Consider the following 57,671-nt stretch of genomic DNA (forward strand, 5'->3'; position numbering starts at 1 on the left):
CGTGAAGACATGCTGCCGCGTGAAAACTTCCGCCCGGGTGACCGTATTCGTGGCGTTCTGTATGCCGTACGCCCTGAAGCGCGTGGTGCACAGCTGTTTGTGACCCGTTCCAAGCCAGAGATGCTGATTGAACTGTTCCGTATCGAAGTACCGGAAATCGGCGAAGAAGTTATCGAAATTAAAGCGGCTGCCCGCGATCCGGGTTCACGCGCGAAAATCGCGGTGAAAACCAACGACAAGCGTATCGACCCGGTCGGTGCTTGCGTAGGTATGCGCGGTGCGCGTGTTCAGGCGGTTTCTACCGAACTGGGCGGCGAGCGTATCGATATCGTCCTGTGGGACGACAACCCGGCGCAATTCGTGATTAACGCAATGGCTCCGGCGGATGTGGCGTCTATCGTTGTTGACGAAGACAAACACACCATGGATATCGCTGTTGAAGCGGGCAACCTGGCGCAGGCAATCGGCCGTAACGGTCAGAACGTACGCCTGGCGTCACAGCTGAGCGGCTGGGAACTCAACGTAATGACCGTTGATGACCTGCAGGCTAAGCATCAGGCTGAAGCCCATGCGGCGATCGATACCTTCACGAAATACCTGGATATTGACGAAGATTTCGCCACTGTTCTGGTTGAAGAAGGTTTCTCTACCCTTGAAGAACTGGCCTATGTGCCAATGAAAGAGCTGCTGGAAATCGACGGTCTTGATGAAGCCACCGTTGAAGCCCTGCGTGAACGCGCTAAAAACGCACTGACCACCCTGGCACTGGCTCAGGAAGAAAGCCTTGGCGATAAGAAGCCGGCTGATGACCTGCTGAATCTGGAAGGTCTTGATCGTGCGATTGCGTTCAAGCTGGCTGCCCGTGGTGTTTGTACGCTGGAAGATCTCGCTGAGCAAGGCGTTGATGACCTGGCCGATATCGAAGGTTTAACCGACGAGAAAGCCGGCGAACTCATCATGGCCGCACGTAATATTTGCTGGTTCGGCGACGAAGCGTAATAAACTGTAGCAGGAAGGAACAGCATGACTGATGTAACTGTAAAATCGCTGGCTGCCGAGATTCAGACCTCCGTGGACCGCCTGGTACAGCAATTTGCTGATGCAGGGATCCCGAAGTCCGCTGATGACTCGGTGAACGCGCAAGAAAAACAAACCTTGTTAGCGCACCTGAACCGTGAACACGGTTCGACGCCTGACAAGCTGACGCTGCAGCGCAAAACGCGTAGCACGTTGAATATCCCTGGTACCGGTGGTAAAAGCAAATCGGTACAAATTGAAGTCCGCAAGACACGCACCTTTGTAAAACGTGATCCGCAAGAGGCAGAACGCCTTGCTGCGGAAGAGCAGGCACAGCGTGAAGCGGAAGAACAAGCTCAGCGTGAGGCAGAAGCGACTGCCAAACGTGAAGCAGAATTAAAAGCTGAACGTGAGGCCGCAGAAAAAGCGAAACGCGACGCAAGTGATAAAGTGAAGCGTGAAGCTGCGGAAAAAGACAAAGTGAGCAATCAACAGACCGACGAAATGACAAAAACCGCCCAGGCTGAAAAAGCCCGCCGTGAAAATGAAGCTGCCGAGCTGAAGCGTAAAGCGGAAGAAGAAGCCCGCCGCAAGCTTGAAGAAGAAGCTCGCCGTGTAGCTGAAGAAGCGCGCCGTATGGCTGAAGAAAACGAGAAGAACGGTGTGAACCCTGCTGAAGCGTCTGAAGACACCAGCGATTATCACGTCACCACTTCTCAGCATGCGCGCCAGGCAGAAGACGATAACGACCGTGAAGTTGAAGGTGGTCGTGGCCGTACTCGCAGCACCAAAGCTGCTCGCCCAGCCAAAAAAGGCAACAAGCACGCTGAATCTAAAGCTGACCGTGAAGAAGCACGTGCAGCGATCCGCGGTGGTAAAGGCGGCAAGCGTAAAGGTTCCGCACTGCAGCAGGGCTTCCAGAAGCCAGCTCAGGCTGTTAACCGTGACGTAGTGATTGGTGAAACCATCACCGTTGGCGATCTGGCCAACAAAATGGCGGTTAAAGGTTCTCAGGTCATCAAAGCGATGATGAAACTGGGCGCAATGGCCACCATCAACCAGGTTATCGACCAGGAAACTGCGCAACTGGTAGCCGAAGAGATGGGCCACAAAGTTATCCTGCGTCGTGAAAACGAGCTGGAAGAAGCAGTAATGAGCGACCGTGACACCGGTGCAGCGGCAGAACCGCGCGCGCCTGTAGTGACCATCATGGGTCACGTTGACCACGGTAAAACCTCTCTGCTCGACTACATTCGTTCGACGAAAGTGGCCTCCGGTGAAGCGGGTGGTATTACCCAGCACATCGGTGCGTACCACGTAGAAACCGACAACGGCATGATCACCTTCCTGGATACCCCGGGCCACGCAGCGTTTACCTCTATGCGTGCTCGTGGTGCTCAGGCAACGGATATCGTTGTACTGGTTGTTGCTGCAGACGACGGCGTGATGCCACAGACCATTGAAGCTATCCAGCACGCGAAAGCGGCGCAGGTGCCTCTGGTGGTTGCAGTGAACAAGATCGATAAGCCTGAAGCTGACATGGATCGCGTTAAAAACGAACTCTCCCAGTACGGTGTTATGCCGGAAGAGTGGGGCGGTGAAGCACAGTTCATCCCAGTATCTGCGAAAGCCGGTACCGGTATCGACGACCTGCTGAACGCTATCCTGCTGCAGGCTGAAGTTCTGGAGCTGAAAGCGGTTCGTAAAGGTATGGCGAGCGGCGCGGTTATCGAATCCTTCCTGGATAAAGGTCGTGGTCCGGTTGCAACCGTTCTGGTTCGTGAAGGTACGCTGCATAAAGGCGATATCGTCCTGTGTGGTTTCGAATACGGTCGTGTTCGTGCGATGCGTAACGAACTGGGCCAGGAAGTTCTGGAAGCAGGTCCGTCCATTCCAGTGGAAATCCTGGGCCTGTCCGGTGTGCCGGCTGCGGGTGATGAAGTGACCGTCGTACGTGACGAGAAGAAAGCGCGCGAAGTTGCACTGTATCGTCAGGGCAAATTCCGTGAAGTTAAACTGGCTCGTCAGCAGAAATCTAAACTCGAGAACATGTTTGCGAACATGACCGAAGGCGAAGTTCACGAAGTGAACATCGTTCTGAAAGCCGACGTTCAGGGTTCCGTGGAAGCGATCTCCGACTCCTTGCTGAAACTGTCTACTGACGAAGTTAAAGTGAAGATCATCGGTTCTGGCGTAGGGGGTATCACCGAAACCGACGCCACCCTGGCTGCTGCATCCAATGCAATCCTGGTCGGCTTCAACGTACGTGCTGACGCGTCTGCACGTAAAGTGATTGATGCTGAAAGTCTGGATCTGCGTTACTACTCCGTCATCTATAACCTGATCGACGAAGTGAAAGCAGCGATGAGCGGCATGCTGTCTCCAGAGCTGAAACAGCAGATCATCGGTCTGGCTGAAGTGCGTGACGTGTTCAAATCACCGAAATTTGGTGCGATCGCGGGCTGTATGGTTACCGAAGGTATCATCAAACGTCACAACCCAATCCGCGTACTGCGTGACAACGTGGTTATCTACGAAGGCGAGCTGGAATCCCTGCGCCGCTTCAAAGATGACGTTAACGAAGTCCGTAACGGCATGGAATGTGGTATCGGCGTGAAGAACTACAACGACGTTCGCGTTGGCGACATGATCGAAGTGTTCGAGATCATCGAAATTCAGCGTACGATTGCTTAATCATCGATGCAGGCCGGGTAAGCAAAGCGCCACCCGGTAATAATTTTAAAAGGGGCTTTTTGCCCCTTTTTTGTCTGGAGAATTTATTATGGCGAAAGAATTTGGTCGCCCGCAGCGCGTAGCGCAAGAAATGCAGAAAGAGATCGCCCTCATCCTGCAACGTGAAATTAAAGATCCACGCGTGGGTGTGATGACCACCGTGTCCGGCGTGGAAATGTCCCGCGACCTGGCGTATGCCAAAGTGTTCGTGACCTTCCTGAACGATCAGGACGAAGCCGCGGTAAAAAACGGCATTAAAGCGCTGCAGGAAGCCTCTGGCTACATCCGCTCTCTGCTCGGCAAAGCGATGCGTCTGCGTATCGTGCCTGAGCTGACCTTCTTCTACGACAACTCTCTGGTCGAAGGTATGCGCATGTCCAACCTGGTGACCAGCGTGGTGAAACATGACGACGAACGTCGTGTTAACCCAACGGACGACAGCAAGGAGGACTAATGAGTCGTCCTCGTCGTCGCGGTCGCGACGTGCATGGTGTGCTGCTGCTGGATAAACCCCAGGGCGCTTCCAGCAACGACGTGCTGCAAAAAGTTAAGCGTATTTTTAACGCCAACCGTGCGGGCCACACGGGCGCGCTCGATCCGCTGGCGACCGGCATGTTGCCGATCTGCCTGGGGGAAGCGACAAAGTTTTCCCAGTACCTGCTGGACTCCGATAAGCGCTATCGGGTCATCGCCCGATTAGGCCAGCGCACGGACACCTCCGATGCCGATGGTCAGGTGGTAGAAGAGCGTCCGGTGACCTTCAGCGCAGAGCAACTTGATGCCGCGCTGGAAAGTTTCCGTGGCGACACGCTGCAGGTACCGTCAATGTATTCGGCGCTGAAGTACCAGGGTAAAAAACTGTACGAATATGCACGCCAGGGCATTGACGTTCCTCGTGAACCCCGTCCGATTACCGTGTACGAACTGCTCTTTATTCGTCACGAAGGCGATGAGCTGGAGCTGGAAGTTCACTGTTCGAAAGGCACCTATATTCGTACCATCATTGACGACCTGGGTGAAAAGCTGGGTTGCGGTGCGCACGTGATTTACCTGCGTCGCCTGGCTGTCAGCACGTACCCGGTTGAGCGAATGGTGACCCTTGAACATCTGCGCGAGTTGGTTGAGCAGGCGGAAGCGCAGGAGATTGCGCCGGCCGATTTGCTCGATCCGCTGCTGATGCCAATGGACAGCCCGGCGGCCGATTTCCCGGTTGTTAATCTTCCTTTAACATCCTCCGTTTACTTTAAGAACGGAAACCCGGTTCGTACCACCAGTGCTCCTTCTGAAGGTCTGGTGCGCGTGACCGAGGGGGATGAAGGTAAGTTTATCGGCATGGGTGAAATGGATAGCGAAGGGCGCGTCGCGCCGCGTCGCCTGGTCGTTGAGTATCCGGTTGAAGCCTGATAGCGATAACGGCTCGCCTTGCGATAAGCAGGGGAGACGAGTAGAATATCGCGGCTTAACGTTCGGCAAATTGTTTAACATATTGCGGGACGTATACTGGGATTGCTGAATTAGAGATCGGCATCCTTACATTCTTTATATTCTGGAGTTTGAAAATGTCTCTAAGCGTTGAAGCTAAAGCTAAAATCGTTTCTGAGTTTGGTCGTGGTACTAACGACAGCGGTTCTACCGAAGTTCAGGTTGCACTGCTGACTGCACAGATTAACCACCTGCAGGGTCACTTTGCAGAGCACAAAAAAGATCACCACAGCCGTCGTGGTCTGCTGCGTATGGTTTCTCAGCGTCGTAAACTGCTCGACTACCTGAAACGTAAAGATGTTGCACGTTACTCCGCGCTGATCGAGCGTCTGGGTCTGCGTCGCTAAGTCTTGCGAGTTTCAGAAAAGGGGGCCTGATGGCCCCTTTTTTCAACCAGACGGCAGCAATTCACTGGAAACTATTGTATTGTTGCTATAAATGATCTTCATTGCAGAGGTTCGCGCGGCTAATGAGAGGCTTCACCCATGGGGGTGTTGGTTGTCATTAGTCGCGAGGATGCGAAGAAGGTCGGGTTAAAACGTCAGCACACCGGTGGTGTGCTGTCATACATTTAAGAAAGGACAGAACTTTGCTGAATCCGATCGTTCGTAAATTCCAGTATGGTCAACACACCGTCACGCTGGAAACCGGCATGATGGCACGTCAGGCTACTGCTGCCGTTATGGTAAGCATGGATGACACTGCGGTATTCGTAACCGTAGTTGGCCAGAAAAAAGCAAAACCAGGTCAGGACTTCTTCCCACTGACCGTTAACTACCAGGAGCGTACCTACGCTGCCGGTAAAATTCCGGGTGGCTTCTTCCGTCGTGAAGGCCGTCCAAGCGAAGGCGAAACCCTGATTGCGCGTCTGATTGACCGCCCGGTTCGTCCGCTGTTCCCGGAAGGCTTCGTGAACGAAGTGCAGGTTATCGCGACCGTTGTTTCCGTTAACCCACAGGTTAACCCGGATATCGTTGCGATGATCGGTGCTTCTGCAGCCCTGTCACTGTCTGGTATTCCATTCAATGGCCCAATCGGTGCTGCACGCGTTGGTTACATCAACGACCAGTACGTGCTGAACCCAACGCAGGAAGAGCTGAAAGAAAGTAAGCTGGACCTGGTTGTTGCTGGTACTGAAGCGGCTGTGCTGATGGTTGAATCCGAAGCTGAACTGCTAAGCGAAGACCAGATGCTGGGCGCGGTGGTCTTTGGCCACGATCAGCAGCAGATCGTTATTCAGAACATCAACGATCTGGTTAAAGAAGCGGGCAAACCACGTTGGGACTGGCAGCCTGAAGCCGTCAACGACGCGCTGAATGCACGCGTTGCTGCGCTGGCTGAATCTCGTCTGAGCGATGCTTATCGCATCACCGACAAACAGGAGCGTTATGCTCAGGTTGACGTGATCAAAGACGAAACTATCGCAACGCTGATTGCTGAAGACGAAACGCTGGATGCTAACGAGCTGAGCGAAATTCTGCACGCTATCGAGAAAAACGTGGTTCGTAGCCGCGTCCTGGCGGGTGAGCCGCGTATCGATGGCCGCGAAAAAGACATGATCCGTGGTCTGGACGTGCGTACTGGCGTTCTGCCACGTACTCACGGTTCTGCACTGTTCACCCGTGGCGAAACGCAGGCGCTGGTTACCGCGACCCTAGGGACAGCACGTGACGCGCAGAACATCGACGAACTGATGGGCGAGCGTACTGACAGCTTCCTGTTCCACTACAACTTCCCTCCATACTCCGTAGGTGAAACCGGTATGGTGGGTTCGCCTAAGCGTCGTGAAATTGGTCACGGTCGTCTGGCGAAGCGTGGTGTGCTGGCAGTGATGCCGGATGCTGACAAATTCCCGTACACCGTTCGTGTGGTTTCTGAAATCACCGAATCTAACGGTTCTTCTTCCATGGCTTCCGTGTGTGGCGCATCTCTGGCGCTGATGGATGCAGGCGTGCCAATCAAAGCCGCCGTTGCGGGTATCGCAATGGGCCTGGTGAAAGAAGGCGAGAACTTTGTTGTTCTGTCTGACATTCTGGGCGACGAAGACCACCTGGGCGATATGGACTTCAAAGTTGCGGGTTCCCGCGACGGTATCTCTGCGCTGCAGATGGATATCAAAATTGAAGGCATCACCAAAGAGATCATGCAGGTTGCGCTGAACCAGGCTAAAGGTGCTCGTCTGCACATCCTGGGCGTGATGGAACAGGCGATCAACGCGCCACGTGGCGACATTTCTCAGTTCGCTCCGCGTATCCACACCATCAAGATCAATCCAGACAAGATCAAAGATGTTATCGGTAAGGGCGGTTCCGTTATCCGTGCTCTGACCGAAGAGACTGGCACCACTATCGAAATCGAAGATGACGGTACGGTGAAAATTGCAGCGACCGACGGCGAGAAAGCGAAATTCGCTATTCGTCGCATCGAAGAAATTACTGCAGAAATCGAAGTGGGCCGTATCTACAATGGTAAAGTGACCCGTATCGTTGACTTTGGCGCGTTCGTTGCCATCGGTGGCGGTAAAGAAGGTCTGGTTCACATCTCTCAAATCGCTGACAAGCGCGTTGAGAAAGTGACCGATTACCTGCAGATGGGTCAGGAAGTCCCGGTTAAAGTTCTGGAAGTTGACCGCCAGGGCCGTATCCGTCTGAGCATTAAAGAAGCAACCGAGCAGTCTCAGCCGGCTGCTGCGCCAGAAGCATCGGCAGCAGAACAGCAAGGCGAGTAAGTTGCATTTGCCCTCCGCTTCGGCGGAGGGCCTATTATCAGGCAGGACGCCTTGTTAAGCCGCCGGGGGACAGGACGTTCATCCAATAGTTGTCTTCGGGAGTGGGAAATGAAGCCTTTTTTGCGCTGGTGTTTCGTTGCGACAGCTTTAACGCTGGCAGGATGCAGCAACTCTGCCTGGCGTAAGAGCGAAGTCCTCGCAGTGCCATTGCAACCGACTTTGCAGCAGGAAGTGATTCTGGCACGCATGGAACAAATTCTTGCCAGTCGGGCTTTAACCGATGACGAACGCGCACAGCTTTTATATGAGCGCGGAGTGTTGTATGATAGTCTCGGTCTGAGGGCATTAGCGCGGAATGATTTCTCACAAGCGCTGGCAATCCGACCTGATATGCCTGAAGTATTCAATTACTTAGGCATTTATTTAACGCAGGCAGGCAATTTTGATGCTGCCTATGAAGCGTTTGATTCTGTACTTGAGCTTGATCCAACTTACAACTACGCGCACTTGAATCGCGGTATCGCCCTGTATTACGGCGGTCGTGATAAGTTAGCGCAAGATGATCTGCTGGCGTTTTATCAAGACGATCCTAATGATCCTTTCCGCAGTCTGTGGTTATACATCGTTGAGCAGAAGCTCGATGAGAAGCAGGCAAAAGAAGCACTGAAACAGCGCTTCGATAAATCGGATAAGGAACAGTGGGGATGGAACATTGTCGAGTTCTACCTGGGCAACATTAGCGAAGCAACGCTGATGGAACGCCTCAAGGCGGACGCAACGGATAACACCTCGCTCGCTGAGCATCTCAGTGAAACCAACTTCTATTTAGGTAAGTACTACCTAAGTCTGGGGGATAAGGACAGCGCTACGGCACTGTTCAAATTAGCGGTTGCTAACAACGTACACAACTTCGTTGAGCACCGTTATGCATTGTTGGAATTATCGCTCTTGGGCCAGGAGCAAGACGACCTGGCAGAATCGGACCAGCAATAGCTGACGACATAAACATCAGCCCGTAATCTTTTGATTGCCATCACCTTAACTGGTGAGGGCGTTGTTGTTCGTCAATACATCTACTTTGAGCCGGTTCACACTTTTCAATGAAAATTGCTAATCATTTTCACGATGAGCTAAGTAGACTGGCCGCCATTGACATTGAGGCACTCGTACTACATGGCTGAATTCGAAACCACTTTTGCAGATCTGGGCCTGAAGGCTCCTATCCTTGAAGCCCTTACCGATCTGGGTTACGAAAAACCATCTCCGATCCAGGCAGAATGTATCCCACATCTGTTGTCTGGTCGTGACGTGCTGGGCATGGCCCAGACTGGTAGCGGCAAAACCGCAGCGTTCTCGCTGCCGCTGCTGCACAACATCGATCCGGAACTGCGTGCACCGCAGATCCTCGTCCTGGCTCCAACCCGTGAACTGGCTGTTCAGGTTGCAGAAGCTATGACTGATTTCTCTAAACATATGCGCGGCGTAAACGTGGTGGCCCTTTACGGTGGCCAGCGTTATGACGTGCAGTTACGTGCCCTGCGCCAGGGTCCACAGATTGTTGTCGGTACGCCGGGCCGTCTGCTGGATCACCTGAAGCGCGGTACCCTTGACCTCTCTAAACTGAGCGGTCTGGTACTGGATGAAGCAGATGAAATGCTGCGTATGGGCTTCATCGAAGACGTAGAAACGATTATGGCGCAGATCCCGGAAGGTCATCAGACCGCTCTGTTCTCTGCAACCATGCCAGAAGCGATTCGTCGCATTACCCGCCGCTTCATGAAAGAGCCGCAGGAAGTGCGCATTCAGTCCAGCGTGACCACTCGCCCGGACATCAGCCAGAGCTACTGGTCTGTATACGGTATGCGTAAAAACGAAGCGCTGGTTCGTTTCCTGGAAGCGGAAGATTTTGATGCGGCGATTATCTTCGTTCGTACCAAAAACGCGACCCTGGAAGTGGCTGAAGCGCTGGAGCGTAGCGGCTACAACAGCGCAGCGCTGAACGGTGACATGAACCAGGCTCTGCGTGAGCAGACGCTGGAGCGCCTGAAAGACGGTCGTCTGGATATCCTGATTGCAACCGACGTGGCAGCACGTGGTCTGGACGTTGAGCGTATCAGCCTGGTTGTTAACTACGATATTCCAATGGACTCCGAGTCCTACGTTCACCGTATCGGTCGTACCGGTCGTGCGGGTCGTGCAGGTCGTGCGCTGCTGTTCGTTGAGAACCGCGAGCGTCGTCTGCTGCGTAACATTGAACGCACCATGAAGCTGACCATTCCAGAAGCGGAACTGCCAAATGCAGAACTGCTGGGCAAACGCCGTCTGGAAAAATTCGCCGCGAAAGTCCAGCAGCAGCTGGAAAGCAGCGACCTGGACCAGTATCGTGCGCTGCTGGCACAGATTCAGCCTACCGCTGAAGGCGAAGAGCTGGATATGGAAACGCTGGCCGCAGCACTGCTGAAAATGGCACAGGGCGAACGTACCCTGATCGTGCCACCAGATGCACCGATGCGTCCTAAGCGTGAGTTCCGTGACCGTGACGAGCGTTTCGAACGTCGTGGCGACCGTAACGATCGTGGTCCACGTGCTGACCGTCCAGAGCGCAGTGGCGAAGAGCGTCCACGTCGTGAGCGTCGTGACGCTGGCGAAATGGAACTGTACCGCATTGAAGTGGGCCGTGATGATGGTGTTGAAGTTCGTCATATCGTTGGCGCGATCGCTAACGAAGGCGACATCAGCAGCCGTTACATCGGTAACATCAAGCTGTTCGCATCTCACTCTACTATCGAGCTGCCAAAAGGCATGCCGGGCGAAGTACTGCAGCACTTTACTCGCACCCGCATCCTGAACAAGCCGATGAACATGCAGCTGATGGGCGATGCCCAGCCACGTACTGACCGTGGTGGCGAACGTCGTGGCGGTGGTCGTGGTTTCGGTGGCGAACGTCGTGAAGGCGGTCGTAGCGAAGGCAACCGCGCTGGCGCAGGCGAAGGTCGTCGTTTCTCTGGTGAGCGTCGCGAAAGCCGTGGCCCACGTCGTGAAGATGGTACCGCTCGTCGTCGTTTCGGTGACGCGTAAGACTTTCGTTTCTGACGTAAAGTAATCTATACAGCCCCGATAAACACTGTCGGGGCTTTTTTTATTCCTTTTGTACTCTTGTACTGGTACAGTGCTGCGCATGAACATGCATAACCGCATTATTGACTGGAGAAAAGGCTGTATGGCGACACTTACCACCACCCAAACGTCACCTTCGCTGCTTGGCGGCGTGGTGATCATCGGCGGAACCATCATTGGTGCCGGGATGTTCTCCCTGCCTGTGGTTATGTCCGGTGCGTGGTTCTTCTGGTCGCTGGCGGCACTGGTGTTTACCTGGTTCTGTATGCTTCATTCCGGGCTGATGATCCTCGAAGCCAACCTGAACTACCGCATTGGCTCCAGCTTCGACACCATCACTAAAGACCTGTTAGGCAAAGGCTGGAATCTGATAAACGGCCTCTCCATTGCCTTTGTGCTCTACATCCTGACTTACGCGTACATCTCAGCGAGTGGCTCCATTCTGCATCACACATTCTCGGAGTTGTCGCTGAACGTGCCGGCAAGAGTGGCGGGCTTGTGCTTCGCGCTGGGCGTCGCGTTTATCGTCTGGATGAGCACCAAAGCGGTGAGTCGCATGACGGCGATTGTGCTGGGCGCGAAGGTGATCACCTTCTTCCTGACCTTCGGCAGCCTGCTTGGACACGTTACGCCGGCCACGCTTTTCAACGTGGCGGAGACGAATACCGCTTACACGCCGTACCTGCTGATGACCCTGCCGTTCTGTCTGGCATCATTTGGTTACCACGGTAATGTGCCGAGCCTGATGAAGTATTACGGTAAAGATCCACGCACGATTGTGAAGTGCCTGATCTACGGCACGCTGCTGGCGCTGGCGCTGTACGTGATTTGGCTGCTGGGGACGATGGGCAATATCCCGCGTCCTGAATTTATCGGCATTGCGCAGAAGGGCGGTAACATTGATGTACTGGTACAGGCGCTAAGCGGCGTACTGAACAGCCGCAGTCTGGATCTGTTGCTGGTGGTATTCTCTAACTTTGCCGTTGCGAGCTCTTTCCTCGGCGTGACGCTGGGCCTGTTTGACTACCTGGCCGATCTGTTTGGTTTTGATGATTCTGCCATGGGGCGCTTTAAAACCGCGCTGCTGACTTTCCTGCCACCGATTGTTGGCGGTCTGCTGTGGCCGAATGGTTTCCTCTATGCCATCGGCTATGCCGGGCTGGCGGCGACCATCTGGGCGGCGATTGTGCCTGCGCTGCTGGCACGCAAATCACGTAAACGCTTCGGCAGCCCGAAATTCCGCGTCTGGGGCGGAAAGCCGATGATTGCGCTGATTCTGGTGTTCGGTATTGGCAACGCGCTGGTGCATGTTCTGTCGAGTTTTAACCTGCTGCCGGTGTATCAGTAACACCACCTGTCACCCTCTCCCGACGGGAGAGGGGAACAAATCGCGCTAACCTGACACTTCCTCTTTCACCTGCATCGCCAGGTCAAACGAATGCAGGCGTGCCTGATGATCGAAAATCTGGCCGTTAACCATAATTTCATCCGCCTGCGTCTCACGCAGCACCGCCTCCAGCCCGTGACGCACTTTTGCCTTATCCCCCACCAGCGACATGCTCAGCGCCTGCTGAACGCCATACTGTTCGGATGCCGACCACAGCTGATGCATATTCTCCACCGGCGGCGGCAACTGACCGGCCTCACCGCGACGCAGCTTCACAAAAGCCTGTTGCATGGAGGTGAACAGGAATTCCGCATCGCGATTGCTGTCGGCGGCAACGATGTTAATGCACACCATCGCATACGGTTTTTCCAGACGCTCTGAAGGTTTGAAGTTTGTGCGATAGAGGTGAAGCGCCTGATGGAGCATATCTGGCGCGAAGTGTGAGGCAAAGGCGAACGGCAGCCCCAGCTGAGCGGCAAGCTGCGCGCTGTAAAGGCTTGAGCCCAGCAGCCACACCGGGATCTTCTCACCGTAGCCTGGCACCGGGCGCACGTGCGGGTTAGGGTCACGCGCGTCAAACCAGTCCACCAGTTCAGCCACATCGCGCGGGAAGTTATCGATGTCGCCGCTCATATGGCGACGCAGGGCGCGCATGGTCGGCTGGTCGCTGCCCGGCGCACGGCCAAGACCCAGGTCGATACGGCCAGGATAGAGGGTATTCAGCGTACCAAACTGCTCGGCAATCACCAGCGGGGCATGGTTCGGCAACATCACGCCACCGGAGCCAAGGCGCAGCGTGGTGGTGTTCGCCGCCAGGTAACCAATCAGCACGGAGGTCGCCGCACTGGCGATACCAACCATATTGTGGTGCTCAGCCAGCCAGTAACGGTGATAACCGCGTTTTTCTGCCAGGCGAGCGAGATCGAGAGAGTGGGTAAAGGCTTCTCGTGCTGAGGAGCCTTGAGGGATCGGCGCCAGATCCAGCACCGAAAACGGAATGGTTTTATCAGTCATAACAGCTCACTTTGTCGACGGTGAATCTTTTAATAGTGCATTAAAATTTAATAACCGTTGTTAACAAAGTGAGCTTTTACATTTCTTCTTCAGCCCTGTAACACCAGCCCAGGGAGGCGTTTCCAGTAGCCGTTACAGTCGCTGCTAGCGGTTAACGGCAGCGGAGCATCACCGTTTTCATTGGCGCGGAAGGCATCCAGCATGGCGAATACGCCCGTATCCACCGGTGACAGGCGCACCATGTCGACCAGACCGTTCATCGACGCCAGTTCATTGCCGAGGTTATACACATAGCCGCTCATGGTCTGGATACCGTTCAGGACGAACACCTGCTGATTTTCCTGCGACAGCATGCTGCGCCCGTTCGGGTACTTGATGCAGCAGGTTTCACACTCGTCTTTCGGACGGTCTTCAGAGCGGGCGGTGAAGCAGCGGGCAGAATAGGCCAGCGGCAGATGACCATAGCTCAGCACTTCCACCTCAAACTGATTGCGAATGCCCAGCGTTTCGCACTGGTTGAGCAGGTTAGCCAGCCAGTCGCGCGAGAGTTCGACCGGCATGCACCAGCGCGTCATTCCCTGTTTAAGCAGCAGGCGCAGCGTCACGGCGTTATAGCAGTTCAGCGCATGGCCTGCGACAAACGGCAGCCTGCGTTCGGCGCACATGTTCACTACGCCCAGATCGCTGGCTTCCAGCAGGAATTCACCGTTCTCTACGTAGCGTTTGAGTTCACCCAGTTCGGAGGAGGCCTGGACGAGGGCGAGCGTTGAGAGCACCACCTGTTTACCGCTTCCGGCGAGGCTTTTCGCCATATCCAGCCAGTCGCCCACTTTGGTGGCGCGGCGCTTGCTGCATACCGCTTCACCGAGGTAAATCACATCTGCGCTGCTGGTCGCGGCCTGGTGGTAAAAATCTTCCAGCGTCTCTTTTGGCCAGTAGTAGAGCACCGGCCCTAATGAATATTTCATGATTATCTCACTGCCATTTACGGTGATATGCGCCAAGCGTGGTTTGTGTACCCTCGGACATCGCACCGAGTGTCTCCATCCACGCCGGTTGCGGTGCGTAGTTCTGCGGGTCTGCCATGCAGCGATCGATAGCCTGGCGCCAGACTTTCGCCACTTGGCTGACGTACGCCGGGCTGCGCTGGCGGCCCTCAATTTTCACCGAGGCGATATTGGCGGCCAGCAGTTCTGGCAGCAGTTCCAGCGTATTAAGGCTGGTTGGCTCTTCCAGCGCGTGGTAACGCTCGCCGTCTACCAGATAGCGGCCTTTGCACAGCGTCGGGTAACCGGCATTTTCGCCGTCCTGATAGCGGTCAATCAGCACGTCGTTCAGGCGCGATTCCAGCCCCTGCGGCGTTTGTTGCCAGCGAACAAAGCGGGCGGGCGAGCAGGCCCCAACGGTATTGGGGGACTCGCCGGTTAAATAGGAAGAGAGATAGCAACGGCCTTCGGCCATGATACACAGGCTGCCAAAGGCAAAAACTTCCAGTGGTACTGGCGTGACGCACGCGAGTTGCTTAACCTGATGAATAGAGAGCACGCGTGGCAGCACCACGCGGGCAACATCAAAGTGACGATGATAAAAACGCACCGCCTCTTCGTTAGTGGCAGATGCCTGAACGGAGACGTGACGCTCAATATGGGGATAGCGTTTTGCCGCATACTCAAGCATAGCGAGGTCGGCGAGGATCAGCGCATCGGCGCCCAGCTGTGCTGCCATATCCACCGCGCGTTGCCAACGGGCGTAGCCATCAGGATGGGCGAAGGTATTGATGGCGATATGCAGTTTGCGGCGGTGCTGGTGGACGAAGGTAACGGCTTCCTGAAGCTTTTTCTCCGTAAAGTTGAGGCCAGCAAAATGGCGGGCGTTGGTATCATCTTTCAGCCCGATATAGACCGCATCGGCCCCATTTTCGATGGCCGCCTTAAGCGCCGGAAGATTTCCGGCTGGGCAGAGCAGCTCCATAATTTATCCTGAAGTAGTCGATCGCAAATTTGTTAACGAGCTGGGATTTTAATTAACCCATACGCGACAATTTTTGATTTAAGGCAGCTAATGGCGTATTGATGGCACCAATAATGAGGTACACCTGACGACAGTTTGTTGATTTACGCCGCTATGTTGTGCTTCGGATATGGCAAAATAGCAGGACTATAGCTATCAGGGAGTAAAGCTCGTGCTGGATAAACTGCGTTCACGTCTCGTACAATTTGGTCCATCAATGCTGAGCGTGCCGGTAAAACTGGCCCCGTTCGCGCTTAAACGCCAGGTGCTGGAGCAGGTGCTGAGCTGGCAATTCCGCCAGGCACTGCAGGACGGTGAGCTGGCGTTCCTGGAAGGGCGCTGGTTAAGCATTGACGTCCACGATATCGGGCTGCGCTGGTTTACCTCTGTTGAGAATGACCAACTGATCGTCCGTGAGTCCGCCGACGCGGATGTGAGCTTTAGCGCCAGCGCCAGCGATCTGCTGATGATCGCCGCGCGTAAGCAGGATCCGGACACACTCTTCTTCCAGCGCCGACTGGTTATCGAAGGCGATACGGAACTTGGTCTGTACGTGAAGAATTTAATGGATGCCATTGAGCTGGAGCAGATGCCGAAAGCGCTGCGTGTGATGTTGATGCAAATGGCAGATTTCGTTGAGGCGGGGCTGAAAACCCCGCCGGAAAGTAAACACACTTCAGTAGGTGAGCCATGCTGATTCGAGTCGAAATTGGGATTGATGCACCGGGAATCGATGCGTTGTTACGCCGCTCTTTTGCGCGGGATGACGAAGCGCAACTGGTCCACGATCTCCGCGAAGACGGCCTGATTACGCTGGGGCTGGTTGCCACCGATGACGAAGGTCAGGTGGTGGGCTACGTTGCCTTCAGCCCGGTTACCGTTCAGGGCGAAGAGCTACAGTGGGTAGGAATGGCACCGCTGGCGGTTGATGAACACTACCGCGGCCAGGGGCTGGCGCGCCAGCTGGTTTACGAAGGGCTGGACTCGCTCAACGAATTTGGCTATGCCGCCGTGGTGACGTTGGGGGATGCTACGTTCTATGGCCGTTTAGGCTTCGAACCGGCAGCGCATTACGATCTCCGCTGCCGCTGGCCGGGAACGGAATCCGCCTTCCAGGTGCACCGTCTGGCGGATGACGCGTTTAACGGCGTGAACGGTCTGGTTGAGTACCACGACCATTTCAATCGCTTTTAATCAGGCTGTCGCGAAGCGCCTCAAAGGAGCCGTCTCCGGTGACGAGGCGCTCTTTCTGACGCTTCGTCAGTTGCTTAATGCGGTATTCCATTCTGAGCGCCAGCGATCTGTCGCCAACGGGCGCTGAAAAGGCGAGCTGTAATTCCCCTTTCCCCCGCAGCGCTTTGGCACCTTTCCCCGTTTGATGTTGCAGAAAACGCCGCGCCACATCGGTAGTGATCCCGGTGTACAGGGCGTTATCGGCGGTACGAACAAGATAGAGAAACCAGCACACGGTAAACAGATTCAGTATGTTAAGGTGAACGCACCTTAGCATGAGAGAGAGCGAAAATGGAAACTCTGACCACCATTAACCGCTGGCTGGCAAAACAGCATGTCGTCACCTGGTGCGTGTATGACGAAGGTGAAATGTGGTGTGCAAACGCGTTTTATTACTACGATCCCGAGCGTGTCGCCTTTTATGTCCTGAGCGAGGATAAAACCCGTCATGCGCAAATGTCGGGTCCGCAGGCGAAGGTAGCGGGCACGGTGAACGGCCAGCCTAAAACGGTTGCGCTGATTCGTGGCCTGCAGTTTAAAGGGGAGATCCGCCGCCTGGACGGAGAAGAGAGCGACGCGCAGCGAAAACGCTACACGCGCCGCTTTCCGGTTGCCATTGCGCTAAAAGCTCCGGTGTGGGAAATCCGCCTTGATGAGCTGAAATTTACCGACAACACCCTGGGCTTTGGCACAAAGCTTCACTGGCTACGCGCCGAGCAGGCGTAGCGCTTCACGGTTAAACGCGGGCAGATCGTCCGGGGTCCTGCTGGTGATCAGCTGGTCTTTGTCGTTCACAACCTCCTGATCGTAAAACTCAGCCCCCGCATTTTTCAGATCGATAACGATCGGTTTTACGGCCGTGAGTTTACGCCCGCGCACGACATCTGCGCTGATGAGCAGCTGCGGACCGTGGCAGATGGCAAAGACCGGTTTGCCCGTCGAGACAAAGTCTCGCGTGAAGGTCACGAACCGTTCATCCCCACGCAGGGAATCCGGTGAATGACCGCCGGGTAACAGCAGGGCATCGAAATCTGACGGGCTGACGTTATCGATGGTTTCATCGATGGTCACGCTGGCTTCGCCCTTATGGCCTTTCACCGTTTTACCCGCCTCTTTCTCAATGGTGATGACCTCATGTCCTGCCTTGCGAAAAGCCTCGGCTGGCGAGGTGAATTCTGAATCTTCAAACTCGTCGGTGATCAAGACTGCGATTTTCTTGCCCATGCTTCCTCCGTTGTTTTGGCTTCAGACAGATTTTTCTCCGCTTGTGGTAAATACTTACCTGTAACAGACTTCTAAGTGTGGTCGACGACGCTGAGTTCGCAAACGGACAATTCTGTAAAGGGGAGATGAGATGAGTCAGGTACTGATTACCGGCGCGACCGGGCTGGTGGGCGGACATCTGCTGCGGCTGCTGCTTCAGGAGCACCGGGTTAACTATATTGCCGCCCCGACGCGTCGGCCTCTCGCGGATATCTCTGGCGTCTTTAACCCCCACGACCCACAGCTTACCGATGCACTGGCGCAGGTACAGGATCCTGTGGATATCGCCTTTTGCTGCCTCGGTACAACGCTACGTGAAGCGGGCAGTAAAGAGGCGTTTGTGCATGCGGACTACACGCTGGTGGTCGATACGGCGCTGACGGCTAAAAAGCTGGGGGCAACACATTTTGTGGTGGTCAGTTCGCTCGGTGCCAATGCCGGGTCACCTTTTTTCTACAACAAGGTGAAGGGCAAAATGGAAGAGGCGCTGATTGCCCAGAAGTGGGAGCAACTGACCATTGTTCGCCCCTCCATGCTGCTCGGGCACCGGGATGAACGCCGTTTTAACGAATCGTTTTTCGCGCCTCTGTTCCGCATCCTGCCGGGTAACTGGAAATCCATTGAGGCAGCGGACGTGGCGCGTGCGATGCTAAAAGAAGGGCTCTCGCCATCGCAGGAGGGCGTGAATATCATCCCGTCGGCAAAACTGCGTGAAATCGCACAGGGCGAGGCGTAAACTCCCCCGGCTAATAACCTACTACTCTCCGGGGAATGCTATGGCTGGTCAGTCTTCATCTCAGGCGGCTTCACCTGTTCAATGGTGGAAGCCCGCGCTCTTCTTTCTCGTGGTCATCATCGGCCTCTGGTATGTGAAATGGCAGCCGTACTACGGTAAAGCCTTCACGGCCGCCGAAACGCACAGTATCGGAAAATCTATTCTCGCTCAGGCTGATTCCAGCCCGCTTCAGGCGGCGTGGGATTACGCCATGGTCTATTTCCTTGCCGTCTGGAAAGCCGCGGTACTGGGCGTCCTGCTGGGCTCGCTGATTCAGGTGCTTATCCCGCGTCACTGGCTGGTGAAAACCCTCGGTCAGCCCCGCTTTCAGGGTACGCTGCTGGGGACGATTTTCTCCCTGCCGGGCATGATGTGCTCGTGCTGTGCAGCGCCTGTGGCCGCCGGGATGCGTCGTCAGCGCGTCTCAATGGGCGGTGCGCTTGCTTTCTGGATGGGGAACCCGTTGTTAAACCCGGCGACGCTGGTGTTTATGGGCTTTGTGCTGGGCTGGCATTTCGCCTTTATTCGTCTGGTGGCCGGTCTGCTGACGGTGCTGGTTGTGGCGACCCTGGTGCAACATCTGGTGAAAGACAAAACCGTAGCACCTGCGTCAGTTGACGTGGATATCAGCGAACCGCAGGGCGGCTTCTTCGCGCGCTGGGGCAGGGCGCTGTGGCAACTTTTCTGGAGCACCATCCCGGTCTATATCCTGGCGGTTCTGGTGCTGGGCGCGGCGCGCGTCTGGCTGTTCCCGCATGCGGACGGGGCTATCGACAACACGCTGCTGTGGGTCGTTGCAATGGCCGTTGCCGGTTGCCTGTTCGTGATCCCAACGGCCGCTGAAATTCCCATTGTTCAGACCATGATGCTGGCCGGGATGGGCACCGCGCCTGCACTGGCGCTGCTCATTACCCTGCCTGCAATCAGCCTGCCGTCGCTTGTCATGTTGCGTAAGTCATTCCCGGCGAAAGCGCTGTGGCTGACCGCGGGGCTGGTGGCGCTGAGCGGGGTGCTGGTAGGAAGTATTGCACTGGTATAAAAAAAGCCCGGTAGCGTTACCGCTTACCGGGCTTTCTGTCAGACGTTCTGGTTACTTGATGTAGGTGAAGGCGGTGGTGACGTGTTTCACGCCGCTCACCCGGCTGGCGATATCGGCCGCCGCTTTCCCTTCACGGTCGGTGACCAGACCCAGCAGGAACACTTCGCCGTTTTCCGTTGTCACTTTTACGTTTGAGGATTTCACCTGGTCCGAGCCCAGCAGCTGGGAGCGAACTTTGGTGGTTATCCAGGTATCAGACGACGCGGTACCCAGGCTGATTGGCTGCCCCTGACGGATTTCATTGAAGACTTCCGTGGTGCCCTCAACGCCCATTGCGATCTGTTTTGCGCGGCTGGAGAGTTCGGTATTCGGCGACTGGCCCGTCAGCAACACTTTGCCCTGATAGGCCGTGACGTTGATACGCGCTTCTTTCTTGATTTGTTCGTCTTTCGACAGCGCACTGTTGACGCGCAGCTCCAGCGTACCGTCATCGACCTGTGTCCCTACGGAACGCGGGTCGGTTGCCGCTTTAGTACCAACCGCGGCGGTACCCACGACAGCCGCAGCGATACATCCCTGAAGCAGTAATGCAGACATAAGGACTGCGAGGGTCGATAAAGCCTTCATAAGAACTCCTTAATCATCCTGGTGAGGGAAAAGCGTGTTATCGATCAAATCGCATAAGCAGTTCACCGTAAGCATATGCATCTCCTGAATGCGCGCGCTACGGTGAGAGGGAATGCGGATTTCCACATCCTGCGGCCCAAGCAAACCCGCCAGCTCACCACCGTCATAGCCTGTTAAGGCAACGATAGTCATGTCGCGGGTGACGGCGGCTTCAACGGCTTTGACAATGTCCCGGCTGTTGCCGCGCGTGGAGATTGCCAGCAGAACATCTCCGGCATGACCCAGGGCTCGCACCTGCTTTGCGTAAATCTCATCATGCAGACGATCGTTAGCAATCGCTGTTAAGACCACATTATCGGTATTAAGTGCAATGGCGGGTAAACTCGGTCGTTCTGTTTCAAAACGATTGATCATGCTGGCAGCAAAATGCTGTGCGTTGGCGGCTGAAGTGCCATTGCCACAACAGAGGATTTTGTTGCCGTTGAGCAGGGATTGCACCAGCGTCATGGCGGCACGAGAGATAGCGTCCGGAAGGGCTTCCGCCGCTGCAATCTGAGTCTGGATGCTTTCAGTGAAGCACACTTTAATTCTTTCGAGCACGTTATCCCTTTTAAATCTTAATTATGCGTCTTCGCCAAAAGCGTTTTTCAGCCATTCGATCGCATTGCCGGTGAAGGCTACCACATCGAACCGGCAATCCACAGTATCAAAACTCCCATTATGGCGGGCAAGCCACAAGTGGGCAGTCTGTAATAATTTATGTTGTTTGGCGAACGTCACGCTGGCGGCAGCGCCGCCAAAACGGGAAGACTGTCGGTAGCGAACTTCTACAAACACGATGACCTCACCGTCTTTCATGATGAGGTCGATTTCGCCGCCACGTCCGCGAACGTTAGCGGCGATAAAGTGCAGTCCTTTGCCTTCAAGCCAGCGACGCGCTTTTAATTCCCACGCGTCACCGGTCTCTTTACGGCTTAACTGGCCGGGACGATTTGCCCCTGCTGGTATTTGAGCCATGATAACTTCCTGTTAATCACACAATCCTGAGTGGCCGTCAGATCGCCGGTATTGCCGTTAAGCTCAAAGCCCGGCACCTGACGCATCTGGGTAAAGTGGTTCGCCAGCGCCCAGGCATCGACACCCATGGCATACAGACGTGCCAGAGAGTAGTCGTTGCGGACGGTGCTCAGCGCCTGCTGCATCAGTGCCGGGTTGCTGCCTGCGAGCATGGGAATTTCGCTGTACTGCAGGCCGTCCATCTCCAGACGGAAATCCGGGCCGGCGGTACCTTGCGCGCTGCGTGAACTGGCGTACAGCGTTGCGCCGCTCTGGCTGCCGTTACGCATTGCAATCATCGGTTTGATGAAGGCGATTTCCTGCGGGGTGGCAACGATATACGCTGCATCCACTTTACCGCCACCGCTGATCTGCGCGTCAGTGGGTGGCGCAGGGATCGACAGACCGCCAATGGTCACACTCTGCTGCTGCGGCAGGCTTGCGCTGACCGGGCTGCCGTTGAGGGCAATGCCCGCTCCGCCATTGACGCCCGCGCGCAGTTCAGACGCGGAGCCGAATTTCTGCTGCAGCACAATACCGCCGCCCAACTTCTGCCACTCATCGGCAAAAGCATTAGCAACGCGATCCCCCAGCGTACTGCGTGGGATGAGCAACAGCGGAGCCTGTTTACCCTGCTCGTGAATATGACGCGCCGCATCGCGGGCTTCATCTTCCGGCGACAGCGCGAAGTAGCAAATATTGGCACGGTTCTGAACCTGCTCTGGCTGGTTGAGTGCCAGCACGTTCAGCGTGGTATTGCTCTTCATCAACTCTTCGACATTGTTTTTCAGCAGCGGGCCGACAACGATGCTCGCACCATCCTGTTGAACCTGCGCCAGTACCTGGTCAAGCGGCTTCGAACTGGTGTCGTAGATTTTCAGCTCAGCACCCGGGTTTGCGCTGGTGGTGGCCACCGGCGGTGTTTGCGCGGCAGGTTGTGCCGTTTGTTCTGCGGGCTGTGCAGGTTGAACGTTCTGCGGTTGAGGTTGTTCAGACGCGGTGTCAGTCGCCGGGGCTGCTTGAGTCTCAGCCGGCGCCGGCGTGGTAGGCGGTGCAGGCTGAATGTTCTGCGGTTGAGGTTGTTCAGACGCGGCGTCAGTCGCCGGAGCTGCTTGAGTTTCAGCCGGCGCTGGCGTTGTTGTCGCAGGCGTCGTAGGGGCCGTTACCGGGTTCTGCATCGTTCCCTGTGCCGGCGTCTGCGCGGTGGTCAGGTCACTGGTTTCAGCGGCGGAAGGGCTGACCACATCGTTCACGTTTGCCGCCTGTGCCGCCTGGGTCGGCACTGCGCTGCCCGTCACTGGCGTCGTGCCGTTTTTTGCGGCTTCAAAACCTTGTTGAATAGTGCGACCGAATACCGCCGCCTGACCGTTTAAGGGCAGAAGGAGTGCAATCTTGCTGGTCGAGGCCGGCTTAAAGTTCTGCACGTTTACCAGCTGCGTCGGCAGCATTTTCGCGCCCGGATTCTGCGGGTAGCGGGTCTGCCAGTCAGTGATACCGGCTTTCAGCATCTTCGGATCGTTGCGGTTGTTAAACCACATCTGCTGCAGATCCAGCCAGCCCTGCAGGACGTTTTCATCTGCATTGATCACCAGTGCTCGCGCCTGTTCCTGCGTCATAGAGGCCAGCGCCTGCCACGTGGCATCGATATTTTTCTGCTTATCAGCCCCGCCGAGCAGAGGCTCCTGGGCGATTAGCGCACGGAGCAGCGTCAGGGAAGGGCGGCCCTGTTCAGCGGTAATGCCCGCCTGCCAGAAGCGAGCCTGCTGATTTTTGTCCAGCGCGCTCACGTCGATATCCCCGAGGATCTTTTTCGCGGCATCGTAATCTTTCAGCGCGACTTTCAGCTCGGCAGAGAGCAGGCTCTGCTCACGACGCTGAACATCATTCAGATCTTTTGGCAACTGGTTGAACAATTCGGCAGCCTGCTGGGTTTTACCCTCTTTCAGCAGTGCACGAATGGCGAGTAATTGCCAGTTGGTCTTGGTATCATTTGAGCTCTGCGACATTTGTTGCAGATAAAAGCCAGAGTCAGCCTGAGCAGAACCCTGCAAATGGGCGGTGCTCTGGTCGGGTGCCTGGGTGCCACAGCCTGCAAAGATAAGGGCTGCCAGCAGGAGCGGCACGCTGCGCGTGGCTTTTTTTCGAAGAAACGTTAACGGTACCATACTGTATCCAGTGATTTTTTTTACGCAATGCTCAATATTAAATCGGCAATACGGACGAAACAATGAAACAACACGAAACGGCAGATAATTCTCAAGGCCAGCTCTATATTGTACCTACTCCTATCGGGAATTTATCTGATATTACCCAACGTGCGCTTACCGTATTGCAGGCTGTTGATTTAATTGCCGCTGAAGATACCCGACACACAGGCTTACTGCTCCAGCACTTCGCCATTAGCGCGCGTTTGTTCGCGTTACACGATCACAATGAGCAACAAAAAGCCGAAACGCTGGTGGCGAAGCTGAAAGAGGGGCAGAACATTGCCCTGGTCTCCGATGCGGGTACGCCGCTGATTAACGACCCCGGCTACCATCTGGTGCGTACCTGCCGTGAAGCCGGGATACGCGTGGTGCCGCTGCCTGGCCCATGTGCGGCTATCGCGGCGCTGAGCGCTGCGGGTCTGCCTTCCGACCGCTTCTGCTATGAAGGTTTCCTGCCTGCCAAATCCAAAGGCCGACGCGACGTGTTAAAAGCGCTGGAAGCTGAACCACGCACCCTGATTTTCTACGAATCTACGCATCGCCTGCTGGAAAGCCTGGAAGATATGGTGACCGTCTGGGGGGAAGCCCGCTACGTGGTGCTGGCACGCGAGCTGACCAAAACCTGGGAAACCATTCACGGCGCACCGGTAGGAGAACTGCTGGCGTGGGTGAAGGAAGACGAAAACCGCCGCAAGGGCGAGATGGTGCTGATTGTCGAAGGACATAAGGCGCAGGAGGACGCATTGCCTGCCGATGCGCTTCGTACACTTACTCTGCTGCAGGCTGAACTGCCGCTCAAGAAAGCGGCTGCGCTGGCGGCAGAGATCCACGGCGTGAAGAAAAACGCACTGTATAAATATGCGCTGGAGCAGCAGGGGTAATATATCGGCCCGGCAATCACGCCGGGCCAGTTTATTTTACTTCGCGGGAATGGCCTCGTACACCAGCGTTTCCAGCGGCTGCAGCGTAATCACCACGGCCTTTCGATACTCCCCTGGTACGCTTGTGTTACTGCCGTACACGGCGTTCAGACTGAACTGCGCCATGTCCCCTGTCGGGATTTCAAAGTCTTTTGCCAAATCCAGATAATAGCTTTGCGGCTTATCTGACGGGTTTCGCAAGCCCAGAATGGCTTTGTCTTTGCTCCAGGAGGCCCAGCCGTAAACCTCAAGCGCCGTCGGGTCGCCACCGATCCAATGCGTATCCACCAGCACGCTGGCGTTATTTCGCGCCCATTTTGCTGCCTGCGCCAGAGTGTCCCATTTCACCTTATTCAGCATTGATGGCGTGATATATAACTCCTGCAGTTGCGTCCCTGTGGCGAAGTAGCTCCAGACCTGATCGGCAAAATCGCTGTCCGTTTGCACCTTCTCCAGTCCGTAATAGGCATTTTCCGCGCTGACTATCCCGTGGTACATCAGCGAGTTCAGCGGGAACAGTGGGCCTTTACGCACAATAGAGCGGTATGTTTCAGCATCGCGGTAGGTCATCCATTGCTGTACCGGCGTGCCGGGGCCGTAAAGGTTGATGTCATCCCCCTGACGCCAGATGGAGTCGGCATAGAACAGCCAGGACGGGCTGGCGTCGGTACCGGTTGTCAGGTTGATAAACAGATTGGGGTTTGCGCTGCGCATGTTATGCAGCAGGGCGATAGACGCATCAAAATCGGACGCGAACTGGCTGCCAGTAATATGCGAGTTGGCGTTGCCCATCCCGTCGAGCTTAAACGAGGTGATATGTTCGTTTTTAATCAGCTTGATGATCTGCTCATTGAAGTTTTTGAAGTAGCGCGGGCCCGAGAGAGCCAGCTTCCCGTCTACCGTTTCGAAGCCGTACTCTTTGGCGTGGGAGACGCGAATATCGCGCGGCTTATTATAACCTCCCCACGGTGAGAGCCACAGCCCGACGGAGCTGTGCAGACTGTCCGCTTTTTCCCTGACCTTACCAAAGCCGTGGCTGAAGGCCGGGCCAAACAGCCAGCGTCCGGTACGATCGTCCCAGCCATCGTCCAGCAGGAACGCATCCAGCGCCACGCCGCGTCCGGTGGTAAATTCTTTATTCCACTCATCCATCCGCCCCAGCACATCCTGTTCGGTGTAGGGGTTAAAGAAGCCGATATCCATCCAGCTGTTGTAGTGCAGATAGGGTTTGTACGCCCGTGGACGCACGGCGTCGATAAACTGGTTTACGCTACGGCGCAGCTGGCTGGTTTCCGGGAACGTGCCAAAGTAGGTGGTAAAGCTGACCGGCGCGTCAGGCTGAACCGGCGTTTTCAGCTCCACGTTCAGATTGGTCGTCGCTTCATAGGCATACGTATTAACGATTGGCTTATCCGGCAGGATAAAGAACGAATCAGCAATAATGGGCGAGCTGTTGATGGAGCCATCAACGTACGGCGCCTGAGACTGTTTTTTCGTCGGGAAGAAGGTGATTTTCGCCACCTCTCGCGGCTGGCCGACGGCCGCAATGGTGTAATCAATACTGGCATATTTTCCCTTCACCAGATTCAGCTTCACCGTCACGTTAAAATCCGGACGGGTGAAATCAATGACAATCGCGTTGTCCTGTTTTTCTACATGCTTAATTGTAAAGTCTGCAGTATGAATTTTGGTTTCATCCGGCAGGGTCAGAAAGAACAGCTCCTGCGGCGTAAGCGGATGGTTAGCCGTTTTGTCTTTCACTACCACCGTTGAACTGGCGTCATCAAACGAGAGGGCAATGGAGTCGTTATCGAGCGCGTATTGCGCTGCCGCCGCGCCATGAGAAACACACAAGGCAAGCATCGAGAGTGTGAGCACTTTTTTCATCAGGGTAAGATCCTTATTAGTAATGCTTCAGCATTCGGGTGATGGACTGCTCCAGCCAGTAGCGCTGGGTGCCGAAATTAATGCGCAGGTAGTGTTCGCCGTTTTGGACGTAGTGGCTGCCATCTTCGAGGACGACGCCAGCCTGATGGGCGAAATGTCGGGTCAATTCAGTGGCGCTACGTTCATCTGCGCTGACGTCAACCCAGGCCAGATACGATGATTCCGGGTTCATCATTTTCCAGGCCGGAAAGTGGGTCTGGATGGCCTCTGCCAGATAGCCAGCGTTACGGCGCAGATAACCGTTCAGCGCGTCGAGCCACGGCAAACCATGCTGGTAGGCAAGAATAATTCCCCATATCCCGAATATATTGGGTGAGGTGATGGCATTCTTCTCAAGCTGGTGGCGAAAGCGCTGGCGCAGGGTGGCATCCGGAATGATGGCGTAGGAGGTTTTCAGCCCGCCAAGGTTGAACGCTTTATTCGGGGAGGTCAGCAGGATCAGATTGTCCTGCGCCGCGCAGCCGGATGCCAGACAGCTGACGAAATGACCGTCCAGAATATGTTCGGCGTGGACCTCATCAACCACCAGAAGGGTGCCGTAGCGTTGACAGAGGTCTGACACCTGGCGTATCTCATCGGCGTGCCAGATCCTGCCGGAAGGGTTATGCGGCGAGCAGAAGAACCACAGTTTTGGACGGTACGTTCTGAGCTGTTCTTCCACCAGATTAAAATCAAGCTGGTAGCGATTTTCTTTCACGCACAGTGGGTTTGCCAGTATCGCTACCCCCTGACGCTGGGCGGCCATGGCAAACGGATCGTACACCGGTGTGTTCATCATCACCGTGTCGCCAGGTTTACAAAACGCCTGAACCGTATAATGCAGCGTGGAGACGGTACCGTACGTCAGCGTGATCCATGATTTATCGACGTCAACCTGATGTCGTTCGCGCTGAAAGGCGATAACCGCATCGTAAAATTCGTCAAAGCACCAGGTGTAGCCGAAGGTGCCATGCTCCACGATGCGCTGGAAACCTTCTGTCACGGCAGGTGGGGAGGTGAAATCCATATCGGCAATCCACAGCGGGATAAAACCTTCAGGCACATCACCAAAGCGCGAGCGGACAAAGGCGTGATCCCATTTTCGACACCGGTCGCTTTTACGCTCAATGATTTCGTCAAAATTAAACACCACAACCCCCTGTTAAATTAAGGCTTCAATGCCGGTTTTTACGCTTTGCACCTGCGGGCCGATGATCACCTGGACGCTGTGCGCATCCAGCACCACAACCGACAATGCACCGGCCTCTTTTAACGCCTGCTGGTCGATGAGACTCATGTCTTTCACCACCAGACACAGCCGGGTAATGCAATTATCAAGCGACTCGATGTTCTCTTTACCGCCGAGCGCACGCAGGATAAGCCCGTGATCGTATTTCGATTTTCCGCGTGCCCGGGTATTGGCCTCGACGGCCTGCTGTGCACCCTGGGTGTCCACTTCACGGCCCGGCGTTTTAATATCGTGTTTGAGGATGTACCAGCGGAAGACGAAGAAGTAGAGGGCAAACCAGGCAATGCCTACCGGGAATACCAGATACCATTTGGTCGACATCCCTTGCATGGCCCCGAAGATAAGCAGGTCCAGAATGCCGCCGTCGGTGTTGCCGATGGTCACCCCCAGCAGAGCCATGACCATCAGGGCCAGGCCCGACATCACAATATGGAAGGCGTAAAGGGCAGGAGCGATAAACAGGAACAGGAATTCAATTGGCTCGGAGATCCCGGTGACGACGGAGACCAGCACGCCGGAGAGCAGCAGGCCTTTAATCACCGGGCGGTTTTCCGGGCGGGCCGTGCGATAGATGGCGTATGCCACCGCCGGTAAGCCGAAGATAAAGGTCGGCATAAAGCCCTGCGACAGGAACGCGGTAACGTGCGGGCTGAACGGCAGACCCGCTTTCAGTTCGGCGTAGAAAATGTTCAGCGCCCCGGCGACTTCATGACCATTGACCATTTCAATACCGCCCGCGGGCGTGAAGCGCACCATCGCCAGCAAAATATGGTGCAGGCCAAAGGGTTTGAGCAGTAGTACCCCTACGCCGTAGAGGAACGGGCCGAACACGTTGGTGCTCTGGATAATATGGCCAATCCCGGTAATGCCCAGCGCAACGTACTCCCACAGCAGGGGAATAAACAGCCCCACCAGTGAGAGGGTGAGGGCGGTGATAATCGGCACAAAACGAATGCCGCTAAAGAAGGCGAACGCGTCGTGTAAAACGGTATCCTGAAAACGTTCGTGCAGGAAAAAGGTAATGACCCCAACCACGATACCGCCCAGCACACCCATCTCCAGGGTTTGAATGCCCAGCACCATCGATTGCCCGACTTGTCTCATGGAGGCGGCATCGGCAAGCTGGTGGGTCGCAATCAGGTAATAATTGATGCTCATGTTCATCAGCATATAGCCAACAAACCCGGCAAAAGCGCCCACTGCTTTGTTGCGTCTGGCCAGCCCCATTGGGATCGCCATGGCAAACATGAGGGGAAGATAGGTAAAGGCGAAGCCGCCGACCATGGCAATAAAGCCAAAGGTGAGCTGAGTTAATTCGCCGCCCAGAAAGGGGAAACTTTTGAGGGTGGAGGGGCTGGTAACAGAACTACCGATACCCAGCAATAACCCCATAAAGGCCAGAAGGGAGACCGGGAACATAAAGGTCTTTCCCAGGCTCTGAAAAAACTCCCACGCTTTCGATTTAAACGACTTTTCCTGTGTCATGTAGGGACTCCTCGGAATTATTTATCGTAATGGAAGGCGCTGTCTGGCTTAAGGACGCGCCTTCATATTTGCGAGGCTTATAGTTATTTTTGAGATACTGATGTTCTATGCGATGAGATCAGGCTTCCGCCGTGAGCAGCAATCGGTTCGCCGAGCCGCACACGGTGATTTTGCTTCTGACCACGTCTTTCATGGCATCCATGCCAACCCGCATGTAGAAACGCGGATCGTTGCCCTGCGGGTTCTCAGCAAACCAGGCCTTAACGGCGCCAGAGAACGCAATTTTTAGCTCGGTTGCCACGTTCACTTTGCAGACGCCCAGCTCTATGGTGCGGCGAACATCGTCATCCGGCACATCACTCGCCCCGTGCAGCACCAGCGGTACGCTCACCACGTCGCGGATTTCAGCCAGCCGTCGAAAGTCGATTTTTGGCCGTTTGGTATAAAGACCGTGAGCGGTTCCGATGGCCACGGCCAGGCTGTCGACGCCGGTCAGCGCAACGAAGCGTTTTGCTTCCTGCGGGTCGGTCAGGAACGCGCTTTCAGCGTCCACGCTCATGTCATCTTCCACGCCGCCCAGGCGGCCCAGTTCGGCTTCAACGCTGCAATCGTTGAGGTGGCAGAAGTCGACCACTGATTTCACCAGCTTTACGTTTTGCTCAAACGGATAGTGGCTGCCGTCGATCATCGCGCTGCGCACACCCGCGTTAACTTTGCGACGAATGTCGTCGAGCGATTCGTGATGATCGAGGTGCAGCGCCAGCGGCATGTCGTAAGTGGTGGAGTACGCGCTGCACAGGGCGTAGATCTCTTCCAGGGCAATGTGCTTAAAGGTGCCCGGCGTGCCCGCGAGGATCACCGGCGATCGCATTTCACTACACACTTCGAGGATCGCCTGGATCGTCTCCGCGTTATGGATATTGAACGCCGGTACGGCGTAGCCTTTCGCCTGGGCGTCCAGCAGAAGATATTTTGTCGAAATAATACTCATGATCGGATCCTCTCAAGCCTGCCACGGATGAATAACGACGCCCTGCACGACACGGTTAACCGTGCCGCTGGCGGACGGTGTATCCGGGGTATTGCCCACACGAAGTGACTGGGACAGGGCAAAGACCTGGGCGTACATCAGGAAGCAGAAGGCCTGCTCCATATCGATAAACGTGCGGGCAGGGGGCAGCAGGATATGCGGGCCAGCCTCAACGACCGGATCGGTTTCGGCGGCAATGGCCACCACGCGCATGGCCTGACGATCGCGGCGCAGCTCAGCAAGCAGATCCAGATCGTACTGCCGCGTATAGGGGTGGCTGGAGACAAACACCACCACCAGCGTTTCGCGATCCACCAGCGATTTAGGGCCATGACGGAAACCGGTTGGGGAATCGTAGAACGCCGCCAGCTTGCCTGCCGTCAGCTCCAGCACCTTCAGCGCCGATTCACGAGCGGCCCCCTGCAGCCCCCCGCTTCCCAGATAGACGATCCTTTTCCACGGATCGTTGCCAAAGACGCTCTGGCTGAAATCGCCCAGTGACGTGAGGATCGTCTGGCAGCGATCGGCCACATCTCGGAAGGTGTGGCTGTTGATCGTTTCCGGGGCGAAGACTGCCAGGCAGCTTGCCATCATGGTGGTAATGCTGCTGGTCATCGCGAACCCGCGATCGTGTGTTTCGGCAGGCATCAGCAGCGCATACGCGTTATCGCTGTTTATCGCGGTCTGATAAAGGCTTCCCGCCTCATTACAGGTGATCGACAGGTGGTAGCACTCCGGCACACACTGGTTTGCCAGTTCAACGGCGGCTACGCTTTCCGGACTATTGCCGGAACGGGCAAACGACACCAGCAGCAGCGGGTGTGCGGCGCTCAGGTAGTCCATCGGATTCGTGACCAGATCGGTCGTCGGTACGGCGGTAATGTTTTTCCCGGTGTGGCTGGCGAGCCAGGGCGAAATGATGTCGCCGATAAAGGCCGAGGTGCCTGCCCCCGTCAACACGATCCGCAGCTCGTGCTTGCGCAGCAGCGGCGTCAGGAAGTTATCGATCGACGCTCGCAGGTTATCGATATTGTTGAGTGAGCGGATCCAGCTGGCAGGTTGCTGGCGGATCTCTTCTTCGGTCCATGTGCCGGTGGTGGCGGTAGTGTTGGTTTCTGACATAACTCAGTCCTTAGTCGTGTGAATTCCACATCAGACGCTGGCAAACGTGTCGCTATCTTTCGTTTCGTTTCACTTGTTCACTTAAGCAGTTAAATAAAATCTATAGAAAAGAAATCGAAAGTTCAATGAAAGAAAAGAAATAAAACGAAAAGTGTGATCGGCAAAGAAAAGGCAATGATTAAGGAAAGGAAAAGAAAGACCTTGCGATCGCTTGCCGCAAGGCCCAATAACGGGACAATGAAAGGTCTAAAGGGGGAGAGCCAAACCCTGGATCCAGATCTGCTGAAGGTGGAAACCTTCATCCAGCGCAATCATATTGGCACGCTTGCCCGGTTTTAATGAACCGAGCTGGTGATCAATACCCAGCAATCGGGCAGGGTGCAGCGAGGCCATATGGATCGCATCCGCTGGCGTTATTCCCGCCTGCGCCACCATATTGCGCACGGCGGCATCGAGAGACAGCGTGCTGCCTGCAAGCCCACCGGAAGCGGTGCGTACCACCCCACCGTGCATGTTGACCTCGTCGCCACACAGCCTGTAACGTCCGTCGGGCATCCCTGCGGCCTGCATGGCATCGGTAATCAGAACGATCCGCTCTTTGGCGCAGCAGGCGCACAGCCGCAAAGCGCCCGGGTGAACGTGATGCCCGTCGGCAATCAGTTCCAGCCATGCCCGCGGGTCCGTCAAGCCTGCACCGACCATACCGGGTTCACGATGATGGAGCCCGGTCATGCCGTTATAACAGTGCACCAGCCCATCAGCGCCCGCCTCAAAAGCGGCAAGCGTTTGATCGTACGTCGCCGCGCTGTGGCCCAGCATGACCCGTATCCCACGCTGCTTAAGGTAGCGAATGGCCTGCAACGCACCGGGTTTCTCCGGTGCCAGCGCGACAACCCTGAGGGTGTGTTGCGATACTTCTATCAGCGAGTCCAGTTCGCTGACATCCAGCTCACGAAACAGCGCAGGCGGATGTGCCCCTTTGTTCTGTGGCGTAAAGTAGGGACCTTCAAGATAGCTGCCCAGTATCTGCGCGCCGGGACCCCCGGACATACAGCGCCGGGCGATGCGTGCGAGCGCCCGGTGAATAGTCTCCAGCGGTGCGCTGACGGTCGTCGGTAAAAAAGCCCCTGTGCCTTCACGCGCTTTATGCATCGCCAGCGTGTCCAGCACCTCTGGGGCATCATCCATCACGTCCACACCCGCGCCACCGTGAACGTGGGTATCGATATACGCCGGGCAAAGCTGGTCGGCATCCCGGGCATGCACGCCACCTGGAATCGGCTCGATGGCGGTGATAATTCCGCTCTCCATGCGTAGCTGGTGATCGTCCAGCCAGCCCTGCTCGGTCAGCAGACGACGCGCGCGCAGCACCTGACTCATATCCCTTCCTCAGCGGGGGCTTCCTCACGACAGCGCCCCAGCTCATCCACCAGGCTGGTCAGGCCGCGATGCCCGCATTCCAGGGCCTGCAGACGAAAGGCTTCGCTGCTTAACCCGTCGCGCTCCAGTACCATCTCAAGCAACAGCTGCAGGTTTGTACCGGTAATCACTTCGCTGCCGGGTCTTTTCATGGCGAGTGTTGATGCCACCCGGAACGGCGTCCCCCCGAGCAGATCGGTGAGAAACACAATATCGTGCTGCCCGTCCAGTTCACTGACTGCCTGTTCAAGCTGCGCGGTCAGCCGCGCGGTGGTGGAGCTTTCAGGAAAATCGATGGCGATAAACTGCGGCTGCTCGCCGAGGATTTGTTTCATCGCCTGTTCAAGCCCGCTGGCAAACCCGCCGTGACCCGTCAAAATAATGCCTAACATTGCGACCTCTTTGCTTTACAGGAAGTGACAGAACTTACCGACAACCCCCAGCACCACGGTGATACCGATCAGGCGCAGTGGGGTCCAGCCGCGACGAACCAGCCAGAACATGGTCAGGGTATAGACCAGCGGCAGGAAAGCGGGCATCAGTTTGTCGATAACGTCGGCTTGCAGCTTGACCACCGCATCCCCGGCCTTGATTTCAAGCGTGGTGTTGAGACGTACGTAGGTTGCCACCAGCGCGCCAATGACCGTCATCCCCACGATGGAAGCCGCATGGCCGACCTTTTTGGTATTGGCTTTAATCAGCGGGATGGCTGCCACACCCATCCGGTAGGCGTAATGTGCCAGGCCAAAACGCAGGCCAAGATGCACTACGTTAAACAGCACAATAAAGACCACCGCACCCAATATGGAGCCTTGCAGGGCAAGGCTTGCGCCGATCCCGCCGCAAATTGGCAATAGCGTTAGCCAGAACATGGCATCGCCAATGCCGCCAAGCGGTGCCCCCACGGCGATCTTGGTGCTCTGGATACTGTTGACATCCTGCTTGGAGCGCTCCATCGCCAGGATGATGCCAATGACAAATGTCACCAGAAACGGATGCGTATTGAAGAAGCCCATATGGCCTTTCATGGCGCGGGCCAGATCCCGCTTGTTGGTATGGATCTTTTTCAGCGCGGGCAGCAGGCCATACAGCCAGCCGGAAGCCTGCATACGTTCATAGTTAAACGAGGCCTGCAGCAGCATCGAACGCCAGGCGACACGGTTAATATCCTTTTTCGTCAGCTCGGCACCAATATGTTGATCTTCATAGACGTTTTCATTCATGCCCGTGAGCAGCGTCTCTTCGTGGTCAGAAACGCCAGGCAGCGTAGTTTGATTAGATGCCATCTTCGAATTCCTCTTTCTGGGCTGCAGGTGTCGCCGGTTCAGGCGATTTACGCATCAGGTCAATCAGCGCCATTGCCAGCGCGGCCGCGGCAATCGCCAGCACCGGCAGTTTCAACCAGGCTGCGGCAACAAAGCCGATGATAAAGTAAGGGATATAGACGTTTTTCATCATGATTTTCAGCAATACGGCGAAGCCAATCGCGGGCATGATGCCGCCGGCGACGCCGAGGCCGTCAATCAGACGTTCCGGCAGCACATCAATGGCGGTTTTCGCGTGTTCAGCGCCAAAGCAGATCGGCAGGAAGGCACACAGAAAATAGAAGATACCGAGCGCCAGCAGTGCCAGATAGTTGACCCTTTCGATGCCGTTCGTGTCCGCATTGGCTGCCATGCGGTCACAGCGGGACATCACCCCGGACATGACGGAGAACAGGAAAGTGATCCCCATCTGTACCGCAACCGCAAACGGGACGGCGACCCCAACGGCGACATCCGGCTTCACACCGGTGCTGATCGCGAAAGTAGTGCCGACAATCGTGCCGATAATGACGTTTGGCGGTTGCGCGCCGGCCAGCGGAGCCAGCCCCATCCAGACCAGCTCCAGCGTACCGCCCGTTAAAATACCGGTGTGCAGATCGCCCAGAATGAGGCCAACCAGCGGCCCGAGCACCACCGGGCGGTGCATGTGTGTTAACCCGTTAAACATATCCAGGCCCGCGATAAAGGCGAGAATGCCCAGCGCGAATGCCTGCAAGAGACTAATTTCCATTGTGAATCCCTCAGAGCAGTTTAAAGAGATCCAAAGCAGTCTCAGTCGGAACACCCTGAACGAAGCATTCCACTCCGGCGGCTTTCAGGCCGTTAAATGCGGCGATATCGTTCGCATCGACAGAGACCGTTTTGGCAATTTGTTTTTTGCCACTGGCGTAATGCAGGTTTCCTACGTTGATACGGGTGATGGGCACGCCGCCTTCGACCAGCGTCAGAAAATCCGCGGGTGATTTGCAGACCAGCAGAATTTTCTGGCGCTCGGCAGCGCGATGAATGTTGTCGATCACTTTTTGCAGCGACCAGAAACGCACGGCGATCCCTTCTGCGAGCACCATCTCCATCAGGTTTTGTTGAACCGGATCCTCAGCGACTTCATCATTAGCGACCAGCACCAGGTTGGCCCCCGCAAACCCAACCCATTGCACACCTACCTGACCGTGGATCAGGCGTTCATCGATGCGGCATAAGACAATGTTTGGCATAGCGCTTTCCTCTTTTTAATTATGCGTTTTGAGTCGTTACGCCTTCGCAGGCGGCATGGTACTGCTGGAGTATGTCCTGAATGTGGTCGAGGATGAGGTCCCGTGGTGTCGACTTGAGAGCACCCTCGCGAACTTTGCTGTACTGCAACGGCAGGTACTGGCTGATCAGCGGCAGCGGGATCGGTTCGTCTGCCAGGTTGCGTACCAGTCGCGCAAAGGCTTCGTCAATCTGGCTGTCCGGCCAGTAATAGCGCACCCGATCGGAGTAGCTATACCCGCGTGCCAGGCGTCGCGCATTGCCATCACCGTGATAATGGCTTTGCCAGTATTCGGGGCGATCGAGCATCACGTTTTCCAGGACATGACGCAGGCCCGAACAGGCTTTTGCAGGCAGCAACTCTTCTTCAATGGCGGCCAGCGAGAACAACGCTTCACGCAGGGCAAAGGTCAGTGCCGGGCCAACTTTGAGGATGACGAAGTGATCTTTCACCAGCTGGCGCAGCGCCTGCGGTGTCTGGTAGTCGGTAGAGTGCGCTTCAAATATCAGCGTGTCGTAAGCTTCAACCATATGACTCAGGGCGACGGCGTTTTGCGGTTGATAGTCACACACATGTGCGTGGTCAAACTCAACGCCAGGCTGAACCACCAGGCCAATAATGCGTGGCCAGATGTCGCTTAACCCTTCTTTCTCGAACGCGTGGCGGTGAGCTTCAAGGGTGGCACGCGCGGCTTCTGGGGTCGTGACGGCAAGCTCGGTGAGCGTTTCATGCGCGCCGCCCGGAACCGGCACTTCCGTACCGATGACATAGACCAGGTCAGCGACATCAGCGTGCGCCAGGCTGGTTTTCTCCGCAATTTTCGCCAGGCGCGCCGCGCGCTCGGCAACGATGGCGTCGGTTAACGGTACTGGATCGTCTTCGCAGGACATGCTGCAGTCGAGGTGGATCTTTTTAAACCCGGCGGCGACATAGCTTCTGATCAGATCTTCGGCATTCGCCATCGCCTGCCGGGCAGGCAGGTTTTGCCAGCGGTTTGGCCCTAAATGATCGCCACCGAGGATCAGTTGCGATGTCGGGAAACCAAGGGATTCCGCCAGCTTACAGACGAACCCGTGAAAATCGGCGGGCGTCATACCGGTGTAACCGCCAAATTGATCCACCTGATTAGAGGTGGCTTCAATCAGCAGCGGCGTGTGATGCAGTTGGGCGTAACGAATTGCGGCTTCAAGTACCAGTGGATGTGCGGAACAAACGGCATAAATCCCGTTCGCATTCCCCCGTTTATGTTGTTCCACCATTTCTGTCAGATGTTTCACTTTCCTCTCCATTTCGGATGGTGATGGTTTTCATCTTTCGTTTTGTTTCATTTAATCCTGCATCATGGTGGTATAAAAATAAAACGAAAGATAATAGTTTTCCGATCTGTTTCACAAAAGAAACATAATGAAAGGTTTCAGCGACGAGAGAGTGCGCTGACTGGAAGCAGGCAGGGCTTGCATTCCCATAAAAGAAAGGCGTTAATAGACAAAACGAAATGAAACGAAAGACCATTTATTAAGGAGCTCGCATGAGCAGCACCGATTCATCCGCGGAGAAGCGCGTCACCGGCACCAGTGAAAGGCGAGAGCAGATCATTCAGCGGTTGCGGGCACAGGGAAGCGTGCAGGTTAACGATCTTTCTCATTTATATGGCGTTTCCACGGTGACGATCCGTAACGACCTGGCGTTTCTTGAGAAGCAGGGCATTGCCGTTCGTGCTTATGGCGGAGCGCTGATTTGTGAAGGCAATGCGCCTGGCACTGAACCCTCCGTGGAGGACAAAAGTTCGCTCAATACTGCAGTTAAGCGCAGTATCGCGCAGGCGGCCGCCGCGCTGGTGAAGCCGGGTCATCGCATTATTCTGGATTCCGGAACGACGACGTTTGAAATCGCCCGTATGCTGCGTCAGCACACGGATGTTATTGCCATGACCAACGGAATGAACGTGGCGAATGCATTACTGGAAGCGGAAGGGGTGGAGCTGCTGATGACCGGTGGGCACTTGCGCCGCCAGTCGCAATCCTTTTACGGCGACCAGGCAGAGCAGTCCTTACAGAATTACCACTTTGATCTGCTTTTTCTGGGGGTCGATGCCATCGACCTCGATCGCGGCGTCAGTACCCACAATGAAGATGAAGCCCGACTGAACCGGCGGATGTGCGAGGTGGCAGAGCGTATTATCGTGGTCACTGACTCCAGCAAATTTAACCGTTCGAGCCTGCATAAAATCATCGATACCCAGAGAATTGATATGATTATCGTCGATGAAGGGATTCCGCCTGAGAGCCTGGAAGGGCTGCGTAAGAGCGGGATAGATGTGGTGTTGGTGAAGGGATAAGTTGCCCCCTCTCTTCGGGAGAGGGGGAGAACGGTCACGTCACCGGTGCCGGGTTAAACACCGCCAGCTGGTTATGTAATCCCCATTGATCGGAGAACGTCTTCTTACGGCCGCTTGCCACGTCCAGAATGAAGTGGAACAGCTTCCAGCCGACATCCTCGATACTCTCTTCGCCAGTGGCAATGGTGCCCGCGTTGATGTCCATTAGGTCATACCAGCGGTTTGCCAGCTCGGTACGGGTGGCCATTTTAATCACCGGTACCGCCATCAGCCCGTACGGCGTGCCGCGCCCGGTGGTAAAGACCTGTACCGTAATGCCGGACGCCACCTGCTGTGTGCCACAGACGAAGTCGCTGGCAGGGGTCGCGGCGTAAATCAGGCCGCGTCTGGTGGGGCGCTGGCCCGGGGAGAGCACTTCAACTATGGCGCTCTGGCCGGATTTGGCAATCGAGCCGAGGGCTTTTTCCACCACGTTCGCCAGACCGCCTTTTTTATTGCCCGGAGAGGGGTTGGCGCTGCGATCGGTTTGTCCCATGTCGAGATAGTTATCGTACCAGGCCATCTCCTCAAGCAGGCGTTTGCCCACCTCTTCATTGATGGCGCGTGGGGTGAGCAGATGGATGGCATCACGCACTTCGGTCACTTCGGAGAACATCACCGTGGCGCCACAACGGACAAACAGATCCGAGGCATAGCCCACCGCCGGGTTCGCCGTGACGCCTGAAAACGCATCGCTGCCGCCGCACTGAGTGCCTATCACCAGTTCTGACGCCGGGCAGGTCTCGCGCTGGCGCCGGTTCAGTTTTTCCAGATGGCGCTCCGCCACCTGAAGGATATCGTCAACCATTGAACGGAATCCGACGTGATGCGCATCCTGCAAACGAACAATGCTGGCCTCGTCGACCGGAATGGCATTCACATCTTCGGTGCCCTGCAGCAGACGCTCTGGCTGCAGCTTTTCGCAACCGAGACCAATGACCATCACTTCGCCACCGAAATTCGGGTTCAGGGCGATATTATGGATGGTACGAATCGGTACCACGGCCGCCGGAGCATTGATGGCCACGCCGCAGCCGTACAAATGGTTCAGACCTACCACGCCGTCGACATTCGGGTATTTCGGCAGCAGGTCGCGCTCAATGATTTTCACCACGTAATCCACCACGCCTGCCACACAGTGCACGCTGGTGGTGATACCGAGCAGATTCTTGGTGCCTACGCTGCCGTCCGCATTCCTGTACCCTTCGAATGTGTACCCTTCCAGCGGGGGCAGTGGCTCAGGAACCCGGGTGGCCAGGGGGAGCGTGTTCAGCGGCGGCGCTTCGGGTAGCTCAACCAGCGACTCCTCAATCCAGCTCCCCTGAGGAATGGCGCGAACCGCATACCCGATAATTTCGCCATACCGCACGATTTCACCGTGGGCCGGGATATCCACCAGAGCGACTTTATGCCCCTGCGGAATATGTTCAGTCAGCTCCAGCCCATCCGGGAAACGGGTGCCCGCTTTTAGACCGTTGTCGTTAACAATTATCGCCACATTATCCGTGTCGTGAACTTTGATATAGAACGCCGTCGGCGACGCTTGTCGAATTTCAATGTCGGCCATTGTTCAATATTCTCCAGCAAAATGTCTGATAGTAAATGCAGCCAGGGGATGTTTATTTTCTTATCGCAGAAATAAAGACGCGGCTTGAGTCAATAAAGAATGTCAGGAGACGAGATATCAAAATGTGATCCCGATCGCTCCTTAAACCCGGCGCAGATGCCACCCGGCCAGCAATGCCTGATTCTGTGCATCAGCGCCCATCACGTTGTGCATATGCTCAAAATATTATCAAAACACGCCGCAATGCTTGAGCATTAAAACAATGTGCTGTCATGACGTGAGGATTATACTGAATGACGATTTTATAACGCCTAAATTATGTCAGGAAATAAATATAACGCTGACGCTGCGTCTGAAAATATAAATATGAACCTGAATAAGACTGCGGAATTAAAAAGGTAAACGTGATGAATAATGATATCTTCCCGAATAAGTTTAAAGCGGCCCTCGCGGCGCACCAGGTCCAGATTGGTTGCTGGTCCGCGCTGGCAAGCCCCATCAGCACCGAAGTACTGGGCCTGGCCGGTTTCGACTGGCTGGTGCTGGACGGCGAACATGCGCCGAACGATATCAGCACCTTTATTCCGCAGTTAATGGCGCTCAAAGGGAGCCATAGCGCGCCGGTGGTTCGCGTCCCGACCAACGAGCCGGTAATCATCAAACGTCTGCTGGATATTGGGTTCTACAACTTCCTGATCCCGTTTGTGGAAACGGAAGAGCAGGCGGTGCAGGCCGTGGCGTCAACACGTTATCCGCCGGAAGGGATCCGCGGGGTCTCCGTTTCCCATCGTGCCAACATGTTTGGCACCGTCCCGGACTACTTCACACAGTCCAACAGCAACATCACCATCCTGGTACAGATTGAGAGCCAGCAGGGGGTCGATAACGTCGACGCTATCGCTGCCACTGACGGTGTGGATGGCATCTTCGTTGGCCCAAGCGATCTTGCTGCGGCATTCGGCCATCTGGGCAATGCGGGTCATCCGGCGGTGCAGCGCGCTATTCAGCACATCTTTGCCCGTGCCAACGCGCATGGCAAACCGTGCGGCATTCTGGCGCCGGTTGAGGCTGATGCCCGCCGCTATCTGGAGTGGGGCGCGACCTTCGTTGCCGTCGGTAGCGACCTCGGCGTATTCCGCTCGGCCACGCAGAAGTTAGCGGACGCCTTTAAAAAATAACCATCATTGAGGAAACGAATTATGACGCTGAAAGTGGGTTTTATTGGCCTTGGGATCATGGGTAAACCCATGAGTAAAAACCTCATCAAAGCAGGTTACTCCCTGGTGGTTGCAGACCATAATCCGCAAGCCGTGGCCGAGGTGATTGCCGCAGGCGCAGAAACCGCAGCAAACGCCAAAGCGATTGCTGAGCAGTGTGATGTCATTATCACCATGCTGCCAAACTCCCCGCATGTGAAAGAGGTGGCCCTGGGGGAGAACGGCATCATTGACGGTGCCAAACCCGGCCTGGTGGTGATTGACATGAGTTCTATCGCGCCGCTGGCAAGCCGTGAAATCAGTGAGGCGCTAATCGCTAAGGGCGTCGATATGCTGGATGCCCCGGTCAGCGGCGGAGAGCCCAAAGCCATCGACGGCACCCTGTCGGTGATGGTTGGCGGCGACAAAGCTGTTTTCGACAAATACTACGACCTGATGAAAGCCATGGCGGGATCCGTGGTGCATACCGGCGATATCGGGGCGGGTAACGTCACCAAGCTGGCAAACCAGGTGATTGTGGCGCTGAACATTGCCGCAATGTCGGAAGCGCTGACGCTGGCCACCAAAGCGGGCGTTAACCCTGATCTGGTGTATCAGGCGATCCGTGGCGGCCTGGCGGGCAGCACCGTGCTGGATGCTAAAGCGCCCATGGTGATGGATCGTAACTTCAAGCCCGGTTTTAGAATCGACCTGCACATTAAAGATCTGGCGAATGCCCTGGATACCTCCCACGGCGTGGGCGCGCAGCTGCCGCTGACCGCCGCCGTCATGGAGATGATGCAGGCCCTACGAGCGGATGGTCTGGGCACTGCCGACCACAGCGCGATTGCGTGCTACTACGAAAAACTGGCGAAGGTGGAAGTCTCTCGCTAATAAAAACGGACGCGGGAACGCGTCCGCTATTTTTGCCGAGTGCGGTAACAGGCGACAACTATGAAAATCGTAATCGCGCCAGATTCCTGGAAAGAAAGCCTTTCTGCCTCCGGGGTTGCTCAGGCGATTGAAAAAGGATTTCGGGAAATTTTCCCCGACGCACTTTATGTTTCGGTGCCGGTTGCTGACGGCGGGGAAGGTACGGTTGACGCGATGATCGCCGCCACCCAGGGCACAGAACAGTATGCTCGGGTCACGGGCCCGTTGGGTGAACAGGTAAACGCCCGCTGGGGTATGTCCGGCGATGGCCGCACGGCATTTATTGAGATGGCCGCCGCCAGCGGTCTGGCACTGGTCCCGGCCACCCAACGTAACCCGCTCGTCACCACGTCCCGCGGTACCGGGGAGCTTATTCTTAGCGCGCTGGATAAAGGTGCCCGACATATCATTATCGGCATTGGCGGCAGTGCCACCAACGACGGCGGCGCCGGAATGATGCAGGCGCTGGGGGCCACGCTCTGCGACGCCAACGGCACTGAAATGGGTTATGGCGGCGGCAGCCTGATGGCGCTCAACAGCGTCGATCTCTCTGGCCTCGACGCCAGGCTAAAAGATTGCACAATCCACGTCGCGTGCGACGTCACGAATCCGCTGGTTGGCGAGAGAGGCGCTTCCCGTATCTTTGGCCCGCAAAAAGGGGCGACAGAGGAGATGATCCTCGCTCTCGACGCTAACCTCAGCCACTATGCCGATGTGATAAAAAAATCTCTGCGAATTGACGTGAAACAGGTTCCCGGTGCGGGTGCCGCGGGGGGCATGGGGGCGGCCCTGATGGCCTTCCTCGGCGCGGAACTGAAGAGCGGTATTGAGATTGTCACCCAGGCACTTAACCTCGAAGAACATATTCACGACTGCACGCTGGTACTGACGGGCGAAGGGCGCATTGACAGCCAGAGCATTCAGGGCAAAGTGCCCGTCGGTATCGCCCGTATCGCCAAAAAATACCATAAGCCGGTGATCGGCATTGCCGGCAGTCTGACCCGGGATGTGGGGGTCGTGCATCAGTATGGCATCGACGCGGTATTCAGCGTGCTGAGCCGCGTCGAGTCGCTGGAAGAGGCTTACCGTGGGGCGTTTGACAATATTTACCGCGCCTCGCGCAATATCGCCGCCACTTTGCAGATAGGGATGCACGCCCAAGGGTGACAGCGGGGCACAAACCCTCTATACTGCGCGCCGAAGCTGACCAGACAGTCGCCGCTTCGTCGTCGTCCCCTTTCGGGGGGAGACGGGCGGAGGGGAGGAAAGTCCGGGCTCCATAGGGCAGGGTGCCAGGTAACGCCTGGGGGGGAAACCCACGACCAGTGCAACAGAGAGCAAACCGCCGATGGCCCGCGCAAGCGGGATCAGGTAAGGGTGAAAGGGTGCGGTAAGAGCGCACCGCGCGGCTGGCAACAGTCCGTGGCACGGTAAACTCCACCCGGAGCAAGGCCAAATAGGGGTTCACATGGTACGGCCCGTACTGAACCCGGGTAGGCTGCTTGAGCTAGTGAGCGATTGCTGGCCTAGATGAATGACTGTCCACGACAGAACCCGGCTTATCGGTCAGCTTCACCTTCTTCTAAAACAATACGTTGGTGTATCTCAGGCGCTCAGAAGCAGAAATGAGATACATAATGGGATACACCAACGGTTGCACCATCCCCCATACACTCCGCCGCCACGACATTTACTATGTCTACTAACTTTCCGTGTCGGTACTCATTCCTTTGGTGGCGCTAGCGCTGATGGACTTGATGGCTCTATCAATGGAGTTCGTTCCATCATCTGAAAGTACATGGTCGCAACTGGCTGTAACAAGCGTTTTGACATAAGCAGACAGGTAATCAGGATATGGCTGGATTTCGCCCGAGACCGCTCCACTAGCTACGGATGAGAAAGCGCAGATAAACAGAGGTAACACAATAATTTTTTCATACTTCTTCCTGTATGCAGACTTGACCGTTAAAATTGATAATAGATTTTATCGATTGAAATTATATTATCAATCGCTTGTGTGGATCAATGACTGAGATGCATCCTACATACACTGCTTGCAGGAAGGCGGCAGAAATCAACTGCAATGGAGGTTTATAGATGGTAAGAAGAGTGTTGTTGATGGGATTTATTCTTGCTGCGTTCAGTGCCAATGCCGGGCGTATAACTATGAGCAACCCGGAGCAGTCAACCACGGCGAACGGGCAAACCTTGTGTGTCTATTCCAGCAGTATTTACACCTTTACCTTCACCACCAGATCGAAAAAATGCCCGTACAGCAAGACGTTCGACACCGACGACAGCAAATGAAATTTCGTAGCCAGAATTGTGTTTACCGAATGTTACGAAACGTGATTTCACTTAAGTCGAATACTTGTTGTGCCTGTGGTTATTGTTTGTAAAATGACCGCTGTGATTATTTCTATAGCAAGTAGAGGGACTTATGAAGCAGTACACCAACGAGATCACACCTGAAATTCGTGAAGCCCAATCAAAACCGCCTTACGACGAAGAGCTTTTGTCACTCTGCGATGACAAAACCCGGAAAGAACCTGAGGAAATTAATAAACAGTATTTAAGCCGCCCGTTAGCTCATATTTTCCGGTTTGCAGTCGTTGGAAGTCTGACCCGTCGCGGTGGAGTCATTCGCCATGCTTCAGGCGGTGCGACTACAGGAGGATTACAACTTGCTCGGGTTGGTGACAAGGTTGTATATGCCGATGGCAGTGAAGCCACGATCATTTCTGGGGCAGGTAAGGCCCGTGTTATGCAAGGGGTATCAGCGGCACTCGTTGGCAGTATGCTTGATAATGGTGATGAAATAATCTCTACCCCACAATCATGCAGCAAACTGGTTTTTCATGAAGGCCGCGAATTCCCGGAAGGATTCCTGACCATACCAGGGAATAAGCACTGATGGCGGTTAAAGGATACTATTTATTCAGGGGTGATAAAACTCGATGTGGTGGTGTTATCACTGAAGGATGGACCGACCACCAGCACTTTGACAGAGATATGGCCTGCGAAGGGCATAAAGTCACTTGTGGTAAGCATCCTGGGCTTTATCGTATCTGTGGTGGTCTGGATGACGACATTCACGGTAAAAGGATTGCCGGAACGCTGCATAGTTATAGTTCGTGCCCCTGCAAATCCAAATTCCTCCATTCAAATTGGGATGATGATTATGAGTTCGCCAGTGAGTCTGCTGTAACTGAAGTTGGGCAAACCCAACTTCCCGAATTTCCCAAACTCCCGGAACCAATTGAACCAGAACAACACGCACAAACGGCGAAAAAGAAAACGGGCATTGATGCGGGTTTTGCCATTATCCCCTACGGCGGTACTACAGAAGCCTGGCAGCGCCTGCTATTCACTGAGAATCCACCAGCAGGAGCCAAAGAACTATTTGCAACGCTGAACGGCCCGGATGAAAGATACAAAGCCGGTTCTATTATGATGGTGGTTGACCCTAATAAGCAGGACAGCGAACAGATTGCACATATGCAGGCTGCGAAAGCGCGAGTTGATGCAGCGTTAGCCCCTCTTTCCATTCAGCAAGCCAACTTCCTTTTCAAACACAAAGACACCATTGAGATGTTCGCCGCTGCTGCCAGTACGGCGAGCGATACTTATGGATACTCAGGACAAGCAACCGAAGCCGCGAAAGGGTATTTCGAACAGGTAGAAAAAATCCTTGTCGAGATCGAGAAGACCTACAAAAACCAGTACATCACCAGCGGCACACTGATTGGCGAACAATTCTTCGTTGAACGCCGCCGCTTGTTTGGTCAGCTTGATAGCGTTCTTAAGATGTTCATGAAACATCGCTTCATGTTCAACGAGTACGCAGATCTGAAAAGTGCCCTTGGCCTCTCAAGCCGTTCAATCACACACCGCTGGAACGAGACAGGCGTTAGCGATATTGAAGGTTACGCAACCCATATCGAGAAGCTGGCGAAGTACGTTAAGTGGATGGAAACAGCCGGGAAGATCGGCATTGGTCTTTCTGCTTTTGATACCGCAGCGAAGATCACCGAAGCCTGCACTGTAGGCAGGGATTGCGCCAAAACCTCGTTTACTTCCATCGGTGAATTTTCAGGTGGCCTAGTAGGTGGAGCTGTGGGAGCTAGGATTATTGGCGCTGGCGCAGCTAATACTATTTGTGCTGTGGTTCTGGGGGCTGCAACCATAGAGGCAGGAGGAGCGGGAGCGCTGCTTTGCACGCTCATTGTATCTGGCGGAATTGCATACGGAAGCGATAAAGCTTTTAGCTGGTCTGTTGGAAAAGCGAGCGAATCCATTGGGGAGGCCCTCGGTCTTTATGAGGTTACCAGTGATGATTAGTATAAAAATGGTATCGGTTATAGCCACACTTACAGGATTGTTATTAGGTGTCTTGAGCATCGTCGTGTCCGTCTTAAACCGTAAACGGTTTAGCGAAATTTGCATCCTGTACAAAAAAAAATATGGCAGCCTTCCTGATGCCGTCTTGCTGTTCGAAAACGTCAACACGCTTTACATCAACATAGCCTATAGCACGAAAGTGCAGTTCATCTACATCCCTCTATTATGGAATCGCAGTTCAATCCTGACCAAAAACGATGACAAGGACTTCATCAGAGGACTTCCCAAACGACTTATCGGACCTTTCTACGTCGAGATATTTCTGGCTGTCGTCAGTCTAATCTTCTTTATCATTGGGGGGCTACTGATGGTAGCGATAGAGCGCGGTTGGGTGTGAAAGGTGCGTCCCTTAGCAGGCTTTACTCTATAACACTAAGTGCGATACAGTCTGCGACACAAGACAATTTCAGCGCTGTAGATGCCTGACGTACAGTTTAACGAAGCCGCCTTATCGGTCAGCTTCAACTTCTTACAAAACCCCGCTACGGCGGGGTTTTTCTTTTATCGGCCTTAGAAATTGCAAGCAAGTGCCACCCGATGCATCGCTCACACGACATCAATTCTCATATTTGCGACATTAAGCACATTTCACTGCTTTCACCCCTTCAGTCTCTTTTTCGCATCTGCTGGCGATCGTAATCACAAAATTTCGCGCTAAAGAATCCTGATTCTGCAGTATTGTTAATTTGTTATGAATGTTGCTTTTATGATCGTGAATGTTTTCTTATTTGATATATGTATATTGAATTCAAAAACATTTAGCTCATGAATGTGTGATGCATTCCACTGTTTCCCGAAAGTCAGCAAAATCACCCCAGACAAATTTGATAAATTGAAAGAATGTTTTAAACGAATTACGGTTATTTATTAATCTTTAATTGCCTGAAAGATAGTCTTTATCGATTTTTTTAACGCCGAAAAATTTACCTGTGTTATCGCCATAAAATAAATTCATTACTGCTCTTTTTGTTGATCAATATCAGCGTTATGGCGTATTTATTTTAATGTAACTTATTGATAGCAAGGTGTTTTAAAGGATTGTCGTTATGCTGATTAAGGGTGTGAAAAAGCAAATTGTGAGTAACAGCACATACCCCCGTCAGCCATATTGAGTAGAATCCACCCCGTCATAGGGAAATAAGCGCAGAATATTATGAACACTATTATTCTACCGAAAACACAGCACCTCGTGGTATTTCAGGAAGTCATTAAAAGTGGCTCCATTGGTTCTGCTGCAAGACAACTGGGCCTGACGCAACCTGCCGTCAGCAAAATTATCAGCGATATCGAATCTTACTTTGGCGTTGAAGTCATGGTGCGCAAAAACACCGGCGTTAAACTGACTGCGGCAGGCCAGGTATTACTCTCGTACTCTGAGTCGATCACCCGTGAGATGAAAAACATGGTGAGCGAGATTAACAGCCTCAGTTTCAGTACCGTCATGGATGTCTCCTTTGGTTACCCGTCGCTCATTGGCTTCACCTTCCTGTCCGAAATGATCAAAAAATTCAAGGAAGTGTTCCCGAAAGCGCGCGTCTCGATGTACGAAGCTCAGCTGTCCTCTTTCCTGCCGGCCATTCGCGACGGCCGGCTGGATTTTGCCATCGGCACATTAAGTGATGAAATGCTGCTGCAGGATCTTCATGTCGAGCCGCTGTTTGAGTCTGAGTTTGTCCTGGTGGCCAGCAAATCACGAACGTGCACCGGCTCGACTACACTGGCATCACTCACGGATGAACAGTGGGTGATGCCGCAAACCGATATGGGCTACTACAAAGAACTTCTGACCACCCTGCAAGACAATCACATCAGCATTGAAAACATCGTCCAGACCGATTCCGTCGTGACCATTTATAACCTTGTCCTGAATGCCGATTACCTGACGGTTATTCCCCGCGACATGATTGCGCCATTCGGTTCCGACCAGTTTATTGTACTGCCGGTGGAAGATGAATTACCCATAGCGCGTTATGCCGCGGTGTGGTCAAAAAATTACAGAATTAAGAAATCGGCGTCAGTATTAGTCGAACTGGCAAAACAATACGCGTCACTGACCAGTGAAAGACGACGATGATTAAATAACCCTCTGATAACGCGTTAACCTGTTTAAAAACACCCAGAGCTTATTTTATCCGTGCTCTGATACCCTGACTTTGCCTGAAGAAAATGATTATTATAACGAGGATATTATGCATATTACCTACGATCTCCCGGTGACAATTGAAGATATTCAGGACGCCAGAAAACGACTGGCAGGCAAAATATATAAAACCGGCATGCCGCGCTCAAATTATCTCAGCGAACGCTGTAAAGGTGAGATATTCCTGAAGTTTGAAAATATGCAGCGTACTGGCTCCTTCAAGATCCGCGGTGCGTTTAATAAATTAAGTTCGCTGACCGAAGCTGAAAAACGTAAAGGCGTGGTCGCCTGTTCTGCAGGCAACCACGCGCAGGGCGTGTCGCTCTCCTGTGCAATGCTCGGTATCGACGGCAAAGTGGTCATGCCGATGGGCGCGCCGAAATCTAAAGTCGCCGCCACCCGTGACTACTCGGCTGAAGTGGTGCTGCACGGCGAAAACTTCAACGACACCATCGCCAAAGTCAGCGAAATCGTGGAGCTGGAAGGGCGCATTTTTATCCCGCCGTATGACGATCCGAAAGTGATTGCCGGCCAGGGCACCATTGGTCTGGAAATTCTCGAAGATTTGTATGATGTGGATAACGTGATTGTACCCATCGGCGGTGGCGGTTTAATTGCCGGGATTGCAACGGCCATTAAATCCATCAACCCGACCATTAATATTATCGGCGTGCAGTCTGAAAACGTACATGGAATGGCCGCATCGTATCAGGCAGGAGAAATCATTAACCACCGCGTTACCGGTACATTAGCCGACGGATGTGATGTGTCTCGCCCGGGTAAATTAACCTTCGAGATTGTTCGTGAATTAGTCGATGACATTGTGCTGGTCAGCGAAGACGATATTCGTAACAGCATGATTGCCCTCATTCAGCGAAATAAAGTGGTTACAGAAGGTGCTGGCGCACTGGCCTGTGCGGCGTTATTAAGCGGCAAGCTTGATCACTATATTCAGGGGCGTAAAACCGTCTGCATTATTTCCGGCGGCAATATCGATCTCTCCCGCGTATCCCAAATTACCGGCTTCGTTGACGCATAAAGGATGACCTATGAGCAACACAGAAAGCATTATCGTTGGCCAGACAAAAACGTCCTCCTGGCGTAAGTCTGATACCACCTGGACGCTTGGCCTGTTTGGAACCGCCATTGGCGCAGGTGTGCTGTTCTTCCCGATTCGCGCAGGCTTCGGCGGCTTGATTCCTATCCTGCTGATGTTGGTTCTCGCTTTCCCGATTGCGTTTTATTGCCACCGGGCGCTGGCACGCCTGTGTCTGTCCGGCAGTAACGTGTCTGGCAACATCACCGAAACGGTGGAAGAGCATTTTGGTAAGACCGGTGGGGTGGTGATCACGTTCCTCTACTTCTTCGCCATTTGCCCGCTGCTGTGGATTTACGGCGTCACCATTACGAACACCTTTATGACCTTCTGGGAAAACCAGCTCCAGCTGCCCGCGCTTAACCGCGGCGTGGTGGCGCTGTTCCTGCTGCTGCTGATGGCCTTTGTTATCTGGTTTGGTAAAGACCTGATGGTGAAGGTGATGAGCTTCCTGGTGTTCCCGTTTATCGCCAGCCTGGTGCTGATTTCCCTGTCGCTGATCCCTTACTGGAACTCGTCGGTGATTGACCAGGTCAATCTGAGCGATATCGCGTTTACCGGGCATGACGGCATTCTGGTGACGGTCTGGCTGGGGATCTCCATCATGGTCTTCTCCTTCAACTTCTCGCCCATCGTCTCCTCGTTTGTGGTCTCTAAACGTGAAGAGTACGAACCCGAGTTCGGTAAAGCGTTTACCGAGCAGAAATGTTCCAAAATCATCGGTCGCGCCAGCTTGCTGATGGTCGCGGTGGTGATGTTCTTCGCCTTTAGCTGCCTGTTCACGCTCTCGCCGCAGAACATGGCCGATGCCAAAGCGCAGAATATTCCCGTGCTCTCTTACCTGGCGAACCACTTTGCGACCATGTCAGGCACTAAATCAACGTTTGCCACGGTGCTGGAATACGGTGCCTCCATCATTGCGCTGGTCGCTATCTTCAAATCCTTCTTCGGCCACTATCTGGGCACGCTGGAAGGGCTGAACGGCCTGATCCTGAAGTTCGGTTATAAGGGCGATAAGAAGAAAGTCTCCGTAGGCAAACTGAACACCATCAGCATGGTATTCATCATGGGGTCGACCTGGGTCGTTGCCTATGCCAACCCGAACATTCTTGACCTTATCGAAGCCATGGGGGCGCCAATCATCGCCTCTCTGCTGTGCCTGTTGCCGATGTATGCCATTCGTAAAGCGCCGGCAATGGCGAAATATAAGGGCAGACCCGAGAACATCTTCGTCACGGTTGTGGGCCTGCTGACCATCCTGAACATCGTCTACAAACTGTTCTAAACCCTGGCTCAGGAAGAGCGGAGTAACACCATGATTGAGTTTCCGGTTGTATTGGTTATTAACTGCGGATCGTCCTCTGTTAAGTTTTCAGTACTCGATGCCAGCAGCTGTGATGCCCTGATGACGGGCATTGCAGACGGGATTAACACTGAAAAAGCCTTTATTTCCGTGAATGGGGGTGAGCCAGCCAGACTGGCTCACCATGACTACGAAGGGGCGCTGTCAGCCATCGCCCTGGAGCTGGAGAAGCGTGACCTGATGAGCAGCGTGGCCCTGATTGGCCATCGTATTGCGCACGGCGGCGACCTCTTCAGCGAGTCGACCCTTATCACGGAACAGGTTATTGAGCAGATCCGTCAGGTTTCCTCGCTGGCGCCGCTGCATAACTACGCCAACTTAAGCGGCGTCGAGGCAGCCGAACGCCTGTTTCCGGGCATACAGCAGGTGGCGGTGTTTGACACCAGCTTCCACCAGACGCTGGCCCCGCAGGCCTATCTGTACGGGCTGCCGTACCGCTATTTTGAAGAGCTTGGCGTGCGGCGCTATGGCTTCCACGGGACGTCCCACCGCTACGTTGCCGGGCAGGCGCATGCCTTGCTCGGGATTTCGCCTGAGGACAGCGGGCTGGTGATTGCCCATCTCGGCAACGGGGCATCCATCTGCGCGGTACGCAATGGTGAGAGCGTGGATACCTCCATGGGCATGACGCCGCTGGAAGGGCTGATCATGGGGACCCGCTGTGGCGACGTTGATTTCGGCGCCATGGCCTGGATAGCCCAACAGACCGGACAGTCATTTGAGGATCTGGAACGCGTCGTCAATAAAGAGTCCGGCCTGCTGGGGATCTCGGGAATATCCTCCGATCTGCGAGCCCTCGAAAAAGCCTGGCATGAGGGACATCAGCGGGCACAGCTGGCGATCCATACCTTTGTTCACCGTATCGCACGGCATATTGCCGGGCACGCGGCATCGTTACACCGCCTGGACGGTGTGGTGTTCACCGGCGGGATTGGTGAGAACTCCAGACTGATCCGCACGCTGGTGGCGGAACACCTGGCCGTCTTTGGCATCACCCTCGATGAAGCCAAAAATGCCCTGCCGTGCAGCGCAGGTGAGCGTGTGATCACTACCGATTCGTCCCGCGTGGCCTGCGCGGTGATCCCAACCAACGAAGAAAAAATGATCGCGCTGGATGCCCTCCGTCTTGGGAAGGTCACTCCGGCTGCGGCTTATGCCTGACAGAGCGAGAAATTCATGAAAGTAGCAATCGATACGCGCGTTGCCCCTTACAGCGACGCATGGGCCGGGTTTCGCGGTGAAGAATGGAAAGACACCGTCAACGTGCGCGATTTTATTCAGCATAACTATACCCCTTATGAAGGCGACGAAACTTTCCTCGCGCAGGCGACGACAGCAACGACGGCGCTCTGGGAGAAGGTAATGGTGGGCATTCGTCAGGAGAATGCCACCCATGCGCCGGTGGATTTTGACACCAACATTGCCACCACCATCACGGCCCATGGACCGGGCTATATTGACCAGCAGCTGGAGACGATAGTCGGCCTGCAAACCGATAAGCCGCTCAAACGTGCGCTGCATCCGTACGGCGGGATCAATATGATCCGCAGTTCATTCGAAGCCTATGATCGTGAGATGGATCCGCAGTTCGAATATCTCTTTACCGAACTGCGCAAAACCCATAATCAGGGTGTCTTTGACGTTTACTCCCCCGAGATGATGCGCTGTCGTAAATCAGGCGTGCTGACCGGGCTACCGGACGGCTACGGACGCGGGCGCATCATCGGCGATTACCGCCGCGTGGCGCTGTACGGCATCCGCTATCTGGTGCACGAGCGTGAGCGCCAGTTCGCGGATCTGCAGGGCAAACTCGAACGGGGTGAAGATCTGGAGGCGACGATCCGCCTGCGTGAAGAGCTGGCGGAACACAAACGCGCACTGCTGCAGATCCAGCAGATGGCAGCGAACTATGGCTTCGATATTTCTCGCCCGGCGATGAATGCGCAGGAAGCGGTACAGTGGGTTTACTTTGCCTATCTGGCCGCGGTGAAATCCCAGAACGGCGGGGCGATGTCGCTGGGACGCACGGCCTCGTTCCTGGATATTTATATCGAACGCGATATCGAGGCGGGTCGCCTGAGTGAGATCCAGGCGCAGGAACTGATCGATCATTTCATCATGAAGATCCGCATGGTGCGCTTCCTGCGTACTCCGGAGTTCGACACGCTCTTCTCCGGCGATCCTGTCTGGGCCACCGAAGTGATTGGCGGAATGGGGCTGGATGGCCGCACGCTGGTCACCAAAAACAGCTTCCGTTACCTGCATACCCTGCACACGATGGGACCTGCACCGGAGCCAAACCTGACGATCCTGTGGTCCGAACAACTGCCCGTCGCATTCAAGAAGTACGCTGCACAGATGTCGATCGACACCTCGTCGCTGCAGTATGAGAACGACGACCTGATGCGCGTGGATTTCAACAGCGACGACTACGCCATTGCCTGCTGCGTCAGCCCGATGGTGATCGGCAAGCAAATGCAGTTCTTTGGCGCCCGCGCTAACCTGGCGAAAACGCTGCTGTATGCGATCAACGGCGGGGTGGATGAGAAGCTGAAGATCCAGGTCGGGCCGAAAACTGCGCCGCTGCTGGATGAGGTGCTGGATTACGACACCGTGATGGCGAGTCTGGATCACTTTATGGACTGGCTGGCGGTGCAGTACATTAGCGCGCTGAATCTCATTCATTACATGCACGATAAGTACAGCTACGAAGCCTCGCTGATGGCGCTGCACGACCGGGACGTTTACCGCACCATGGCCTGCGGTATCGCCGGGCTGTCGGTGGCGGCGGACTCGCTGTCCGCCATCAAATACGCCACGGTAAAACCCGTACGCGACCATACCGGCCTGGCGGTCGATTTTGTGATTGAAGGGGACTACCCGCAGTACGGTAACAATGATGACCGCGTGGACAGCATTGCCTGTGACCTGGTGGAACGCTTTATGAAGAAAATTCAGGCGCTGCCGACCTACCGCAACGCGGTGCCGACCCAGTCGATCCTGACCATTACGTCGAATGTGGTCTACGGCCAGAAGACCGGCAATACGCCGGACGGACGCCGCGGCGGTACGCCATTCGCACCGGGCGCGAACCCGATGCACGGACGAGACAGGAAAGGGGCGGTGGCCTCGTTAACCTCCGTCGCTAAGCTGCCGTTCACCTATGCGAAAGACGGGATCTCTTACACCTTCTCCATCGTGCCTCAGGCGCTGGGCAAGGATGAGAGGGTGCGCAAAACCAACCTTGTCGGGCTGCTGGACGGGTATTTCCACCACGAAGCGGCCATTGAGGGGGGACAGCATCTCAACGTTAACGTCATGAACCGGGAGATGCTGATGGAGGCGATTGAGCACCCGGAGAACTATCCCAACCTGACCATTCGTGTCTCAGGGTATGCGGTGCGCTTTAATGCGCTGACGCGCGAGCAGCAGCAGGACGTGATCTCAAGGACGTTTACCCAGGCACTGTGATCGTCGTCTGAAACAGGCCCCCTTTGGTTAAGGGGGCTTTTTTGTCCGCGGAACATACAAAAATGTTTATATAATTACTCACACATCTTCATCCGCTTCTGAAAAACAATGCGCCTGCTTTTCCCCTGAAACAGTATGTAAGGACAGTAAGATGATGAAAATGACCCGTATCACCCTGGTTGCTGCCTCGCTGGTGGCGTGCAGTTTTGCCGCACAGGCCGCTGACGTTGAAGCTGCCCCCTCTCCGGCGCAGGATCCGCTGGTGCAACACCTCAAGCTGAGCAACGATCAGATTAAGAAGATCGACGCACTGCATCAGACGCTGGAACAAAATGTCAGCAAGATCCCGATGACCGGCGTGAAAGACGGGGCGCTGATCGAGATGTTCCAGACCGGGAAATGGGATGAAAGCACGGTGAAAAACCAGCTTGCCGCGTTCAGCAAAATTGAAGAGCAGACCCGCTATTACCGCGTCAAATACTACTTTGATGTCAGCCAGGTTCTGACAGCGGAGCAGCGTAAACAGGTGAAAACCGATATGGCGAACGCGCTGGCTAACTGATGACACACCCGCGCATGTCGCGGGTTTTTTATTTCTTGATCGGCATCACTTTTAGAAAAACACATCGATTATTCATCATATCAGAGTATTTATTTCTCTCGCTTGCGAAAAGCCTTATAAATATTGTGACTTTTTTCTCCCGCTCTCCACGTATGATTTGTCCATTCCAATAACACACACCTGCAGCAGTCTGGCTCATTATCGCTGGTGGTCAGAATCCCATAAAAACAACTGGTTACCCTACAAAATAAGCGAGTGCCTTATGGATACGGCAACAAACAGCAGTGTGATTGTGAACGATTCACCCGCGGCAAAGCGGGCAGGGATGAGTGAAAGCGAGTGGCAGGAGGCCATTAAATTCGACAGCACCGATACGGGCTGGGTCATCATGAGTATCGGAATGGCCATCGGCGCGGGGATTGTTTTTCTCCCGGTACAGGTGGGGCTGATGGGACTGTGGGTGTTTCTGCTTTCGTCAGTGATTGGCTATCCGGCCATGTACCTGTTTCAGCGGCTGTTTATTAACACGCTGGCAGAATCGCCAGAGTGCAAAGATTATCCGAGCGTCATCAGCGGCTACCTTGGTAAGAACTGGGGCATCTTATTGGGTGCGCTCTATTTCGTGATGCTGGTTATCTGGATGTTCGTCTACTCCACCGCCATCACCAACGACAGCGCTTCCTATTTACACACCTTCGGCGTGACGGAGGGGCTGCTCTCTGAAAATCCGTTCTACGGTCTGTTCCTGATCTGCATCCTGGTGGCGATCTCCTCCCGTGGCGAGAAACTGCTGTTTAAAGTCTCCAGCCTGATGGTGCTGACGAAGTTATTTGTGGTGGCGGCGCTCGGGTTGTCGATGATTGGCCTCTGGCATTTAGCCAACGTGGGCATGCTGCCACCCGTGGGGCTACTCATTAAAAACGCGATTATCACGTTGCCGTTTACCTTAACGTCGATTCTGTTTATTCAGACATTAAGTCCGATGGTGATCTCCTATCGTTCACGCGAAAAATCGGTTGAAGTGGCGCGCCATAAAGCGCTGCGGGCGATGAACATCGCCTTCGCGATCCTCTTCGTGACGGTCTTTTTCTACGCGGTCTCGTTCACCCTGGCAATGGGGCATGATGAGGCGGTCAAAGCCTACGAACAGAATATTTCCGCACTGGCAATTGCCGCGCAGTTTATCAGTGGCGACGGTGCCGGCTGGGTCAAAATTGTCAGCGTTATCCTGAATATTTTTGCCGTCATGACCGCGTTCTTCGGCGTGTACCTGGGCTTTCGTGAAGCGACGCAGGGCATTGTGATGAATATTCTGCGCCGCAAAATGCCGGCAGAGAAAATCAACGAAAACACCGTACAGCGCGGCATCATGCTGTTTGCCATTCTACTGGCATGGAGCGCGATTGTGTTAAACGCGCCGGTACTGAGCTTCACCTCTATTTGCAGCCCCATCTTCGGCATGGTGGGGTGTTTGATTCCGGCGTGGCTGGTCTACAAAGTGCCGGCGCTGCACAAATATAAAGGCGTGTCGCTGGTGATCATTATCATCACCGGTCTGCTGCTGTGTGTTTCTCCTTTCCTCGCGTTTTCTTAAGGGCAAACAAGGTCGTAACGATGTCAGAGCAAACTCAATCTTTATGGAATCAATTTATTCGGGCGGTGCAGGAGGAAGTTAAACCTGCACTGGGGTGTACCGAGCCGATCTCTCTGGCGCTGGCTTGTGCGATGGCTGCGGAGCTTCTGCAGGGTGACGTCACACAGATTGAGGCGTGGGTTTCACCGAATCTGATGAAAAATGGCCTTGGTGTGACGGTACCTGGCACCGGGATGGTCGGGTTGCCGATTGCGGCGGCACTGGGGGCCATTGGCGGCAACGCGCACGCCGGGCTGGAGGTACTGAAAGATGCCACTGCCGATGCGCTGGTGCGTGCCAAAGCGCTGCTGGACGCTGACCAGGTGCAGGTCAAGCTGCAGGAGCCGTGCGATGACATCCTCTACTCCCGCGCCTGCGTTCACGCCGGACAGGCCTCGGCGATGGTGACCATCGCCGGTGGGCATACGCGGGTGGTGGAGATTGTCTGTCAGGGCGAAACCCGCTTTACGCTTGATTCTCAACCCGACGAGAGGAATGACGATCCACTGGCGGTACTTTCAAACGCCACGCTATCGCAGATCCTTGAGTTTGTGGAGCAGGTGCCGTTTGACGCGATCCGCTTTATCCTGGCTGCCGGACAATTAAATGATGCGCTCTCCCGTGAAGGTTTAAGCGGAAAATGGGGGCTGCACATTGGCGCGACGCTCAATAAGCAGCGCGCTCGCGGATGGATAGCGCAGGACCTGGGCTCGGACATTGTCATTCGCACCAGCGCGGCCTCGGACGCCCGAATGGGCGGGGCGACGCTGCCGGCGATGAGCAATTCCGGATCGGGCAACCAGGGGATCACGGCCACCATGCCGGTTGTGGTGGTGGCGGAACATGTCCAGGCGGATGATGAACGCCTTGCCCGGGCGCTGATGCTTTCACACCTTTCGGCTATTTATATCCACGCCCAGCTTCCGCGCCTGTCAGCGCTGTGTGCGGCTACCACGGCGGCGATGGGGGCGGCGGCGGGCATGGCCTGGCTGATGGGCGGAAGCTATCAGACGCTCTCAATGGCAATCAGCAGCATGATTGGCGATGTCAGCGGGATGATCTGCGATGGCGCGTCCAACAGTTGTGCCATGAAGGTCTCAACCAGCGTCGGCAGTGCCTGGAAAGCGGTGATGATGGCGCTGGATGATTCGGCTGTAACGGGCAATGAAGGGATTGTGGCGCACGATGTGGAGCAGTCGATCGCGAACCTGTGTTCGCTGGCGTGCCGCGCCATGCAGGCGACGGACCGGCAGATTATTGAGATTATGGCACGTAAAGTGTAACGGTTTCCTCTCTCCCCGCCGGGGAGAGAGGATTATCGGGTGTTAAACCGGTAAATCAATTAACAGCGCGCGCAGCGGCGAATCAGCAACCAGCGTGATATTCGCTTCGTCGCGAATAAACGCCCCGTCGCCGCAGGTGAGCGCTTCTTTCTCTTCCGTATGCGTCACCGCATGCACCGTACCGTGAATCGATTGCAGATAGGCGCGCGGACCATGAAGCTGGAAGCTCGCCT

At 54.9% G+C, this 57,671-nt stretch carries 53 protein-coding genes and 1 other RNA gene (2 of these 54 only partly in view); 32 read left to right on the plus strand and 22 right to left on the minus strand.

Annotated features, from left to right (window positions below):
* From nusA to mtr, 9 genes are all read left to right on the plus strand, one after another.
* Window positions 1-999, plus strand: the 3' portion of a protein-coding gene (gene nusA, locus HV157_RS17315) for a transcription termination factor NusA (protein ID WP_014171785.1). The gene continues 504 nt to the left of window position 1, outside the view; 999 of the gene's 1,503 nt are visible here — the last part of the coding sequence; the start codon falls outside the window, past its left edge; the stop codon is at window positions 997-999.
* A 24-nt stretch (window positions 1,000-1,023) separates the two neighbouring features.
* Window positions 1,024-3,711 (plus strand): translation initiation factor IF-2, encoded by a 2,688-nt coding sequence (gene infB, locus HV157_RS17320; protein WP_014171784.1) that lies wholly within the window; start codon window positions 1,024-1,026, stop codon window positions 3,709-3,711.
* Between the two features lie 88 nt (window positions 3,712-3,799).
* Complete coding sequence (rbfA, locus tag HV157_RS17325) at window positions 3,800-4,204, plus strand: 30S ribosome-binding factor RbfA (protein ID WP_014171783.1); 405 nt, start codon at window positions 3,800-3,802, stop codon at window positions 4,202-4,204.
* Window positions 4,204-5,154, plus strand: a complete 951-nt coding sequence (gene truB, locus HV157_RS17330) for a tRNA pseudouridine(55) synthase TruB (protein WP_040018749.1) — start codon at window positions 4,204-4,206, stop codon at window positions 5,152-5,154. Before rbfA ends, truB begins: the two co-directional genes overlap by 1 nt.
* Before the next feature lie 155 nt (window positions 5,155-5,309).
* Window positions 5,310-5,579 (plus strand): 30S ribosomal protein S15, encoded by a 270-nt coding sequence (gene rpsO, locus HV157_RS17335; RefSeq protein ID WP_013098914.1) that lies wholly within the window; start codon window positions 5,310-5,312, stop codon window positions 5,577-5,579.
* Window positions 5,580-5,821: 242 nt separating this feature from the next.
* A complete protein-coding gene (gene pnp / locus HV157_RS17340; protein ID WP_014171780.1) occupies window positions 5,822-7,960 on the plus strand; it encodes a polyribonucleotide nucleotidyltransferase in 2,139 nt (712 codons plus the stop codon).
* A 108-nt stretch (window positions 7,961-8,068) separates the two neighbouring features.
* Window positions 8,069-8,953, plus strand: a complete 885-nt coding sequence (gene nlpI, locus HV157_RS17345; RefSeq protein ID WP_013098912.1) for a lipoprotein NlpI — start codon at window positions 8,069-8,071, stop codon at window positions 8,951-8,953.
* 180 nt (window positions 8,954-9,133) lie between these two features.
* On the plus strand, window positions 9,134-11,038 hold the full coding sequence (locus HV157_RS17355; RefSeq protein ID WP_182268749.1) for a DEAD/DEAH family ATP-dependent RNA helicase: 1,905 nt from the start codon (window positions 9,134-9,136) through the stop codon (window positions 11,036-11,038).
* Between the two features lie 142 nt (window positions 11,039-11,180).
* A complete protein-coding gene (gene mtr / locus HV157_RS17360; protein WP_025202927.1) occupies window positions 11,181-12,425 on the plus strand; it encodes a tryptophan permease in 1,245 nt (414 codons plus the stop codon).
* Window positions 12,426-12,470: 45 nt separating this feature from the next.
* Here the strand turns inward: mtr and HV157_RS17365 are convergent, their stop codons facing one another.
* From HV157_RS17365 to HV157_RS17375, 3 genes are all read right to left on the minus strand, one after another.
* Window positions 12,471-13,478, minus strand: a complete 1,008-nt coding sequence (locus HV157_RS17365) for a luciferase-like monooxygenase (RefSeq protein WP_079231644.1) — start codon at window positions 13,476-13,478, stop codon at window positions 12,471-12,473.
* A gap of 89 nt (window positions 13,479-13,567) precedes the next feature.
* Window positions 13,568-14,446, minus strand: a complete 879-nt coding sequence (locus HV157_RS17370; protein ID WP_032679043.1) for a U32 family peptidase — start codon at window positions 14,444-14,446, stop codon at window positions 13,568-13,570.
* A 7-nt stretch (window positions 14,447-14,453) separates the two neighbouring features.
* A complete protein-coding gene (locus tag HV157_RS17375; RefSeq protein ID WP_182378524.1) occupies window positions 14,454-15,449 on the minus strand; it encodes a peptidase U32 family protein in 996 nt (331 codons plus the stop codon).
* Window positions 15,450-15,660: 211 nt separating this feature from the next.
* Here HV157_RS17375 and HV157_RS17380 point away from each other — a divergent pair, with 211 nt between their 5' ends.
* On the plus strand, window positions 15,661-16,185 hold the full coding sequence (locus tag HV157_RS17380; RefSeq protein WP_020883544.1) for an SCP2 domain-containing protein: 525 nt from the start codon (window positions 15,661-15,663) through the stop codon (window positions 16,183-16,185).
* Entirely contained in the window at window positions 16,179-16,682 is a 504-nt protein-coding gene (locus tag HV157_RS17385; RefSeq protein WP_014171770.1) for an N-acetyltransferase, read from the plus strand. The genes HV157_RS17380 and HV157_RS17385 overlap by 7 nt, the downstream gene beginning before the upstream one ends.
* Here HV157_RS17385 and HV157_RS17390 read toward each other — a convergent pair.
* On the minus strand, window positions 16,669-16,998 hold the full coding sequence (locus tag HV157_RS17390) for a GIY-YIG nuclease family protein (protein ID WP_138014186.1): 330 nt from the start codon (window positions 16,996-16,998) through the stop codon (window positions 16,669-16,671). The two genes, HV157_RS17385 and HV157_RS17390, sit on opposite strands and share 14 nt — an antisense overlap.
* A gap of 14 nt (window positions 16,999-17,012) precedes the next feature.
* Between HV157_RS17390 and HV157_RS17395 the strand changes: the two genes are divergently transcribed.
* Window positions 17,013-17,447 (plus strand): YhbP family protein, encoded by a 435-nt coding sequence (locus HV157_RS17395; RefSeq protein ID WP_020883546.1) that lies wholly within the window; start codon window positions 17,013-17,015, stop codon window positions 17,445-17,447.
* Here the strand turns inward: HV157_RS17395 and HV157_RS17400 are convergent.
* Window positions 17,427-17,945: a type 1 glutamine amidotransferase domain-containing protein gene (locus tag HV157_RS17400; protein ID WP_014171767.1), complete on the minus strand. Its 519-nt coding sequence runs from the start codon at window positions 17,943-17,945 to the stop codon at window positions 17,427-17,429. The genes HV157_RS17395 and HV157_RS17400 overlap by 21 nt on opposite strands.
* Before the next feature lie 130 nt (window positions 17,946-18,075).
* Between HV157_RS17400 and HV157_RS17405 the strand changes: the two genes are divergently transcribed.
* A complete protein-coding gene (locus tag HV157_RS17405) occupies window positions 18,076-18,720 on the plus strand; it encodes an NAD(P)H-binding protein (protein ID WP_025202931.1) in 645 nt (214 codons plus the stop codon).
* Window positions 18,721-18,760: 40 nt separating this feature from the next.
* Window positions 18,761-19,798, plus strand: coding sequence for a permease (locus tag HV157_RS17410; protein ID WP_182268751.1), 1,038 nt, complete (start codon window positions 18,761-18,763; stop codon window positions 19,796-19,798).
* Window positions 19,799-19,849: 51 nt separating this feature from the next.
* Here HV157_RS17410 and dolP read toward each other — a convergent pair whose 3' ends face one another.
* The 4 genes from dolP to HV157_RS17430 are packed head-to-tail and all read right to left on the minus strand — an operon-like array spanning window position 19,850 to window position 23,646.
* Entirely contained in the window at window positions 19,850-20,425 is a 576-nt protein-coding gene (dolP, locus tag HV157_RS17415) for a division/outer membrane stress-associated lipid-binding lipoprotein (protein WP_014171764.1), read from the minus strand.
* A gap of 9 nt (window positions 20,426-20,434) precedes the next feature.
* On the minus strand, window positions 20,435-21,025 hold the full coding sequence (gene diaA / locus HV157_RS17420; protein WP_003861754.1) for a DnaA initiator-associating protein DiaA: 591 nt from the start codon (window positions 21,023-21,025) through the stop codon (window positions 20,435-20,437).
* Window positions 21,026-21,046: 21 nt separating this feature from the next.
* Complete coding sequence (locus HV157_RS17425) at window positions 21,047-21,442, minus strand: YraN family protein (protein ID WP_020883549.1); 396 nt, start codon at window positions 21,440-21,442, stop codon at window positions 21,047-21,049.
* On the minus strand, window positions 21,400-23,646 hold the full coding sequence (locus HV157_RS17430; protein WP_182268752.1) for a penicillin-binding protein activator: 2,247 nt from the start codon (window positions 23,644-23,646) through the stop codon (window positions 21,400-21,402). The genes HV157_RS17425 and HV157_RS17430 overlap by 43 nt, the downstream gene beginning before the upstream one ends.
* A 62-nt stretch (window positions 23,647-23,708) precedes the next feature.
* Between HV157_RS17430 and rsmI the strand changes: the two genes are divergently transcribed.
* Window positions 23,709-24,569, plus strand: coding sequence for a 16S rRNA (cytidine(1402)-2'-O)-methyltransferase (gene rsmI, locus HV157_RS17435; protein ID WP_047956154.1), 861 nt, complete (start codon window positions 23,709-23,711; stop codon window positions 24,567-24,569).
* A gap of 36 nt (window positions 24,570-24,605) precedes the next feature.
* On the opposite strand, the gene HV157_RS17440 is transcribed toward rsmI, so the two are convergent.
* The 11 genes from HV157_RS17440 to kbaZ form a co-directional block, all read right to left on the minus strand.
* The gene (locus HV157_RS17440; RefSeq protein WP_182268753.1) at window positions 24,606-26,495 is read right to left on the minus strand and encodes an enterotoxin; all 1,890 of its coding nucleotides are present in this window, start codon (window positions 26,493-26,495) and stop codon (window positions 24,606-24,608) included.
* Window positions 26,496-26,511: 16 nt separating this feature from the next.
* Entirely contained in the window at window positions 26,512-27,684 is a 1,173-nt protein-coding gene (locus tag HV157_RS17445; RefSeq protein ID WP_086463436.1) for a PatB family C-S lyase, read from the minus strand.
* Between the two features lie 12 nt (window positions 27,685-27,696).
* The gene (gene malX / locus HV157_RS17450) at window positions 27,697-29,268 is read right to left on the minus strand and encodes a maltose/glucose-specific PTS transporter subunit IIBC (RefSeq protein WP_182268754.1); all 1,572 of its coding nucleotides are present in this window, start codon (window positions 29,266-29,268) and stop codon (window positions 27,697-27,699) included.
* 118 nt (window positions 29,269-29,386) lie between these two features.
* Entirely contained in the window at window positions 29,387-30,259 is an 873-nt protein-coding gene (kbaY, locus tag HV157_RS17455; protein WP_020883554.1) for a tagatose-bisphosphate aldolase subunit KbaY, read from the minus strand.
* Window positions 30,260-30,271: 12 nt separating this feature from the next.
* Complete coding sequence (locus HV157_RS17460) at window positions 30,272-31,420, minus strand: SIS domain-containing protein (protein WP_182268755.1); 1,149 nt, start codon at window positions 31,418-31,420, stop codon at window positions 30,272-30,274.
* A gap of 246 nt (window positions 31,421-31,666) precedes the next feature.
* A complete protein-coding gene (nagA, locus tag HV157_RS17465; protein ID WP_182268756.1) occupies window positions 31,667-32,800 on the minus strand; it encodes an N-acetylglucosamine-6-phosphate deacetylase in 1,134 nt (377 codons plus the stop codon).
* Window positions 32,797-33,231: a PTS galactosamine/N-acetylgalactosamine transporter subunit IIA gene (gene agaF, locus HV157_RS17470; protein WP_020883557.1), complete on the minus strand. Its 435-nt coding sequence runs from the start codon at window positions 33,229-33,231 to the stop codon at window positions 32,797-32,799. The genes nagA and agaF overlap by 4 nt, the downstream gene beginning before the upstream one ends.
* A 15-nt stretch (window positions 33,232-33,246) precedes the next feature.
* Window positions 33,247-34,125: a PTS N-acetylgalactosamine transporter subunit IID gene (gene agaE, locus HV157_RS17475; protein ID WP_059306050.1), complete on the minus strand. Its 879-nt coding sequence runs from the start codon at window positions 34,123-34,125 to the stop codon at window positions 33,247-33,249.
* Window positions 34,115-34,894, minus strand: coding sequence for a PTS N-acetylgalactosamine transporter subunit IIC (gene agaW / locus HV157_RS17480; RefSeq protein ID WP_182268757.1), 780 nt, complete (start codon window positions 34,892-34,894; stop codon window positions 34,115-34,117). Before agaW ends, agaE begins: the two co-directional genes overlap by 11 nt.
* 10 nt (window positions 34,895-34,904) lie before the next feature.
* Window positions 34,905-35,378 carry a PTS N-acetylgalactosamine transporter subunit IIB gene (gene agaV, locus HV157_RS17485; protein ID WP_014171751.1) on the minus strand — a complete coding sequence of 158 codons (474 nt, stop codon included), beginning with the start codon at window positions 35,376-35,378 and terminating at the stop codon, window positions 34,905-34,907.
* Between the two features lie 19 nt (window positions 35,379-35,397).
* Window positions 35,398-36,693 carry a tagatose-bisphosphate aldolase subunit KbaZ gene (kbaZ, locus tag HV157_RS17490; protein WP_241189666.1) on the minus strand — a complete coding sequence of 432 codons (1,296 nt, stop codon included), beginning with the start codon at window positions 36,691-36,693 and terminating at the stop codon, window positions 35,398-35,400.
* Between the two features lie 251 nt (window positions 36,694-36,944).
* Between kbaZ and HV157_RS17495 the strand changes: the two genes are divergently transcribed.
* Window positions 36,945-37,754, plus strand: a complete 810-nt coding sequence (locus HV157_RS17495) for a DeoR family transcriptional regulator (protein ID WP_020883561.1) — start codon at window positions 36,945-36,947, stop codon at window positions 37,752-37,754.
* Window positions 37,755-37,788: 34 nt separating this feature from the next.
* Here HV157_RS17495 and garD read toward each other — a convergent pair whose 3' ends face one another.
* Window positions 37,789-39,360, minus strand: coding sequence for a galactarate dehydratase (gene garD / locus HV157_RS17500; protein WP_121339863.1), 1,572 nt, complete (start codon window positions 39,358-39,360; stop codon window positions 37,789-37,791).
* A 407-nt stretch (window positions 39,361-39,767) separates the two neighbouring features.
* Here garD and garL point away from each other — a divergent pair, with 407 nt between their 5' ends.
* From garL to HV157_RS17580, 16 genes are all read left to right on the plus strand, one after another.
* Entirely contained in the window at window positions 39,768-40,538 is a 771-nt protein-coding gene (gene garL, locus HV157_RS17505) for a 2-dehydro-3-deoxyglucarate aldolase (protein WP_182268759.1), read from the plus strand.
* A gap of 21 nt (window positions 40,539-40,559) precedes the next feature.
* Window positions 40,560-41,450 carry a 2-hydroxy-3-oxopropionate reductase gene (gene garR / locus HV157_RS17510; RefSeq protein ID WP_182268760.1) on the plus strand — a complete coding sequence of 297 codons (891 nt, stop codon included), beginning with the start codon at window positions 40,560-40,562 and terminating at the stop codon, window positions 41,448-41,450.
* Window positions 41,451-41,510: 60 nt separating this feature from the next.
* Window positions 41,511-42,656, plus strand: coding sequence for a glycerate 2-kinase (gene garK / locus HV157_RS17515; protein ID WP_182268761.1), 1,146 nt, complete (start codon window positions 41,511-41,513; stop codon window positions 42,654-42,656).
* 32 nt (window positions 42,657-42,688) lie between these two features.
* Window positions 42,689-43,067, plus strand: an RNA gene (rnpB, locus tag HV157_RS17520) — RNase P RNA component class A.
* 519 nt (window positions 43,068-43,586) lie between these two features.
* On the plus strand, window positions 43,587-43,796 hold the full coding sequence (locus tag HV157_RS17525) for a hypothetical protein (RefSeq protein WP_182268762.1): 210 nt from the start codon (window positions 43,587-43,589) through the stop codon (window positions 43,794-43,796).
* Between the two features lie 133 nt (window positions 43,797-43,929).
* A complete protein-coding gene (locus HV157_RS17530) occupies window positions 43,930-44,403 on the plus strand; it encodes a PAAR domain-containing protein (protein ID WP_182268763.1) in 474 nt (157 codons plus the stop codon).
* Window positions 44,403-45,830, plus strand: coding sequence for a PAAR domain-containing protein (locus HV157_RS17535; RefSeq protein WP_182268764.1), 1,428 nt, complete (start codon window positions 44,403-44,405; stop codon window positions 45,828-45,830). Before HV157_RS17530 ends, HV157_RS17535 begins: the two co-directional genes overlap by 1 nt.
* Window positions 45,823-46,227 carry a hypothetical protein gene (locus HV157_RS17540; protein ID WP_182268765.1) on the plus strand — a complete coding sequence of 135 codons (405 nt, stop codon included), beginning with the start codon at window positions 45,823-45,825 and terminating at the stop codon, window positions 46,225-46,227. The genes HV157_RS17535 and HV157_RS17540 overlap by 8 nt, the downstream gene beginning before the upstream one ends.
* A gap of 816 nt (window positions 46,228-47,043) precedes the next feature.
* Complete coding sequence (tdcA, locus tag HV157_RS17545; RefSeq protein WP_049023345.1) at window positions 47,044-47,964, plus strand: transcriptional regulator TdcA; 921 nt, start codon at window positions 47,044-47,046, stop codon at window positions 47,962-47,964.
* Between the two features lie 115 nt (window positions 47,965-48,079).
* Complete coding sequence (gene tdcB / locus HV157_RS17550; protein WP_032679736.1) at window positions 48,080-49,069, plus strand: bifunctional threonine ammonia-lyase/L-serine ammonia-lyase TdcB; 990 nt, start codon at window positions 48,080-48,082, stop codon at window positions 49,067-49,069.
* Window positions 49,070-49,079: 10 nt separating this feature from the next.
* Window positions 49,080-50,411, plus strand: a complete 1,332-nt coding sequence (gene tdcC, locus HV157_RS17555; RefSeq protein ID WP_014171741.1) for a threonine/serine transporter TdcC — start codon at window positions 49,080-49,082, stop codon at window positions 50,409-50,411.
* A 30-nt stretch (window positions 50,412-50,441) separates the two neighbouring features.
* Entirely contained in the window at window positions 50,442-51,650 is a 1,209-nt protein-coding gene (gene tdcD, locus HV157_RS17560) for a propionate kinase (RefSeq protein ID WP_182268766.1), read from the plus strand.
* Window positions 51,651-51,665: 15 nt separating this feature from the next.
* A complete protein-coding gene (pflB, locus tag HV157_RS17565; protein ID WP_182268767.1) occupies window positions 51,666-53,960 on the plus strand; it encodes a formate C-acetyltransferase in 2,295 nt (764 codons plus the stop codon).
* Window positions 53,961-54,111: 151 nt separating this feature from the next.
* The gene (locus HV157_RS17570; RefSeq protein ID WP_014171738.1) at window positions 54,112-54,522 is read left to right on the plus strand and encodes a hypothetical protein; all 411 of its coding nucleotides are present in this window, start codon (window positions 54,112-54,114) and stop codon (window positions 54,520-54,522) included.
* Window positions 54,523-54,784: 262 nt separating this feature from the next.
* Window positions 54,785-56,116, plus strand: coding sequence for an amino acid permease (locus tag HV157_RS17575; RefSeq protein WP_025202948.1), 1,332 nt, complete (start codon window positions 54,785-54,787; stop codon window positions 56,114-56,116).
* A 20-nt stretch (window positions 56,117-56,136) separates the two neighbouring features.
* Window positions 56,137-57,438: a serine dehydratase subunit alpha family protein gene (locus tag HV157_RS17580; protein WP_182268768.1), complete on the plus strand. Its 1,302-nt coding sequence runs from the start codon at window positions 56,137-56,139 to the stop codon at window positions 57,436-57,438.
* Window positions 57,439-57,480: 42 nt separating this feature from the next.
* On the opposite strand, the gene HV157_RS17585 is transcribed toward HV157_RS17580, so the two are convergent.
* Window positions 57,481-57,671 carry the final stretch of a pirin family protein gene (locus HV157_RS17585; protein WP_014171735.1) on the minus strand. Its footprint extends 511 nt past the window's final position, so 191 of the gene's 702 nt are visible here — the last part of the coding sequence; the start codon falls outside the window, past its right edge; the stop codon is at window positions 57,481-57,483.

Source organism: Enterobacter sp. RHBSTW-00318, from assembly GCF_014101375.1.
In the GTDB taxonomy this organism is placed as follows: domain Bacteria; phylum Pseudomonadota; class Gammaproteobacteria; order Enterobacterales; family Enterobacteriaceae; genus Enterobacter; species Enterobacter ludwigii.

Excerpts from the sequence above, each read along its gene's own strand:
- mtr (WP_025202927.1), top strand. The coding sequence starts at position 11,181 with ATGGCGACACTTACCACCACCCAAACGTCACCTTCGCTGCTTGGCGGC.
- tdcC (WP_014171741.1), top strand. The coding sequence starts at position 49,080 with ATGAGCAACACAGAAAGCATTATCGTTGGCCAGACAAAAACGTCCTCC.
- HV157_RS17580 (WP_182268768.1), top strand. The coding sequence starts at position 56,137 with ATGTCAGAGCAAACTCAATCTTTATGGAATCAATTTATTCGGGCGGTG.
- HV157_RS17390 (WP_138014186.1), bottom strand. The coding sequence starts at position 16,998 with ATGCTAAGGTGCGTTCACCTTAACATACTGAATCTGTTTACCGTGTGC.
- HV157_RS17425 (WP_020883549.1), bottom strand. The coding sequence starts at position 21,442 with ATGGCTCAAATACCAGCAGGGGCAAATCGTCCCGGCCAGTTAAGCCGT.
- HV157_RS17355 (WP_182268749.1), top strand. The coding sequence starts at position 9,134 with ATGGCTGAATTCGAAACCACTTTTGCAGATCTGGGCCTGAAGGCTCCT.
- garR (WP_182268760.1), top strand. The coding sequence starts at position 40,560 with ATGACGCTGAAAGTGGGTTTTATTGGCCTTGGGATCATGGGTAAACCC.
- nlpI (WP_013098912.1), top strand. The coding sequence starts at position 8,069 with ATGAAGCCTTTTTTGCGCTGGTGTTTCGTTGCGACAGCTTTAACGCTG.
- HV157_RS17460 (WP_182268755.1), bottom strand. The coding sequence starts at position 31,420 with ATGTCAGAAACCAACACTACCGCCACCACCGGCACATGGACCGAAGAA.
- infB (WP_014171784.1), top strand. The coding sequence starts at position 1,024 with ATGACTGATGTAACTGTAAAATCGCTGGCTGCCGAGATTCAGACCTCC.
- agaW (WP_182268757.1), bottom strand. The coding sequence starts at position 34,894 with ATGGAAATTAGTCTCTTGCAGGCATTCGCGCTGGGCATTCTCGCCTTT.
- kbaY (WP_020883554.1), bottom strand. The coding sequence starts at position 30,259 with ATGAGTATTATTTCGACAAAATATCTTCTGCTGGACGCCCAGGCGAAA.
- rpsO (WP_013098914.1), top strand. The coding sequence starts at position 5,310 with ATGTCTCTAAGCGTTGAAGCTAAAGCTAAAATCGTTTCTGAGTTTGGT.
- HV157_RS17525 (WP_182268762.1), top strand. The coding sequence starts at position 43,587 with ATGGTAAGAAGAGTGTTGTTGATGGGATTTATTCTTGCTGCGTTCAGT.
- HV157_RS17400 (WP_014171767.1), bottom strand. The coding sequence starts at position 17,945 with ATGGGCAAGAAAATCGCAGTCTTGATCACCGACGAGTTTGAAGATTCA.
- tdcB (WP_032679736.1), top strand. The coding sequence starts at position 48,080 with ATGCATATTACCTACGATCTCCCGGTGACAATTGAAGATATTCAGGAC.
- HV157_RS17375 (WP_182378524.1), bottom strand. The coding sequence starts at position 15,449 with ATGGAGCTGCTCTGCCCAGCCGGAAATCTTCCGGCGCTTAAGGCGGCC.
- agaV (WP_014171751.1), bottom strand. The coding sequence starts at position 35,378 with ATGCCAAACATTGTCTTATGCCGCATCGATGAACGCCTGATCCACGGT.
- HV157_RS17410 (WP_182268751.1), top strand. The coding sequence starts at position 18,761 with ATGGCTGGTCAGTCTTCATCTCAGGCGGCTTCACCTGTTCAATGGTGG.
- HV157_RS17370 (WP_032679043.1), bottom strand. The coding sequence starts at position 14,446 with ATGAAATATTCATTAGGGCCGGTGCTCTACTACTGGCCAAAAGAGACG.
- HV157_RS17405 (WP_025202931.1), top strand. The coding sequence starts at position 18,076 with ATGAGTCAGGTACTGATTACCGGCGCGACCGGGCTGGTGGGCGGACAT.
- garL (WP_182268759.1), top strand. The coding sequence starts at position 39,768 with ATGAATAATGATATCTTCCCGAATAAGTTTAAAGCGGCCCTCGCGGCG.
- HV157_RS17440 (WP_182268753.1), bottom strand. The coding sequence starts at position 26,495 with ATGAAAAAAGTGCTCACACTCTCGATGCTTGCCTTGTGTGTTTCTCAT.
- nagA (WP_182268756.1), bottom strand. The coding sequence starts at position 32,800 with ATGAGTCAGGTGCTGCGCGCGCGTCGTCTGCTGACCGAGCAGGGCTGG.
- HV157_RS17395 (WP_020883546.1), top strand. The coding sequence starts at position 17,013 with ATGGAAACTCTGACCACCATTAACCGCTGGCTGGCAAAACAGCATGTC.
- HV157_RS17430 (WP_182268752.1), bottom strand. The coding sequence starts at position 23,646 with ATGGTACCGTTAACGTTTCTTCGAAAAAAAGCCACGCGCAGCGTGCCG.
- agaE (WP_059306050.1), bottom strand. The coding sequence starts at position 34,125 with ATGGCATCTAATCAAACTACGCTGCCTGGCGTTTCTGACCACGAAGAG.
- HV157_RS17385 (WP_014171770.1), top strand. The coding sequence starts at position 16,179 with ATGCTGATTCGAGTCGAAATTGGGATTGATGCACCGGGAATCGATGCG.
- dolP (WP_014171764.1), bottom strand. The coding sequence starts at position 20,425 with ATGAAGGCTTTATCGACCCTCGCAGTCCTTATGTCTGCATTACTGCTT.
- HV157_RS17570 (WP_014171738.1), top strand. The coding sequence starts at position 54,112 with ATGATGAAAATGACCCGTATCACCCTGGTTGCTGCCTCGCTGGTGGCG.
- HV157_RS17530 (WP_182268763.1), top strand. The coding sequence starts at position 43,930 with ATGAAGCAGTACACCAACGAGATCACACCTGAAATTCGTGAAGCCCAA.
- HV157_RS17495 (WP_020883561.1), top strand. The coding sequence starts at position 36,945 with ATGAGCAGCACCGATTCATCCGCGGAGAAGCGCGTCACCGGCACCAGT.
- malX (WP_182268754.1), bottom strand. The coding sequence starts at position 29,268 with ATGACACAGGAAAAGTCGTTTAAATCGAAAGCGTGGGAGTTTTTTCAG.
- pflB (WP_182268767.1), top strand. The coding sequence starts at position 51,666 with ATGAAAGTAGCAATCGATACGCGCGTTGCCCCTTACAGCGACGCATGG.
- tdcD (WP_182268766.1), top strand. The coding sequence starts at position 50,442 with ATGATTGAGTTTCCGGTTGTATTGGTTATTAACTGCGGATCGTCCTCT.
- agaF (WP_020883557.1), bottom strand. The coding sequence starts at position 33,231 with ATGTTAGGCATTATTTTGACGGGTCACGGCGGGTTTGCCAGCGGGCTT.
- rsmI (WP_047956154.1), top strand. The coding sequence starts at position 23,709 with ATGAAACAACACGAAACGGCAGATAATTCTCAAGGCCAGCTCTATATT.
- HV157_RS17540 (WP_182268765.1), top strand. The coding sequence starts at position 45,823 with ATGATTAGTATAAAAATGGTATCGGTTATAGCCACACTTACAGGATTG.
- HV157_RS17365 (WP_079231644.1), bottom strand. The coding sequence starts at position 13,478 with ATGACTGATAAAACCATTCCGTTTTCGGTGCTGGATCTGGCGCCGATC.
- truB (WP_040018749.1), top strand. The coding sequence starts at position 4,204 with ATGAGTCGTCCTCGTCGTCGCGGTCGCGACGTGCATGGTGTGCTGCTG.
- garD (WP_121339863.1), bottom strand. The coding sequence starts at position 39,360 with ATGGCCGACATTGAAATTCGACAAGCGTCGCCGACGGCGTTCTATATC.
- tdcA (WP_049023345.1), top strand. The coding sequence starts at position 47,044 with ATGAACACTATTATTCTACCGAAAACACAGCACCTCGTGGTATTTCAG.
- rbfA (WP_014171783.1), top strand. The coding sequence starts at position 3,800 with ATGGCGAAAGAATTTGGTCGCCCGCAGCGCGTAGCGCAAGAAATGCAG.
- HV157_RS17575 (WP_025202948.1), top strand. The coding sequence starts at position 54,785 with ATGGATACGGCAACAAACAGCAGTGTGATTGTGAACGATTCACCCGCG.
- HV157_RS17535 (WP_182268764.1), top strand. The coding sequence starts at position 44,403 with ATGGCGGTTAAAGGATACTATTTATTCAGGGGTGATAAAACTCGATGT.
- garK (WP_182268761.1), top strand. The coding sequence starts at position 41,511 with ATGAAAATCGTAATCGCGCCAGATTCCTGGAAAGAAAGCCTTTCTGCC.